This window comes from Aquabacterium sp. (assembly GCF_036279675.1).
GTDB lineage: Bacteria > Pseudomonadota > Gammaproteobacteria > Burkholderiales > Burkholderiaceae_C > Aquabacterium.
The window spans coordinates 1-57,671 of the sequence record NZ_DASUIS010000031.1 but is presented as its reverse complement, the minus strand read 5'-3'; the positions used below and the strand labels follow the sequence as shown (position 1 = coordinate 57,671).

Annotated in this window: 51 protein-coding genes, 1 tRNA gene and 1 pseudogene (1 of these 53 running past the window's edge); 15 read left to right on the top strand and 38 right to left on the bottom strand. The window is 61.7% G+C overall.

The window, feature by feature from the left end; all coding sequences use genetic code 11:
- On the top strand, nucleotides 1-684 hold the 3' portion of the coding sequence (locus VFW93_RS03185; protein WP_329692537.1) for a DUF1839 family protein. Its footprint begins 309 nt before the window's first position; only the last 684 of its 993 coding nucleotides appear in the window; the start codon falls outside the window, past its left edge; the stop codon is at nucleotides 682-684.
- Between the two features lies 1 nt (nucleotide 685).
- Here the strand turns inward: VFW93_RS03185 and VFW93_RS03180 are convergent, their stop codons facing one another.
- The 7 genes from VFW93_RS03180 to VFW93_RS03150 form a co-directional block, all read right to left on the bottom strand.
- On the bottom strand, nucleotides 686-1,807 hold the full coding sequence (locus VFW93_RS03180; RefSeq protein WP_329692536.1) for an enoyl-CoA hydratase/isomerase family protein: 1,122 nt from the start codon (nucleotides 1,805-1,807) through the stop codon (nucleotides 686-688).
- A 90-nt stretch (nucleotides 1,808-1,897) separates the two neighbouring features.
- A complete protein-coding gene (gene typA, locus VFW93_RS03175; protein WP_329692535.1) occupies nucleotides 1,898-3,724 on the bottom strand; it encodes a translational GTPase TypA in 1,827 nt (608 codons plus the stop codon).
- 21 nt (nucleotides 3,725-3,745) lie between these two features.
- Nucleotides 3,746-4,789, bottom strand: a complete 1,044-nt coding sequence (gene truB / locus VFW93_RS03170; protein ID WP_329692534.1) for a tRNA pseudouridine(55) synthase TruB — start codon at nucleotides 4,787-4,789, stop codon at nucleotides 3,746-3,748.
- Nucleotides 4,786-5,202: a 30S ribosome-binding factor RbfA gene (gene rbfA, locus VFW93_RS03165; RefSeq protein WP_329692533.1), complete on the bottom strand. Its 417-nt coding sequence runs from the start codon at nucleotides 5,200-5,202 to the stop codon at nucleotides 4,786-4,788. Before rbfA ends, truB begins: the two co-directional genes overlap by 4 nt.
- A gap of 170 nt (nucleotides 5,203-5,372) precedes the next feature.
- On the bottom strand, nucleotides 5,373-8,477 hold the full coding sequence (gene infB / locus VFW93_RS03160) for a translation initiation factor IF-2 (RefSeq protein ID WP_329692532.1): 3,105 nt from the start codon (nucleotides 8,475-8,477) through the stop codon (nucleotides 5,373-5,375).
- A gap of 59 nt (nucleotides 8,478-8,536) precedes the next feature.
- Complete coding sequence (nusA, locus tag VFW93_RS03155; RefSeq protein WP_329692531.1) at nucleotides 8,537-10,012, bottom strand: transcription termination factor NusA; 1,476 nt, start codon at nucleotides 10,010-10,012, stop codon at nucleotides 8,537-8,539.
- A complete protein-coding gene (locus VFW93_RS03150) occupies nucleotides 10,009-10,674 on the bottom strand; it encodes a ribosome maturation factor RimP (RefSeq protein WP_329692530.1) in 666 nt (221 codons plus the stop codon). The genes nusA and VFW93_RS03150 overlap by 4 nt, the downstream gene beginning before the upstream one ends.
- Before the next feature lie 322 nt (nucleotides 10,675-10,996).
- On the opposite strand from VFW93_RS03150, the gene fabI reads away from it, so the two are divergent.
- Entirely contained in the window at nucleotides 10,997-11,785 is a 789-nt protein-coding gene (gene fabI, locus VFW93_RS03145) for an enoyl-ACP reductase FabI (protein ID WP_329692529.1), read from the top strand.
- A gap of 37 nt (nucleotides 11,786-11,822) precedes the next feature.
- Here fabI and VFW93_RS03140 read toward each other — a convergent pair whose 3' ends face one another.
- Nucleotides 11,823-12,833 (bottom strand): GlxA family transcriptional regulator, encoded by a 1,011-nt coding sequence (locus VFW93_RS03140; RefSeq protein ID WP_329692528.1) that lies wholly within the window; start codon nucleotides 12,831-12,833, stop codon nucleotides 11,823-11,825.
- 66 nt (nucleotides 12,834-12,899) lie between these two features.
- On the opposite strand from VFW93_RS03140, the gene VFW93_RS03135 reads away from it, so the two are divergent.
- Nucleotides 12,900-13,706: a glutathione S-transferase gene (locus tag VFW93_RS03135; protein ID WP_329692527.1), complete on the top strand. Its 807-nt coding sequence runs from the start codon at nucleotides 12,900-12,902 to the stop codon at nucleotides 13,704-13,706.
- Nucleotides 13,707-13,795: 89 nt separating this feature from the next.
- Entirely contained in the window at nucleotides 13,796-14,071 is a 276-nt protein-coding gene (locus VFW93_RS03130) for a DUF4404 family protein (protein ID WP_329692526.1), read from the top strand.
- Between the two features lie 7 nt (nucleotides 14,072-14,078).
- Here the strand turns inward: VFW93_RS03130 and VFW93_RS03125 are convergent, their stop codons facing one another.
- From VFW93_RS03125 to VFW93_RS03100, 6 genes are all read right to left on the bottom strand, one after another.
- Complete coding sequence (locus VFW93_RS03125) at nucleotides 14,079-15,965, bottom strand: ABC transporter ATP-binding protein (RefSeq protein ID WP_329692525.1); 1,887 nt, start codon at nucleotides 15,963-15,965, stop codon at nucleotides 14,079-14,081.
- 11 nt (nucleotides 15,966-15,976) lie between these two features.
- Nucleotides 15,977-17,410, bottom strand: a complete 1,434-nt coding sequence (locus tag VFW93_RS03120; RefSeq protein WP_329692524.1) for an ABC transporter permease — start codon at nucleotides 17,408-17,410, stop codon at nucleotides 15,977-15,979.
- 17 nt (nucleotides 17,411-17,427) lie between these two features.
- Nucleotides 17,428-18,411 carry an ABC transporter permease gene (locus VFW93_RS03115; RefSeq protein WP_329692523.1) on the bottom strand — a complete coding sequence of 328 codons (984 nt, stop codon included), beginning with the start codon at nucleotides 18,409-18,411 and terminating at the stop codon, nucleotides 17,428-17,430.
- A complete protein-coding gene (locus VFW93_RS03110) occupies nucleotides 18,411-20,651 on the bottom strand; it encodes an ABC transporter substrate-binding protein (RefSeq protein ID WP_329692546.1) in 2,241 nt (746 codons plus the stop codon). The genes VFW93_RS03115 and VFW93_RS03110 overlap by 1 nt, the downstream gene beginning before the upstream one ends.
- A 109-nt stretch (nucleotides 20,652-20,760) precedes the next feature.
- On the bottom strand, nucleotides 20,761-21,705 hold the full coding sequence (locus VFW93_RS03105; RefSeq protein ID WP_329692522.1) for an LD-carboxypeptidase: 945 nt from the start codon (nucleotides 21,703-21,705) through the stop codon (nucleotides 20,761-20,763).
- Nucleotides 21,706-21,741: 36 nt separating this feature from the next.
- The gene (locus tag VFW93_RS03100; RefSeq protein ID WP_329692521.1) at nucleotides 21,742-22,161 is read right to left on the bottom strand and encodes a hypothetical protein; all 420 of its coding nucleotides are present in this window, start codon (nucleotides 22,159-22,161) and stop codon (nucleotides 21,742-21,744) included.
- Between the two features lie 351 nt (nucleotides 22,162-22,512).
- On the opposite strand from VFW93_RS03100, the gene VFW93_RS03095 reads away from it, so the two are divergent.
- A complete protein-coding gene (locus VFW93_RS03095) occupies nucleotides 22,513-23,457 on the top strand; it encodes a CysB family HTH-type transcriptional regulator (protein ID WP_329692520.1) in 945 nt (314 codons plus the stop codon).
- Here the strand turns inward: VFW93_RS03095 and VFW93_RS03090 are convergent, their stop codons facing one another.
- Entirely contained in the window at nucleotides 23,458-24,519 is a 1,062-nt protein-coding gene (locus tag VFW93_RS03090; RefSeq protein ID WP_329692519.1) for a sulfate ABC transporter substrate-binding protein, read from the bottom strand.
- Between the two features lie 106 nt (nucleotides 24,520-24,625).
- Nucleotides 24,626-24,775 (bottom strand): hypothetical protein, encoded by a 150-nt coding sequence (locus VFW93_RS03085; protein WP_329692518.1) that lies wholly within the window; start codon nucleotides 24,773-24,775, stop codon nucleotides 24,626-24,628.
- Between the two features lie 167 nt (nucleotides 24,776-24,942).
- On the opposite strand from VFW93_RS03085, the gene VFW93_RS03080 reads away from it, so the two are divergent.
- Together VFW93_RS03080 and VFW93_RS03075 are read left to right on the top strand one after the other, a co-directional pair.
- On the top strand, nucleotides 24,943-26,001 hold the full coding sequence (locus tag VFW93_RS03080) for a M14 family zinc carboxypeptidase (RefSeq protein WP_329692517.1): 1,059 nt from the start codon (nucleotides 24,943-24,945) through the stop codon (nucleotides 25,999-26,001).
- Nucleotides 25,910-26,656: pseudogene (locus tag VFW93_RS03075) on the top strand (alpha/beta fold hydrolase); the annotation flags it as partial. The gene VFW93_RS03080 and the pseudogene VFW93_RS03075, both read left to right, overlap by 92 nt.
- Before the next feature lie 22 nt (nucleotides 26,657-26,678).
- On the opposite strand, the gene VFW93_RS03070 reads toward VFW93_RS03075, so the two are convergent.
- A complete protein-coding gene (locus VFW93_RS03070; protein ID WP_329692516.1) occupies nucleotides 26,679-27,704 on the bottom strand; it encodes a recombination-associated protein RdgC in 1,026 nt (341 codons plus the stop codon).
- A gap of 235 nt (nucleotides 27,705-27,939) precedes the next feature.
- On the opposite strand from VFW93_RS03070, the gene VFW93_RS03065 reads away from it, so the two are divergent.
- On the top strand, nucleotides 27,940-28,821 hold the full coding sequence (locus VFW93_RS03065) for an HDOD domain-containing protein (protein WP_329692515.1): 882 nt from the start codon (nucleotides 27,940-27,942) through the stop codon (nucleotides 28,819-28,821).
- Between the two features lie 3 nt (nucleotides 28,822-28,824).
- Here VFW93_RS03065 and VFW93_RS03060 read toward each other — a convergent pair whose 3' ends face one another.
- The 7 genes from VFW93_RS03060 to cysS form a co-directional block, all read right to left on the bottom strand.
- Nucleotides 28,825-30,702 carry a PAS domain S-box protein gene (locus VFW93_RS03060; protein ID WP_329692514.1) on the bottom strand — a complete coding sequence of 626 codons (1,878 nt, stop codon included), beginning with the start codon at nucleotides 30,700-30,702 and terminating at the stop codon, nucleotides 28,825-28,827.
- A 123-nt stretch (nucleotides 30,703-30,825) separates the two neighbouring features.
- Nucleotides 30,826-30,918: transfer RNA gene (locus VFW93_RS03055), tRNA-Ser, on the bottom strand.
- A 79-nt stretch (nucleotides 30,919-30,997) separates the two neighbouring features.
- Nucleotides 30,998-32,254 (bottom strand): aspartate kinase, encoded by a 1,257-nt coding sequence (locus VFW93_RS03050; protein WP_329692513.1) that lies wholly within the window; start codon nucleotides 32,252-32,254, stop codon nucleotides 30,998-31,000.
- Between the two features lie 161 nt (nucleotides 32,255-32,415).
- Entirely contained in the window at nucleotides 32,416-33,804 is a 1,389-nt protein-coding gene (gene tilS / locus VFW93_RS03045; protein ID WP_329692512.1) for a tRNA lysidine(34) synthetase TilS, read from the bottom strand.
- Between the two features lie 35 nt (nucleotides 33,805-33,839).
- A complete protein-coding gene (locus VFW93_RS03040) occupies nucleotides 33,840-34,811 on the bottom strand; it encodes an acetyl-CoA carboxylase carboxyltransferase subunit alpha (RefSeq protein ID WP_329692511.1) in 972 nt (323 codons plus the stop codon).
- 31 nt (nucleotides 34,812-34,842) lie between these two features.
- On the bottom strand, nucleotides 34,843-35,538 hold the full coding sequence (locus tag VFW93_RS03035) for a DNA-3-methyladenine glycosylase (protein WP_329692510.1): 696 nt from the start codon (nucleotides 35,536-35,538) through the stop codon (nucleotides 34,843-34,845).
- The gene (gene cysS / locus VFW93_RS03030; RefSeq protein ID WP_329692509.1) at nucleotides 35,539-36,930 is read right to left on the bottom strand and encodes a cysteine--tRNA ligase; all 1,392 of its coding nucleotides are present in this window, start codon (nucleotides 36,928-36,930) and stop codon (nucleotides 35,539-35,541) included.
- A 278-nt stretch (nucleotides 36,931-37,208) separates the two neighbouring features.
- Here cysS and VFW93_RS03025 point away from each other — a divergent pair, with 278 nt between their 5' ends.
- The 5 genes from VFW93_RS03025 to VFW93_RS03005 are packed head-to-tail and all read left to right on the top strand — an operon-like array spanning nucleotide 37,209 to nucleotide 41,488.
- Entirely contained in the window at nucleotides 37,209-38,279 is a 1,071-nt protein-coding gene (locus VFW93_RS03025; protein WP_329692508.1) for a tetratricopeptide repeat protein, read from the top strand.
- Between the two features lie 53 nt (nucleotides 38,280-38,332).
- Nucleotides 38,333-39,595, top strand: coding sequence for a L,D-transpeptidase family protein (locus VFW93_RS03020; RefSeq protein ID WP_329692507.1), 1,263 nt, complete (start codon nucleotides 38,333-38,335; stop codon nucleotides 39,593-39,595).
- Nucleotides 39,595-40,182: a peptidylprolyl isomerase gene (locus VFW93_RS03015; RefSeq protein ID WP_414639567.1), complete on the top strand. Its 588-nt coding sequence runs from the start codon at nucleotides 39,595-39,597 to the stop codon at nucleotides 40,180-40,182. Before VFW93_RS03020 ends, VFW93_RS03015 begins: the two co-directional genes overlap by 1 nt.
- Nucleotides 40,183-40,185: 3 nt before the next feature.
- Nucleotides 40,186-40,686: a peptidylprolyl isomerase gene (locus VFW93_RS03010; RefSeq protein ID WP_329692506.1), complete on the top strand. Its 501-nt coding sequence runs from the start codon at nucleotides 40,186-40,188 to the stop codon at nucleotides 40,684-40,686.
- A 4-nt stretch (nucleotides 40,687-40,690) separates the two neighbouring features.
- On the top strand, nucleotides 40,691-41,488 hold the full coding sequence (locus VFW93_RS03005) for a UDP-2,3-diacylglucosamine diphosphatase (protein ID WP_329692505.1): 798 nt from the start codon (nucleotides 40,691-40,693) through the stop codon (nucleotides 41,486-41,488).
- Between the two features lie 86 nt (nucleotides 41,489-41,574).
- Here the strand turns inward: VFW93_RS03005 and clpA are convergent, their stop codons facing one another.
- Entirely contained in the window at nucleotides 41,575-43,893 is a 2,319-nt protein-coding gene (clpA, locus tag VFW93_RS03000) for an ATP-dependent Clp protease ATP-binding subunit ClpA (protein ID WP_329692504.1), read from the bottom strand.
- The gene (clpS, locus tag VFW93_RS02995) at nucleotides 43,890-44,243 is read right to left on the bottom strand and encodes an ATP-dependent Clp protease adapter ClpS (protein WP_290672665.1); all 354 of its coding nucleotides are present in this window, start codon (nucleotides 44,241-44,243) and stop codon (nucleotides 43,890-43,892) included. The genes clpA and clpS overlap by 4 nt, the downstream gene beginning before the upstream one ends.
- Before the next feature lie 292 nt (nucleotides 44,244-44,535).
- Here clpS and VFW93_RS02990 point away from each other — a divergent pair, with 292 nt between their 5' ends.
- Nucleotides 44,536-44,829: a cold-shock protein gene (locus VFW93_RS02990; protein ID WP_329692503.1), complete on the top strand. Its 294-nt coding sequence runs from the start codon at nucleotides 44,536-44,538 to the stop codon at nucleotides 44,827-44,829.
- Between the two features lie 90 nt (nucleotides 44,830-44,919).
- Here the strand turns inward: VFW93_RS02990 and icd are convergent, their stop codons facing one another.
- From icd to hemN, 3 genes are all read right to left on the bottom strand, one after another.
- Nucleotides 44,920-46,173 (bottom strand): NADP-dependent isocitrate dehydrogenase, encoded by a 1,254-nt coding sequence (gene icd / locus VFW93_RS02985; protein ID WP_329692502.1) that lies wholly within the window; start codon nucleotides 46,171-46,173, stop codon nucleotides 44,920-44,922.
- Between the two features lie 154 nt (nucleotides 46,174-46,327).
- Complete coding sequence (locus VFW93_RS02980) at nucleotides 46,328-47,170, bottom strand: sulfite exporter TauE/SafE family protein (protein ID WP_329692501.1); 843 nt, start codon at nucleotides 47,168-47,170, stop codon at nucleotides 46,328-46,330.
- Nucleotides 47,171-47,194: 24 nt separating this feature from the next.
- Entirely contained in the window at nucleotides 47,195-48,619 is a 1,425-nt protein-coding gene (gene hemN / locus VFW93_RS02975) for an oxygen-independent coproporphyrinogen III oxidase (RefSeq protein WP_329692500.1), read from the bottom strand.
- A 196-nt stretch (nucleotides 48,620-48,815) separates the two neighbouring features.
- On the opposite strand from hemN, the gene fnr reads away from it, so the two are divergent.
- Nucleotides 48,816-49,532 (top strand): fumarate/nitrate reduction transcriptional regulator Fnr, encoded by a 717-nt coding sequence (gene fnr, locus VFW93_RS02970; protein ID WP_329692499.1) that lies wholly within the window; start codon nucleotides 48,816-48,818, stop codon nucleotides 49,530-49,532.
- A 49-nt stretch (nucleotides 49,533-49,581) separates the two neighbouring features.
- Here the strand turns inward: fnr and VFW93_RS02965 are convergent, their stop codons facing one another.
- The 9 genes from VFW93_RS02965 to VFW93_RS02925 form a co-directional block, all read right to left on the bottom strand.
- On the bottom strand, nucleotides 49,582-49,869 hold the full coding sequence (locus VFW93_RS02965) for a hypothetical protein (RefSeq protein ID WP_329692498.1): 288 nt from the start codon (nucleotides 49,867-49,869) through the stop codon (nucleotides 49,582-49,584).
- A gap of 106 nt (nucleotides 49,870-49,975) precedes the next feature.
- Nucleotides 49,976-50,233, bottom strand: a complete 258-nt coding sequence (locus tag VFW93_RS02960; protein WP_329692497.1) for a nitrogen fixation protein FixH — start codon at nucleotides 50,231-50,233, stop codon at nucleotides 49,976-49,978.
- A gap of 17 nt (nucleotides 50,234-50,250) precedes the next feature.
- On the bottom strand, nucleotides 50,251-51,732 hold the full coding sequence (ccoG, locus tag VFW93_RS02955; protein ID WP_329692496.1) for a cytochrome c oxidase accessory protein CcoG: 1,482 nt from the start codon (nucleotides 51,730-51,732) through the stop codon (nucleotides 50,251-50,253).
- Nucleotides 51,733-51,867: 135 nt separating this feature from the next.
- Nucleotides 51,868-52,803 carry a cytochrome-c oxidase, cbb3-type subunit III gene (gene ccoP / locus VFW93_RS02950; protein ID WP_329692495.1) on the bottom strand — a complete coding sequence of 312 codons (936 nt, stop codon included), beginning with the start codon at nucleotides 52,801-52,803 and terminating at the stop codon, nucleotides 51,868-51,870.
- A gap of 14 nt (nucleotides 52,804-52,817) precedes the next feature.
- On the bottom strand, nucleotides 52,818-52,955 hold the full coding sequence (locus VFW93_RS02945; RefSeq protein WP_290644976.1) for a cbb3-type cytochrome oxidase subunit 3: 138 nt from the start codon (nucleotides 52,953-52,955) through the stop codon (nucleotides 52,818-52,820).
- 12 nt (nucleotides 52,956-52,967) lie between these two features.
- Nucleotides 52,968-53,597 carry a cytochrome-c oxidase, cbb3-type subunit II gene (gene ccoO, locus VFW93_RS02940; RefSeq protein WP_329692494.1) on the bottom strand — a complete coding sequence of 210 codons (630 nt, stop codon included), beginning with the start codon at nucleotides 53,595-53,597 and terminating at the stop codon, nucleotides 52,968-52,970.
- Between the two features lie 13 nt (nucleotides 53,598-53,610).
- A complete protein-coding gene (gene ccoN / locus VFW93_RS02935) occupies nucleotides 53,611-55,068 on the bottom strand; it encodes a cytochrome-c oxidase, cbb3-type subunit I (RefSeq protein ID WP_329692493.1) in 1,458 nt (485 codons plus the stop codon).
- A gap of 48 nt (nucleotides 55,069-55,116) precedes the next feature.
- Nucleotides 55,117-55,293, bottom strand: coding sequence for a cbb3-type cytochrome oxidase assembly protein CcoS (gene ccoS, locus VFW93_RS02930; RefSeq protein WP_290672631.1), 177 nt, complete (start codon nucleotides 55,291-55,293; stop codon nucleotides 55,117-55,119).
- A 19-nt stretch (nucleotides 55,294-55,312) separates the two neighbouring features.
- On the bottom strand, nucleotides 55,313-57,671 hold a 2,359-nt coding region (locus tag VFW93_RS02925; RefSeq protein WP_329692492.1), incomplete at its 5' end, for a cation-translocating P-type ATPase.

Here is a 57,671-nt window from a genome sequence, read left to right as displayed (position 1 = left end):
CACCTGATCGCGGTTGAAGCAGATGCGCACTGGATGCCGGACACCGCTGGCACCGACTACCGCCAGAACCACGTCAAGACCACCATCATGTTGTCTGACCTGGACATGGACAAGCAGCGCCTGGGCTACTTCCACAACGCCGGCTACTACGAGCTGGAAGGCGAAGACTTCCGCCAGATATTCCGCCTGGACGCCGCCGCCGACCCGAGCTACCTGCCCTTGTTCGCCGAACTGGTCCGCATCGACCGCGTGGTGCGTCGCCCCGAGCAGGAGCTCGCCGAGCTGTCACGCGCCCTGGTCAAGACCTATCTGGGCTACCGGCCTGCAGACAACCCGATCCGCCGCTTTGCAGCGCGCTTCGGGGAGGAATTGCCGCGCATGCATGAAAAGGGCTTGCCGCACTACCACGCCTGGGCCTTCAGCACGATCCGCCAGTTGGGCGCCGCGTTCGAACTGGCCGCAGCCAACATCCAGTGGCTGGGGCAAGTAGGGGGGGCAGCACGTGCCGATGCGCTGGCACCGGCCGTGAGCAGCTTCCAACAGATCTCTCAGGGCAACAAGGCCTTGATCCTGAAGGTCGCTCGTGCCGTGAATGCCAAGCGCAGCATGGACCCCAACGAGGTCTTCGGTGACATGGCCAAAGCCTGGGACGAAGGCATGGCCTGCCTGGACGCGAACATCTGATTCAGCTCAGATCCCGCAGCGGGTGACGTGAGGCCGGCCAGGGGCTGGCGAAGAAGGCCTCTACCTCCATCAAGTCCACTTCGGCGATGCTGGCCGGGCGCCAGCGCGGCTGGTTGTCCTTGTCGATCACCAGGGCGCGCACGCCCTCCGCCGTCTCGCTCTCCTTGCCTTTGCGAATGGCAAAGCAGTTGCGCACCATGTCGCGCTCCATGCGGAACACCTGCGCCAGGCTCATCGAACGCGCCCTGCGGATCTGCTCCAGCGTCACGCACATCATCAGAGGCGAATGGCCAGCCATCTGTTTGAGCGCCTGCTGCGCCCACTCGCTGCCATCCGCGCGCAACGAGGCCTCGATGTCGGCCATGGCATGCAAGCTGAAGTGCAGGTTGATCTGATCGAGGTGGCCGGTCACCGTGGCTTCCGGCAGATTGCTCAGTGGATGCGCATCGACGTGCGCGCGAACACGCGCCAGCAGCTCATCACCATCGCTCGCGTGGCGTTGTTTGAAACCCTCCAGCAACGCAGGCAAGCTTGCCGCTTGCGCGTGCACGTCCGCCAGGCCCAAGGTCAGGGCGTCGGTCACATGCAGATGCGGCCCCACGATGCCCAGGTACTCACCCAGCGAACCTGCGCAGCGCGACAGGAAGTAGCCACCGGCCACATCCGGGAAGAGGCCGATGCGTGTCTCGGGCATGGCCATGCGGATGTGCTCGGTCACCACCCGCAAATCGGCACCTTGGGCCAGGCCCATGCCGCCGCCCATCGTGATGCCCTCCAGCCAGGCGATCACCGGCTTGGGATAGGTATGGATGAGGTAGTCCAGTGCGTACTCTTCACTGAAGAAGTCGTCCACCGACAGGTCGCCCGTGGTCGCCGCATCGTAGATGAAGCGGATGTCACCGCCCGCACAGAAGTGCACGGCACCGGCGGGCTTGCCGTTCTCCGCCGGCCTGCCCGAGCCACGCATCAGCACGCCCAGCACGGCCTCGTCCGTAGCCCAGCCCGTGAGCACCGTGTACAGCTCGCGCACCATCTCCAGCGACAGGGCATTGAGGGCCTTGGGCCGGTTGAGCGTGATCACGCCCAGGCCACCGATCACCTCTGTCAGAACCAAGCTTTCCATCAACTTCACTCCAAAAGAAAAAGGGCCGCACCCTTGCAGGTGCAGCCCTCGTATCGTACTAGCCTGTAGAGGCCGATACGTGAATCAGCTTCAAGCTTCGCGCGAAGCACGCTTGCGATCGTGTTCCTTCAGGTGGCGCTTGCGCACACGGATCGACTTGGGCGTGATTTCAACCAGCTCGTCGTCATCGATGAAGTCCACACCGTATTCCAGCGTCAGGTCGATCGGAGGCGTGATCTTCACAGCGTCTTCCTTGCCGGACACGCGGAAGTTGGTCAATTGCTTGGTACGCGTGGCGTTGACGACCAGGTCGTTGTCACGGCTGTGGATACCGACGATCATGCCTTCGTACACGGGGTCGTTCGGCTTGACGAACATGCGGCCACGGTCGTCCAGCTTGCCCAGTGCGTAGGTGAAGATTTCACCGTCGTCCATGGAGATCAGCACGCCGTTCTTGCGGCCGCCGATGTCACCCTTGTGCGGCTCATAGCCGTCGAAGATCGACGAGATCAGGCCCGAACCACGCGTCAGGTTCATGAATTCGTTGCTGAAACCGATCAGACCACGGGCCGGAATGCGGTATTCCAGGCGAACACGACCATGGCCGTCCGGCTCCATGTTGATCATTTCGCCCTTGCGCAGACCCAGTGCCTGCATCACGCCACCCTGGTGGATTTCTTCCACGTCGGCGGTGACCAGCTCCATCGGCTCGCACTTCACGCCGTCGATGTCCTTGAACATCACGCGAGGCTTGGAAACGGCCAGCTCATAGCCTTCACGGCGCATGTTTTCCAGCAGGATGGTCAGGTGCAGTTCGCCGCGGCCGCACACTTCGAAGATACCGTCTTCGTCGGTTTCCTTCACGCGCAGAGCCACGTTGTGTTGCAGCTCTTTCTGCAGGCGGTCCCAGATCTGACGGCTGGTCACGTACTTGCCTTCACGACCCGCCAGAGGCGAGTTGTTCACGCAGAAGTTCATGGTCAGCGTGGGCTCGTCCACCTTCAGCATGGGCAGCGGAGCCGGGTTGATCGGGTCGGTCACGGTCACGCCGATGTTGACGTCTTCGATACCGTTGATCAGCACGATGTTGCCAGGACCGGCTTCGGTCACTTGCACGCGATCCAGACCCTGGAAAGTCAGCACCTGGTTGATGCGGCCCTTGATGGGCTTGCCCTCGGGGCCTTCCATCACAACCACGTCCTGGCCGGGCTTGGCCGTACCCTGGCTGATGCGGCCAACGCCGATGCGGCCCACGAAGGTCGAGAAGTCCAGCGCCGAGATCTGCAGTTGCAGAGGGGCAGTAGGGTCACCCTTCTGGGCAGGCACATGCTTGAGCACGGTGTTGAACAGGGCCGACATGTCGTTGCCCCACTTCTCGCCCGGTGCGCCTTCTTCCAGCGACGTCCAGCCGTTGATACCCGAGGCGTACACCACGGGGAAGTCCAGTTGCTCGTCGGTGGCACCCAGCTTGTCGAACAGGTCGAAGGCGGCGTTGACCACGGCGTCAGGCTTGGCACCGGGCTTGTCCACCTTGTTGACCACGACGATGGGCTTCAGACCCAGGGCCAGGGCCTTCTTGGTCACGAAGCGCGTCTGAGGCATCGGGCCTTCTTGCGCGTCGATCAGCAGCACCACGCCGTCCACCATGGACAGGGCGCGTTCCACTTCACCGCCGAAGTCCGCGTGGCCCGGGGTGTCGACGATGTTGATGTGCGTGCCTTCCCAGCTCACGGCGCAGTTCTTCGCCAGGATGGTGATACCGCGTTCGCGTTCGATGGCGTTGTTGTCCATCACGGTATCGACGACCTTTTCGTGGTCGGCGAAGGTACCGCTTTGACGCAGCAATTGGTCAACCATGGTCGTTTTGCCATGGTCAACGTGGGCAATGATCGCAATATTGCGGATTTGAGTACTCATAGGAAGCTCACTGGTCTGAAATCAAAGAACAGGGTCGGGCTGACGTAGCGCGGCGGCGTCAGCGGTTTCGGGTTGCGTCTGCACGGTTGTCGCCACGAGGGCAGCCTGCACTTCAAGCAAGCCTTGCACCTCGGCGGGACTCAGCAGTCGCGTCGGGATCAATTCACCGGCCTTGATGTGGGCGCTGCCCAGCAAGACACGGCCTTCGCCCTTGCCTTGTCCGGGCAACGGGCCGTAGACGCGAACCTGGGCCGCATCCGCCAGATGGGTACGACGGCGCAGGCCGGTCAGAAAGCGCGCGGCCTCCGACTCGGACAACAACACATCGGGCCAATCATTCAACAAAACATCGGCAGGCTGCAAGTGGGCATCGCGCTCGGGCTCGCTCATGGCTTGCAAGGCCTCCAGCGTCACCGCCCCTTGCAGGCTCACGCCACCGCTGCCTGTGCGGCGCAAGCCGCTCAGATGGGCGCCGCAGCCTAAATGCTCGCCAATATCCTGGGCGAGCGTACGGATATACGTGCCCTTGCTGCAGCGAACGTCCAGCACCAGCTCGTCACCTTGCCAGCGGACGATGTCAATGGCGTGAATGGTCACGTCACGTGCGGGGCGCTCGATCTCGATGCCTTCGCGGGCATATTCGTAAAGCGCGCGGCCCTGATGTTTCAGGGCCGAATGCATGGGAGGGATCTGCGAAATGGGGCCGGTGAAAGCCCGGCAAGCCTGGGCAATAGCGGCCTCGTTCACCTGCTCGGCGGTCACCGGCCTGGTCTGCAGGATTTCGCCTTCAGTGTCACCGGTGCTGGTGGTCTGCCCCAGCTTCAGGGTGGCGGTGTAGCGCTTGTCCGCGTCCAGGGACACCTGCGAAAACTTGGTCGCCGCGCCAAAGCACAGCGGCAACAAGCCGGTCGCCAGCGGATCCAGTGTGCCGGTGTGCCCGGCTTTTTCCGCGCGCATCAGGCGGCGCACCTTCTGCAATGCATCGTTGCTCGACAGGCCCAGAGGCTTGTCAAGCAGGATGACGCCATGCAGTTGGCGACGAGGCTGACGCACGGGCTTGTTCAAGGCTGATCGCCTCCGTCTTTGGTCTCAGACGCGGCGGCTTGCTCGTCCGCATCCTTGGCCTTGTCGGCCACGGCACGGTTGATCAAGGCGCTCAACTCCAGCGCACGCTCGGTGGTGCGATCGAAGTGGAAATGCAGCGTGGGCACGGTATGGATCTGCAGGCGCTTGAACAGGCCGTTGCGGATGTAGCCTGCAGCCTCATTGAGGCCCTTCTCGCACTCGACGGGGTCACCCACCAGGAGCGAAAAACCGATCTTGGCATGGGCGTAGTCCGGCGTCACTTCCACGTTGGTGATCGTGACCATGTTGCCGATGCGCGGGTCTTTCAGGTCGCGGATCAGCTCGGCCACATCACGCTGGATCTGGTCGTTGACGCGCAAACTGCGGTTGGGGGTAGAACGTTTATGGCGCATGGTGAATTTCTGCTGCGAAAACAGGTGCAGTCGGTTGCCGGGCCGCCCCAAAAACGACGATCCCCTTGGGGGACGGATGCCGTCAGGCAGCCTAGGGGCATCGGCCTTTTCAAGCACAAACCCCGCCTGGGTTCAGGCGGGGTTGTTCGGGGGGCAGCCTGTGCGATTGTTTACAGCGTACGGGCCACTTCCTTGATTTCGAAGAACTCGAGGACGTCGCCTTCCTTGATGTCGTTGTAGCCCTTGATGTTGAGGCCACACTCGAAACCTTCGCGCACTTCCTTGACGTCGTCCTTGAAGCGCTTGAGACCTTCCAGCTCGCCGGTGTAGATGACCACGTTCTCGCGCAGCAGACGCAGACGCGCGTTGCGGCGGACCACACCGTTGGTGACCATACAGCCTGCGATCGTACCAATCTTGGAGGCGATGAACACCTGACGAATTTCGGCAGAACCGATGACTTCTTCACGTTGTTCGGGTGCCAGCATGCCGCCCATCGCTGCCTTCACATCATCCACAGCGTCGTAAATGATGTTGTAGTAGCGGATGTCCACGCCGTTGTTCTCGGCCAGCTTGCGCGCACCGGCGTCGGCACGGGTGTTGAAACCGATGATGACGGCCTTCGAGGCAATGCTGAGGTTGACGTCCGACTCGCTGATGCCGCCAACGGCAGCGTGCACGATCTGAACCTTGACTTCGGGCGTCGACAGCTTGAGCAGCGAGGTAGCCAGGGCTTCCTGCGAACCTTGCACGTCGGCCTTGATGATCAGGCCCAGGGTCTGGACATCGCCCTGCCCCATGTTCTCGAACATGTTTTCCAGCTTGGCGGCCTGTTGCTTGGCCAGCTTGACGTCACGGTACTTGCCTTGACGGAAGGTGGCGATTTCACGGGCACGACGTTCGTCGCTCAGCACCATGAACTCGTCACCAGCGCCCGGCACCTCGGTGAGGCCCTGGATTTCCACAGGAATGGAAGGACCTGCTTCGGTGGCGTTCTTGCCGTTTTCGTCCAGCATGGCGCGAACACGGCCGTAGCTGGAGCCAGCCAGAACCACATCACCACGCTTGAGGGTGCCGGATTGAACCAGCACGGTCGCCACGGGGCCGCGGCCCTTGTCCAGACGGGCTTCGATCACCAGGCCCTTGGCCATGGAGGTGACAGGCGCCTTCAGTTCCAGCACTTCGGCCTGCAGCAGCACTTGCTCCAGCAGATCGTCGATACCGGTACCCACCTTGGCCGACACCGGCACGAAGGGGGAGTCGCCACCGTATTCTTCGGGCACGACTTCTTCGGCAACCAGTTCCTGCTTCACGCGGTCGAGGTTGGCACCCGGCTTGTCGATCTTGTTGATCGCCACAACGATGGGCACACCTGCAGCCTTGGCGTGGTGGATGGCTTCCTTGGTCTGGGGCATGACGCCGTCATCGGCCGCCACAACCAGGATCACCAGGTCGGTTGCCTTGGCACCGCGAGCACGCATGGCCGTGAAGGCTTCGTGACCCGGGGTGTCGAGGAAGGTGATCATGCCGCGAGGCGTGTCCACGTGATAGGCACCGATGTGCTGCGTGATGCCGCCGGCTTCACCAGAGGCGACGCGGGTCGTACGGATGTAGTCCAGCAGCGAGGTCTTGCCGTGGTCGACGTGCCCCATGACGGTCACGACTGGTGCACGTGGCAGCGACTCTGCCGTTTGATCTTCGTGTTCTTCTTCCAGGAAGGCATCGGGATCATCCAGCTTGGCGGCAAACGCCTTGTGGCCCATTTCTTCCACCAGAATCATGGCGGTTTCCTGGTCCAGCTGCTGGTTGATGGTGACCATCTGACCCAGCTTCATCATCTGTTTGATGAGCTCGGAAGCCTTCACCGACATCTTGTGAGCCAGATCGGCCACGGAGATGGTTTCGGGAATGTGGACTTCCAGAATTTGCGGCTCGGTCGGTGCCACGAAGTTGGACTGGCTGTCACCACGGTCGCCTCGGTCACCACGACGGCCACCACGGCCACCGCCTGGGGCCTTCCAGCCACCACGGTTGGCGCCGGCGCCCGCATCGGTGCGACCCTTGGCTGGCGTAGGACCGCCACGCTTCTTCTCGTCATTGGCCCAGCTCGACGACAGCTTCTCGGACTTGACCGACTTCTTGTCGCCCGGCTTGGCGCCAGCACCTGCGGCAGGCGCAGCACCGGGGGCAGCCTTGGGCTTGTGAATCGTGCCCTTGATGGCCGCTTCAGCAGGCTTGGGTTCTTCAGGCTTCTTGGCGGTCAGCACCTTCTTGGGTGCATTCATCATCGCGCGGATGGCGGCAGCCTCAGCTTCCGCGGCCTTGCGACGATTGGCCAGATCAGCAGCCTTCTGCTTTTCTTCAGCCTCGATGTCTGCGGCCTTGACCACGCGCACGGCGGTGGGCTTGGGCGCATCGGCCACAGGCAATGGCATGGTCGGTGCCACGGCAGGCGCAGGCGCAGGCGCTGGTGCAGCAGCTTGCGCAGCCGCCTCCTGAACCTTGGCTTCTTCAACCGCGTTGGCGGCCTTGGCTTCTTCTGCAGCAGCCTTTTCGGCGGCGGCCTTGGCCTGACCACTGCGCGAACCACGTTGCGCAGCAGCCGTCAAGGCAGCGGCTTCGGCACGACCGGCTTCCAGTGCAGCAGCACGACGCGCAGCGGCAGCTTCGCGTTCGGCGGCGTCCTGCTCGGCGGTCTTGGCAGCCACAGCGGCCTTGCCGCCCTTCTTGGCAGCCAGTTCACGCTCGGCCAGGTCACGCGCAGCCTGCTCGGCTGCAGCGCGGGCACGAGCCTCGGCTTCCTCGCGCTCGCGACGCTCCTGCTCTTCACGCAGGCGGCGGGCTTCGGCCAGTTGCTCTTCCTGAGCACGCAGCGCTTCAGCCTGAGCGCGCGCTTCTTCTTCCCGGCGAGCCAGTTCGGCTTCTTCCTGGGCAGCTTGTGCCGCGTTGGCAGCTTCATCGCCGCCAGTGGCGTCATCACGCTTGACGAAAACGCGTTTTTTCTTGACTTCCACCTGGATGGTGCGAGCCTTGCCAGAGGCATCAGCTTGCTTGATTTCGGTGGTCGACTTGCGGGTCAGGGTGATCTTCTTGCGATCTGCGCCTGCGGAGCCGTGGGCGCTGCGCAGGTGATCCAGCAGACGCTCCTTATCGGCTTCCGTGAGCACGTCTTCCGGCGCGCCTTTGGGCACGCCAGCAGACTGTAGCTGATCCAGCAGTGTCGCAGCCGGGCGATTCAGCTCCGCGGCGAATTGTGCGACGGTGGTCACGGCCATTGTGTTAATCCTTGATGAGCTTGCTTGCAAATGAGTCGAGTGTTTAAAGCTGGGAGCGATCAGGCAAACCAGTGTTCACGGGCCTTGAGAATCAGGGCGCGTGCTTGTTCATCAGACACGGCGGTGATTTCGGTGAGCTCGTCCACGGCCAGGTCGGCCAGGTCGTCACGGGTGTGGATTCCAGCTTCAGCCAGCTTCGCGATCAACTCAGGAGTCAAACCTTCCAGACCCTTGAGATTTTCCGACAAAGTCTCGACTTCTTCTTCCTTGGCGATTTCCATGGTCAGCAAAGCATCTTTGGCGCGGGTGCGCAGCTCATTGACCGTGTCTTCGTCAAACGATTCGATTTCCAGCATTTCCTGCAGCGGCACATAGGCCACTTCTTCCAGGCTGGTGAACCCTTCTGCGATCAGGATGTCGGCGACTTCCTCGTCCACGTCGAGCTTGTCAACGAAGATCTTGCGGATGGAGTCGGTCTCGACAGCCTGCTTCTGGGCCGATTCCTCGGCCGTCATGATGTTGATGCGCCAGCCGGTCAGGTCGGACGCCAGGCGCACGTTCTGACCACCGCGGCCGATGGCGATGGCGAGGTTTTCCTCGTCAACCACCACGTCCATGGCGTGCTGTTCTTCATCAACAAAAATGGATTGCACGTTGGCCGGTGCCAACGCGCCAATCACGAACTGTGCGGGGTCTTCGGACCACAGCACGATGTCCACACGCTCGCCGGCGAGTTCGTTGGTCACGGCGGTGACACGCGAACCACGCACACCCACGCAGGTGCCGATCGGATCCACGCGCTTGTCATGCGACAGCACGGCGATCTTGGCACGCGAACCGGCGTCACGGGCACAGCTCTTGATTTCCAGCAGGCCTTGCTCGATTTCGGGCACTTCCTGGCGGAACAGTTCGATCATGAAGTCAGGCGCAGAGCGCGACAGCATGATCTGCGGGCCACGGGCCAGCGAGTCCACACCCAGCATGTAGGCACGAACGCGGTCACCGGAGCGCAGATTTTCCTTCGGGATCATCTCGGAGCGCTTCAGGCGGCCTTCGACGCGACCCGACTCGACGATGATGTCACCCTTGTCCAGACGCTTGACGGTGCCGACGAAAATCTTCTCGCCGCGCGACAGGAAGTCATTGAGCAGTTGCTCGCGTTCGGCGTCACGGATCTTCTGCAGGATGACCTGCTTGGCAGCCTGTGCACCGATGCGGCCGATGGGCACGGACTCGATGCCCTCTTCGATGTAGTCGTCGACTTCGATGTCAGGAATCTGTTCCTGGGCTTCGAACAAGAGGATTTCAGCGTCAGGCAGCTGCAGGCCAGCCTCGTTGGGCACCACGTGCCAACGACGGAAGGTCTCGTACACGCCGCTTTCACGGTCAATCGACACGCGAATATCGACTTCACCTTGATACAGCTTCTTGGTTGCGGAAGCCAGAGCGGATTCCACCGCACCAAACACCACATCACGGTCCACGCTCTTCTCGCGAGAAATAGCGTCCACCAACATCAGCAATTCGCGATTCATTTCTTCTGACCTCCGAGTTCTTGCGCCTCATCTACGGCAACATCACCAGCAGCCGGGGTTGCCGCCCGACCACTACGCCCTTTGAAAGTCACTTCAGGCACAAGGCGTGCCTCGCGAATTTCATCGAGCGTGAAACCCAACACTTCATCCACTACCTGCGGCGCAGGGGCAATGCCCTTGGCCAGATCTTTCGCCAGCTTCTTGGCGGCAGTCTTGGACAGCGGCTTGTCCGCATCCGGCGACTTCAGCACCAGGCCCCAGGCCTGACCCGCTTCGATCGCAGCCGGATCGCCATCTTGTGACTCGCACAGGATGCCGCTGTATTTCTTGCGTCCCTGGAAAGGCACCTTCAGGCTGATCGCCACTTCTTCACCCACGAAACGAGCAAAGTGCGCCGGCGTGATCAGCGGGCGGTCCACGCCAGGCGAGGACACTTCCAGACGAGCGTAATCCGCATCGATTGTTTCCAGCGCATACTGCAGCTGACGCGTGACCTTCTCGCAATCATCCACGGTGACCACGTCACCGGGCAGGTCGTAGACCCCATCAGGCAGGCGATCGATGTACACACGCAGCAAACCCTGCGAACTGCGTTCACAGTCCACAATCTCGTAACCGAGGCCGGTCACGGTGGTTTCAACAACTTTGAGCCACGAGGTCATCAACCCTGTCATCCAGTCCTATCAGCGTTTCAATCAGCGCTTAAAAAACAATCGAGCAAAAAAAATGGGCCGGAAGACCCGCCCATTCGTGACAAACACGAGACGTGCTGCTTTCAGCCCTGCTCAATAAACCTGCTTGCAACCTCTCGAACACATTGAACGAGGATTGCGAGAGCTCAAAGCCAGTCTTTCCGCAAAAGCAGCGAATCCCGCATTTTAGCCTGAGGAACGGGCTCGATCAAGAGATTGGGCACAAATTCTCTTTTACCCCTATTGCCATGCCAAAATCCGCGGCTGGTTCAGTACCCCAAATGGAGACCTCATGGGATTTCTCGCTGGCAAACGCCTGCTGATCACCGGCCTGCTTTCCAACCGCTCGATCGCCTACGGTATCGCCAAAGCCTGCAAACGCGAAGGCGCCGAACTGGCATTCAGCTACGTTGGTGAACGCTTCAAGGACCGGATCACCGAGTTCGCCAAGGAATTCGACTCTGAATTGATCTTCGATTGCGACGTCGGCAGCGACGAGCAGATCGACGCCATGTTCGCCGATCTGGCCAGGACCTGGCCCAAGATCGACGGTTTCGTGCACTCGATCGGTTTTGCGCCTCGCGAAGCCATCGCCGGCGACTTCCTGGAAGGCCTGTCGCGCGAATCCTTCCGCATTGCGCACGACATCTCGGCCTACAGCTTCCCGGCCATGGCCAAGGCGGCCCTGCCTTACCTGAACGAGCGCGCCGCCCTGCTGACCCTTTCCTACCTGGGCTCGGAGCGCATTGTGCCGGCGTACAACACCATGGGCCTGGCCAAGGCCTCGCTGGAAGCCAGCGTGCGCTACACGGCCGCCAGCCTGGGCCCCAAGGGCATCCGCGTCAACGGCATCTCGGCCGGCCCGATCAAGACGCTGGCGGCCGCCGGCATCAAGGGCTTCAGCAAGATCCTGAGCGTGGTGGAAGAAAACGCGCCGCTGCGCCGCAACGTGACGATTGAAGACGTCGGGAACGTCGCTGCCTTCATGCTCTCCGACCTGGCTGCAGGCGTCACCGCCGAAATCACCTACGTGGATGGCGGCTTCAGCCACGTGATGGCGGGCAGCAGCGAAGCACTCTGATCACAACTGATCCATCAAAGCCCTGCGCAGAGGTACCTCACTGGTACTTCTGCCTGTAGGCCGCCGGGGTCATGCCCACCATTTTCTTGAACAGTCGACCAAAGGCCACACGGTCCTGGTAGCCGACGCGTGCCGCGATGTCCGGCACAGGCAGGCGCTCCGACTCCAGCAGATCCTTGCTGCGCTCGATGCGCACAGCCTGCAGATACTGAACGGGTGTCATGCCTGTGGCCGCCAGGAAGCGCCGCTGCAGGGTTCTCACGCTCATATGGACGAAGCCCGCCAGCTCATCCAGTGAAAAGGACTGATCACACTGCGCCTCCAGGCGATCCTGTATCAGCTTGATCTCACGATCCGCATGGCGACGCATGCCCAGCGAGGGCATGAACCTGGACTGCGGCCCCCTGCTCATATCCGTGACCAGCAGGCCCGCGAGGTCTTTGGCGGTGCGCCTGTCGGTCAGAAGCTGCACGGCATGCAGGCAGGCATCCACACCCGCCAGCGAGCCGCCCGAACAGATGAGGCCACCTTGCTGAACCAGGTTCTCGCCGGCCTGCACATGCACGTCCGGGTAACGCGCCTGCAAACCATCCGCCAGCATCCAGTGCGTCGTGACGCATTTGTCTGCCAGGCGCCCCGTCGCGGCCAGGAGATAGGCCCCTGAGCACATGGTTACCACCAGCACCGACTCAGGCAGATCGCGCAAGGCGGCCACCAGCACCGGATGACGCTCGACTGCGCGAGGCCCCATGGTCCACATGGACGGCACGACGACCAGGTCCATACCCTTGAGCAACGAGACATCGCCCTCGACCCTGAGCTCGCCATCGGCATGATGCACCGGCAGGCCGTTGTCGCTCACACGCGTCAACTCAAACCGATGCGGCCCCGGCAACTGGTTGCCCATTCGGAACACGTCCATGAGCAAGCCCAGGCTGGCCAGACTGGCCTCCTCGCAGACCAGCACGCCCACGCGGTGAACCCGCCGCCCCGACGATTTGGGCGGCGCAACGGCCAATTTGGCCACATCAGCATCAAAGATGTCCATAACGCCAATTCTAGGGATGACCTCCCTTCACCAGAATGACGACAAGTCACTTTGTGCGCCTTTCTCATGAAAACCAATGCCCCCAGCGGCCTCACGCTTTACACGTTTGCGATGTCCCACTACAGCGAAAAGATCCGCTGGACGCTGGACCACTGCCACATTCCGTATCGTGAAGTCTGCATGACACCGGTATTCCACATGTTGCCCGCCTTGCGCATGGGCAAACGCGGGCAGACCACGCTGCCCATCCTGCAGACACCCCGCACAGCCATCCAGAACAGCCCCCGTATCCTCGACTGGCTGCTCGACAACTACGGGCCACTGGACATCCTTCCTGCCAGCCACCAGCAAGCCGTGCGCGATGTCGAACAACGCTTTGATGCCATCGGCAAGGACGTGGCGCGCTTTCTGTACGCCAACAGTTTCGGCAAGGCCGATGACCACATCCTGCGCCTTTGGACCGACCATGCCAGCGGCAGCCAGGCCGCCTTCCTGCGTGCGGCCTACCCCTTCGTGCGCTGGGCGTTTCGCCGCAAGCTGAGCATCACACCCCAGCGCGCCGAGCTGGCGCTGCAGCGCATCACGCGAGAGATCAACTGGCTGGATACCCAGCTGACGGATGGCCGCTTCTACCTGGTGAACAACCGCTTCTCGGCGGCCGACATCACCGCAGCCGCCCTGCTCGCCCCTATCGCCTGCCCGCAGCAGCACCCCGTGTATGGCGACCCTCAGTTTGCTGCGAGCATGGCCGACGCCATCAAACCCTGGCGTGACCGCAAGGCCCTGCAATGGGTTCGCCACATGTATGACCTGCACCGCGGCGAGTTCACCGGCGGCGCGTTTTCACCACAGCGCACCCGCTTGCGTGCATGAATGATCTGGATCACGTTGATGATGGTGCCATGGCCTAGGCGCGAGAGCCTTCGCTTGGCACAATCAAAGCGTGAACCGGAGAACACCACATGGACAAACAAGAGCTGGCATCGCTGTTGAAGAAGTTGCAGACCGAACTGGAGTCTGGTCAGCCTGTTGACGAACAACTCAAGCAGCAGCTGCAGACGCTGGATCAGGACATCCAGAAAGTGCTCGCGCAAGGCAGCCCCTTGACGCGTGAAGCTGACGACGCCACGCTGGAAGACCGTGCCCAGCAGATCGAAGCACGCTTCGCCGCCGAGCACCCTTATCTGGCCAACACCTTGCGCGACGTGATGGACACGCTCGGCAAGATGGGCATCTGACAAGCCTTCACACCGGCCGCTTGGGCACGGCGGTCAGCAAGGTACGGGTGTAGCCGTCCTGAGGCGATTCGAACACGGCCTGCGCATCGCCCTGCTCCACCACGCGTCCGGCCTTCATCACGGCCACACGATCCGCCAGATAGGCGACCACGCCCATGTTGTGGGTAATGAACAGCATGCCCAGGCCTAGTTGCTGCTGCAACTCCCTCAACAGGTTGAGGATCTGCGCCTGCACGGACACATCCAGCGCAGAGGTCGGCTCATCGCACACCAGAACACGCGGCTCCACCGCCAGCGCACGCGCGATCGCCAGGCGCTGACGCTGGCCCCCCGAGAACTCATGCGGAAAGCGATGGAGCGCATCGGCGCGCAAGCCCACCCGCTCGACCAGTTCGCGCACGCGTGCCATGCGCTGATCCTGTGACCAGTCAGGGCGCAGAATCACCAGGCCTTCTTGCAGAATGTCCTGAACGCGCATGCGCGGGTTGAGCGAAGCGAACGGATCCTGGAACACCATCTGCACGGAGCGGCGCGCGTTCAACAAGGCCGCCGACTGCATGGCAAACAAATCGAGCCGACCGGCACCACTGGCTGCACCCGCATCCAGCCAGGCCTCGCCTGCCACCTGAATCTGAGGCTGCCCGCGCAGCAACTGCACGATGGCGCGCCCCGTCGTGGTCTTGCCGCAACCGGACTCCCCCACCAGTGCCAAGGTCTGCCCGGCATGCACCTGGAACGACACGTCGGACACCGCCTGCACGACATGAGGCTGGCGGAACAAGCCGCCACCAGAAGTAAAGCGCACGCTCAGCCCGCGCACGTCCAGCAAGGGCGTCGAGCTCGACGCGGCGATGGACGAAGACTGAACCGCCTGAGCACCAACAGCCTGACCCGTGCCAGGTGGCGATGCAGACGCATCCGGCGTCACGGGGAAAAAGCACCGCACCGATTGCTGCCCCAGACGCTCCAGCTTGGGCGCCTGCGCACGGCACTGCGCCTGCGCGCGCTCACAACGAGGCTCGAATCGGCATGCGGTAAAGGTTTGCCACAAGGGTGGCACCGTACCGGCAATAGCGGCCAGCTTCTGGCCACGCAGCACGCCATCCGGCAAAGCCTGCAACAGGCTGCGGGCATAAGGATGGCGGGGGCGCTTGAAGAACACCTCGGCTGGCGCCTCTTCGATGATCTGCCCGGCGTACATGAGGGCCACGCGGTGCGCCATGTCGGCCACCACGGCCAGATCGTGTGTGATCAACAGCAGACCCAGTTGCCGCTCGCCTTGCAGTTCCTTGAGCAGGTCCAGCACCTGCTTCTGAATGGTCACGTCCAGCGCCGTGGTGGGCTCGTCCGCAATCAGGAAATCGGGCTCGGCCGCCAGCGTCATCGCGATCATCACGCGCTGCTTCTGGCCACCACTCATCTCGAAGGGGTAGCTGTCGATGCGGCGCTCGGGCTCGGGGATGCCGACGCGCTTGAGCCAATTGATGGCCTTGTTGCGGGCATGTACCCCGCGCAGGTTCGTGTGCGCCTCGATGGCCTCGACGATCTGATCGCCCACGCGCATGACGGGGTTCAGGCTGGTCGCAGGCTCCTGAAAAATGATGCCGACACGGCCCCCACGGATGCGGCGCATGCTGGACTCGGGCAGCGCCAGCAACTCGTTGGGCTTGGCGTCGGGCACCTTGTTGCTCAAGGCCACACGACCACGCATCACACGGCCGTTATCTGGCAACAACCGCATGATGGCCAGCGCCGTCATGCTCTTGCCGCAGCCCGACTCCCCCACCAGGGCAAAGGTTTCGCCACGCTGCAGCGTCAGGCTGACACCATCGAGCGCCTTGACCAGGCCGGCATCGGCATCCAGCACCACTTGCAGATCTTGCAGTTGCAACATGGTCGGGCTCCTCAGCTTGCCGCCGCCAGGCGTTTGACAGGACGGGCAACACGGGCACGCGGATCAAAGGCATCCCGCACCGCATCGGCAAACAGGTTGGCAGACAACACGATGCCCACCATGAACACGAAAGCCGACGCAAAAGACCACCACACCACCGGATCGCGCGACATCTCGACACGCGCCTGGTTGATCATGCCGCCAAAGCTGTTCATCGACGGGTCGACGCCGATGCCCACATAGGACAACACGGCCTCGTACAGGATCAGGCTGGAAAACTCGATGACCGTGGTGATCAGCACCAGGTGCATCACATTGGGCAGGATGTGGCGGCGCATGATGCGCCAGGGGCTCGCGCCAAAGGCTGTGGCCGCCTGCACGTACTCCAGCTCGCGCAGCTTGAGCGTCTCGGCGCGCAGCATGCGGCACAAGCCGGCCCACCCCGTGAGCCCCAGGATCACGCACAGCAGAAAGATCTTCAGGTCGGCCCGCTCCAGACCGGTTTCGAACAGTTCCGGGTGCTTGTCGATGAACACCTGCATCATCAACACGCAGGCGGCGATCAGCAGAATGTTCGGCACCGACGACAACACCGTGTAGAGATACTGGATGACGTCATCGATCCAGCCCTTGAAGTAGCCCGCGGCAATCCCGAACGCCAGCGCCAGGGGAATCGTGGCAATGGTCGCCAGGCTGCCGATCACGAAAGCCGTGCGGATGCTCTTGATGGTGATGTAGAGCACATCGTTGCCCGTGCGGTCCGTGCCCAGCACGTGATAGCCATCGCCCCAGCTCAAGGCCACGCCCCAGGCCAGCAGGAAGCCCAGGCAACTGGCGGTCAGCCAGGCCGCGCGCCAGGCAAGCGGGTTGTCATCACCCATGCGGGAACGCAGTGCCACAAACAGGACCAGGGCGATGCCCGCGCCGCCAGCCGTTCCGGCCAGCACGCGTTGCGCCACATCAGCCGCCCAGCCCTTGTCCGTGTCGGTCAAACCAGCCCCACCATGCTTGAGACGGGGAAACTCACGCTTGGGCAGCGCCGGCAGGCCGTTTTCATCCAGCTCCGGCTTGGCGCCAGCCTTGGGCGGCACGGTTTCCTTGGTGAAGCCATGGGTCGCCAAGGGGCTGGAGTAGCTGTTCTCCCTGCTGGCAATCAACTTGGCCAGCCCCTGATCCAGCACGGATTCGGTGCGGGTGTCATAGGCCTGAGCGCCGCCATTGACGATGGGCAGCGCGCGGCGGAAGTGGAAGCTGTCAGCCAGGGTCACCAGCAGCATGGCCGTCAACACCACAGCAGAGGCCATGCCCGCAGGCGTGACGAACACGCGCTGCCAGGTGGCACGCAAGGCCTCGTCTCGCCTGACCACACGAACATACTGGACCAGGCCCAGCAGCATCAGCCACAGCACCACGTCGGTCCACAAGATGACGGTCTTGAATCCCATGATGTGTCGCGCCCGCCTTATTGCATCCGCACCCGAGGATCGGCCCAGGTATAGGCCACATCGATCAGGATGTTGGAGAGGATGTACAGCACCGAACCCAGGAACACCATCGAGCGAACGATGGCGAAATCCTGGCTGGCGATGGCGTCAATCGTGTAGGCGCCCAGGCCCGGGATGCCGAAGAAGCTCTCGGTCAGCAAGCCGCCCATGAACAGCCCCGGCAGAGAAGCACCCGCGCTCGTGATGATGGGCAGCATGGCGTTGCGCAGCACGTGGCGACTCAGGACCCGGCCCTCAGTCAGCCCCTTGGCCCGCGCCGTACGCACATAGTCCTTGCCGGACTCTTCCAGAAACAGGGTGCGGAAGAAGCGCGCCTGCCCCGCCAGGCTGGCCACCAGCATCAGGCAGATTGGCAACACCAGGAAGCGCACGGCATCCAGCCCGTTGGCATAGCCCGAGATCGGCGCCAGTTTGGCCATGCGCGAAAACATGAACTGCCCCGCGATGATGTAGATCAGGCTGGAGATCGACATCATGAACACGCACAGCACCACGCCCCAGAAATCAATGGGTGTGCCTCTGAACATCACCAGCCACAAGGCAAAGATGACGCTGGCCAGCAGCCCCATCAGGAAAAGCGGCACCGTGAGCTGCAGGCTCACGCCCATGCGCTGGCGGATCTGGTAGCCGATGTCGCCACCGCTGGCGTTGTCCGCCCGGCCAAACTCGAACTTGAACAGGGAAATGGATCTGTCCCAGAACACGGTGTCGGTGAGCTTGCTCGCACCTTCAGCCTGCGGATTGAACAGCATGGGCTTGTCGTAGCCGCGCTCGACCTTCCACTTCTCGATCTGATCTGGCGTGACGCGCTTGCCGCCAATGTTCAGCCGCGCCATGTCATCCGGCGTGTTGACGGTGAAGAACAGCACGAAGGTGATCAGGTTGACCCCGATCAGGATGAGGAAGCCGTAGCCCAGGCGGCGCAGGATGTATTGCAGCATCAGCGGCCCCTGCTCAAGGATGTGGAAGGATCAGCCGGCAAGGCCGTCCGCATGTCGCGCGCCCTCACCATGCGGGCCGCCCACCAGCCCATGCAGGCCAGGATCAACACCAGCAATACCAGCGGCAGGTAGAAAGGCTTGTTCCATTCACGCAGGCTGCGTGCGCGATCGGCCGTGTCCAGCCGGTAGTACTGCGCCTGATCGCGCACCATGATGCTGGGCTTGCCGTTGTGGACCCAGCGGTGATAGGCGCCCGAGGCATAAGGGAAGTAGCCCCAGGACCAGGGCGCATCTTCTTGCAGGATGCGCACCATCTGGTCGATCACGGCCTGCTTGGCGGGGCCGTCATCCATGAAGCGCAGCCTGGCGTAGAGCTTGTCGTATTCGGGGCTCTGGTAGTTGGCGGCATTTTCGCCATCGTGCACGGATTTCGCGCCCGGCCCGTAAAGCAGGAAGAGGAAGTTCTCGGCATCCGGGTAGTCGGCCAGCCAGCCCCAACTGAAGATCTGGTGTTTGCCCCGGCGGACCTTGTCCTGGAACTGGTTGTAGTCGGTGGCACGGATCTCCAGTTGAATGCCGAGCTTGGCAAACTGCTTGGTGGTCCAGTCCAGCGTGGCCTTGGCCTCGGGCGTGGCGGGCGCACCATAGTCGTAGTTGAGCACCAGCGGCTTGCCGGTTCGGGCATCGCGGCCGTCCGGATAGCCTGCTTCAGCCAGGAGCTTCTTCGCGTCCTCGATGGGCCTGCGCACAATCAAACCATTGACCACCTTGTGTGTCACCGGATTGACGCCCTGCAGCGTGCCATGGCGCGAGCCGAACACGCCGCCAGGCAAGGGCCCTTGCGCGACCTCACCCGCCGCCTTGGGGAAGATGCGGTTGTACTCGTCCCAGTCGATGGCAATCGACAGTGCCTGGCGCAGCTTGCGGTTCTTCAGCTTCTGCTCGGGTGTGTCGCCCTGGCCCACCACGGGATCCAGCCAGTTGAAGCCCATGTACTTGCTCGACAGATCCACATTGCGCGACAGCACGATGCCCTTGTCCTGGAACTCCTTGTTGAAGGAGGGCGAATCCTCCATCTGTATCTTGTAGGCGTTCCCGTAGCTCATCTGATCGAACTCGGGAACGTCCAGATAGCCCTGGCGGAACTTGGTGTCCTGCGGCACCGATTCTTTTTCGATGTTGAAAACGATGGTGTCAATGAAGGGCGTGGGCTTGCCGCAATCGGCCAGGCGGCCCTCGGCCTTGTCCTGCGCCGTGCCGTCGCATGGATAGGGCTCACCCCGGTAGTTCGGGTTGCGCTTGAGCACATGACGGCGGTCCTGCACGTACTCGGCCATCATGTACGGCCCGGTACCCACGGGCCAGGTGTTGAGCGACAAGCCGTGATCAGCCATGCCGGGCTGGGCATAGAAGGCATCTGCCTCCCAGGGAATGGCCGCCAGGAAGGTCATGGCCATCCAGTACTTCCACTGGGGGTACTTGCCCATGATGCGGATGCGCAGGGTGTGTTTGTCCACGGCCTCGGCGCCGGCCAGTGGCCACTTGCGGAAATCCAGGAAAGGCTTGTCTCGCACCGACGGCGCCAGGCCTGCACGCAGCTTCTTGTCTTCCGCGCGGATCAACTTGCCGTACTCGGCCAGGCCCACCACGTACTCCGAGAAGGTGCCAAAAACCGGTGCGGCCGTGCGCGTGGTGGCGTGGCGCTTGATGGCATAGACGTAGTCGTCAGCCACCAGCTCGCGGGTGCCCTGCTTCTCGAACTGCCAGGGGCTGCGCTTGTCGCCCACGTCCTGCCTGCTGAGGTGGTGATACAGGTACTGGCCCTGCGCATCCTTGGCGAAGGCAGGATGCGGGGCAAACAGGATGCCGGGCTTGATGTGGATCTCGTAGATGCTCTCGGCGATCTGATCGGCGGGCGCGTCATCCGGCAGCGCGCGGCCTTGCTTGTCCACGTAATGGGGCGCCACCACGGCCTGCGCCGCACGCGGAATCAGGGTATAGGGGCGCTTGAGGTAGTGGTAGGCGTAAAGCGGCTCGTAGATCTGATAGGTGTAGGGCGTCTCGTTGCTGCTGTAGGACGAAGTCGGGTCCAGATAACGGGGCGAACGTTCGTTGAACGCCGTGTACAGCGTGTTCTGCGCAGCGGAGCCGTCCGGATGCGGGCTGTTGTCACAGGCTGCCAGCACGGACAGCAGCAGGCTGGCCAACGCCAGGTGCATCAGGCGCAACACGTGTCTCACGCCGGCGCCCCGGCTGGTACCGGCTTGGAAGCGTTGAGCAAGACTGGTCAGCAAGATGTGCATGGGCACCTATTGTGTCCTGCCTTGGCGCCCACGCAGCCCGGTAGGATCACCACATCACAAAAGCGTCGCGCCCTTGCACCACCAGGTTGACCTGACGGCCCAGCGGCAGCGTCAGCTTGACCGGCACGTGCCCGAAAGGCAGCCCCGTCAGGATGGGCGTCTTGATCTGCGTGCGCAGGTACTGAATGACCGTCTTCAGGTTGTAGCCACGGTCCAGGGGCGATTTGCGGTATTCGGTGAACGCGCCCAGCACGATGGCTTTCTGTTGCTCAAGCACGCCGGTCTGGTGCAATTGCAGCAGCGCCCGCTCGATCCGGTATGGGTGCTCGTTCACATCTTCCAGAAAGAGCACGCCACCCTTGATTTTGGGAAAGTGCGGCGTGCCCAGCAGGGCTTGCACGATGGCCAGGTTGCCCCCCCACAAACGGCCGGACACCTCCAGCCCGTCGTGGCCCGCTTCGGCGCGAAAGCCCACGGCCTCCAGCTCGCCCGTCATCGCCTCGACAAAACAATCCTGGGTGACATCGTCGCCGCCTTCGGGGCTGTCTGCACGGCCAAAGTCGTCGCAGGCCATCGGGCCCGCCCAGAAACCGGCGGTCACGCCCTCCTCCACCTTGGCCGGGCCAGTAGCCTTGTGAGCCAGGGCACCCAATTGCATGGCCGTGACGTCGCTGTAGCCCACCCAAGCGGTGCCGCGCTCCACGCTTTTGGCAATCACGGCCCAGTCCATGCGGTCCAGCAGGCGGCTCAGGCCGTAACCACCGCGTGTGGCCAAGGCCACATCAGGTGCGGTTTGAGCCACACGGTGGATGGCCGCCAGCCTCACCTCGTCGTCTCCAGCAAAGCGCTGGTGCTTGAGCAGGGCCGATTCATCCACCTGGGCATCGAAGCCCAAGGCGGCGAGCCGTCTGGCTGCCTTGCGTACCGGGGCAGCCGTCGGCACGATGCCGGAGGGGCTGAAGATGATCAGGGAGGAGCGGGCATCAGTCATCCCGCTATTCTGACCTGAGTCTCAGCCCTGCCGACCTTACATGGTGCGCCGTTGCGCCTTGGCCAGTGTCTTGACCTGGAAGCTGCCGTCATTGTCGAACAGCCAGGCCTCGATCAGGCCGTTTCGGCGCAGTTCGGCCTTGGCTTCCTCGGTCAACTGAATCGCCGGGGCGCGACGCACTGTCTCCATCGCACGCGCCAGCATCTCCGGCTGCTCGTCATTGGTCCGCAGCACCTCTGCGCGCCAATGGTCTCCGTCATCGAGCTTCACGTTGAGCACGATCACCGCGCGCAACAGCGGCTGCGGGTTGCGGTTGTGAACCAGTTCAGGTGAGCCATGGTAAACAGCATGGGCGAAGTCCTTGCGCACGTCTTCCGGTACACCGGCGATGGCGGGCTTGGTCATGGCCAGCATCAGCCCGGCCACAAAACTGAAACAGAGTGTCTTTGCCTGCATGACGGACTCCAATTGAGTGGAACACCTGCTTCCAGCAACTCATGCCAGCGGCCGTGTGTCCAGAGGAGTCGTCCGATCACATGTGATGGATTTGACGCGGATGCCGGAAATTGCAGATCCGCGCGAGCCGGAACGGCACACCCGAGCCACCGACCGCGAGCACGACGCCGGCAGGCATCGACCATCGACCTGATCGCCTCGTTTCAATTGCTCACACTTGATGGCTCAAGTTTTCCCAACCCGCGCCCAGCCCTGCTTATCCGGTTTCTTCACATGCATATGCGCAAATCATTGTTTTACGCATATTTCGACAGCATCAAAATACGAAATCCGCATGTAGAGAGCAAGCTTATGAACTTTCAGCAACTGAGATCAGTCCGTGAAGCGGTTCGCAGAGGCTTCAACCTGACCGAGGTGGCCCATGCGCTGCACACCTCCCAGCCGGGTGTCAGCCGACAGATCCGGGAGCTGGAAGAGGAATTGGGCATCGACCTGTTCGTCCGCGCAGGCAAGCGCTTGACCGGCTTGACGGAGCCCGGTGCGCAGGTCCTGCCCATCGTCGAGCGCATGCTGGCCGATGCCGAAAACCTGCGCCAGGCTTCTCGCGACTTTTCCGAGCACGGCGTCGGGCCGTTGTCGATCGCCGCGACCCACTCGCAGGCACGCTACGCCCTGCCCTCTGCGGTCAAGGATTTCCGGGAGATGTTCCCGCAGGTCACCCTCAGCCTGCACCAGGGCTCGCCCCACCAGATTGCCAACATGCTCATCAGCGGAGAGGCCGACATCGGCATCGCCACCGAGTCACTGACCCAGTACCCGCAACTGGTCACCTTGCCTTGCTACACGTGGACGCACGCGGTGGTGGTGCCGCCCGGGCATCCTCTGCTGGATGGCGAGCCGCTGACACTGCAACGCCTGTCTCGCTTCCCCCTCATCACGTATGACGAAGGCTACACGGGCCGCTCGCACATCGATGAGGCCTTTGCCCGCGAAGGCATCACACCCTCCATCGTGCTCACCGCCATGGACGCCGACGTGATCAAGACCTATGTGGAACTGGGCATGGGCGTGGGCATCGTCGCGGCCATCGCCTTCGACGAAGAGCGCGACCTGAACCTGCGCGGTATCGGCGCGGGCCACCTGTTTGCCGTCAACATGACGCGCCTGGCGTTCCGCAAGGGCGCCTTCCTGCGCAACTATTTCTACGCTTTCATCGAGACCTTTGCGCCACCTCTGACGCGCAAGGTGGTCGACATGGCCGCCCGTGCCGAGACGGGCGAGCAGTTCGATATCTGATCAGCGCTTGATGTAGATCTGGTCGAAGACGCCACCGTCACTGAAGTGCGTCTTCTGTGCCTTGGTCCAGCCACCAAAGGCCTCATCGATCGTGAACAGGTTGATCCTGGGGAACAGTCTGGCGTACTTGGCGGCTGCAGCAGGGTCGATTGGCCGGTAGTAGTTCTGCCCGGCCAGATCCTGCCCTTCATTTGAGTACAGGTAGTCCAGATAAGCCTGTGCCACCGCGCGCGTGCCGCGCTTGTCCACCACCTTGTCGACCACGGTCACGGGGGGCTCGGCCAGGATGCTCACGGACGGGGCGACGATGTCGAACTTGTCCGGGCCCAGCTCCTTGATGGCCAGCAGCGCCTCGTTCTCCCAGGCCAGCAGGACGTCACCGATCCCGCGCTCCACAAAGGTGGTCGTCGCGCCACGCGCGCCAGAGTCCAGCACCGGCACGTTCTTGTACACCTTGCCCACGAACTCCTGCGCCTTGGCGTCAGAGCCGTATTTCTTCGCGGCATAGCCCCAGGCCGCCAGATAGTTCCAGCGCGCACCACCCGAGGTCTTGGGGTTGGGCGTGATCACCTGCACACCAGGGCGGGCCAGGTCATCCCAGTCCTTGATGCCCTTCGGATTGCCCTTGCGCACCAGGAACACGATGGTGGAGGTGTAGGGCGAGCTGTTGTGCTTGAGGCGCTTTTGCCAGTCGCCAGGCAACAATTTGGCGCGCTGGCTGATTTCGTCGATGTCGTAGGCCAGGGCCAGTGTCACCACATCGGCATCCAGGCCATCGATCACAGAGCGGGCCTGCTTGCCGGAACCACCGTGTGAGGTGCGAACCGTCACGTCGTCGCCGGTCTTGCCTTTCCAGTATTTGGCGAAGGCCTTGTTGTAATCTTGATAAAACTCTCGCGTGGGGTCGTACGACACGTTGAGCAGCGTGACCTCCTTGGCGTGGGCGACCACAGGCGCCAGGGAGGCCACGCCGATTGAAGTCAAAGCGAGGGCCGACAGCGTGAGATTCAGCAGGAACCAACGAGGCGAATGAATGGGGCGGTATGCAGCGGGTTTCTTCATGACTTTATTGCAGACATCAGCATGATTTGATGACTGAATCGTATGAACAAGCCCCCTCCAGCAGAACGAAGCAAATCAATGCTTCATATGCGATAAACGCATGAACTCAGAACTGGCGCAACGCCGTGAGTTGGGAACTCAGGCGAACACGCAACAGGGCCGCGTATTCAACCAGACCACCCAAAGCCGCCAAGGTGATCACCGCGACTTTGAATGCCTGCCTCCCTATAGGGCGGGACATATGGGAGCGATGCATGCGAGTACTCCTGCCAGAAAACGGTCCTGGCTGGCTCGTCAGCTTATGAGGCGCAAATGACACGGCGGTGACAGGCCCCCCGCCGCTTGTCGCACAGCTGACATGTGCCGCACCTACGCTCTCGGGTTTCGCTTCACCACCCACGTCGTCCGACCGACGCCCCCAGCGTGCCCGCATCCGCCCTGCCCGAACTGGAAGAACTACATCGCCTGATTGAATTGGGCGGCACGCATCTGGACGCCCAGACAATGTGCAAGGTCGCGATGGGCTCGCATCAGTTTGACGTGCTGGCCGTCACCATGGGCAGCCGCGATCCGGCTGCGCCCGCCATCGGCTTTTTTGGCGGCGTCCATGGCCTGGAGCGCATCGGCGCCGAAGTCGTGCTGGCCTACCTGGGCAGCCTGGTTCACCGCCTGAAGTGGGACAAGGCGCTGCACGATCTGCTGGGCGACGTCCGACTGGTCTTCATGCCCCTGGTCAACCCCGGCGGCCTCTGGCAAGGAACGCGCGCCAACCCACATGGCGTCGACCTGATGCGCAACGCCCCCATCGACGCCAAGGAAGACGTGCCGTTTCTGATTGGCGGGCAACGTCTGAGTGCGACCCTGCCCTGGTACCGGGGCCCGGAGCGCGCGCCCATGGAAGAAGAGAGCTACGCCCTGTGCCAGGTGGTCGAACAATCATTGTTGACGAGCCCTTTCAGTGCTGCCGTCGATTGCCACTCCGGATTTGGTGTGCAGGACCGCATCTGGTTTCCTTTTGCGCACACCACCGAGCCCCTTGCGCACCTGGCCGAGCTCCACGCCCTGCACCGCATCTTTGACCAGACCCACGCACACCATCGCTATGTGTTCGAGCCGCAAAGCGTGCACTACCTGACACATGGTGATCTGTGGGATCACCTCTACCTGCTGGGCCGAGAGCGGCACCCTCAGCACATCTTCCTGCCCCTCACCCTGGAGATGGGTTCGTGGATCTGGGTGAAGAAGAACCCGCGCCAGCTGTTCAGCCGCCATGGGATCTTCAACCCGCTGATCGCGCACCGACAGCAACGCGTCTTGCGCCGGCACATGGCCTTGCTGGACTTCATGACCCGCGCAGTGGCCAGCCACAGCCGCTGGCAGCCCGACGAGCATGAGCGCGATCTGCACCACCGCCAGGCGCTGGCCCGCTGGTACCCCGAACTGCCCAAGCCCAGGCGATCAGGCCTGGTCAGACCCAAATGAAAGGGCTGTCATGAGCACCTGGATACTGTTGCGAGGCCTGACACGCGAACAAGGGCACTGGGGCGCCTTCGTGCCCTTGCTCCAGCAAGCCTTGCCAGTTGGCGACCTGGTGCTGACGCCTGATCTGCCCGGCAACGGAGAGCTGCATCTGCAGGTGAGCCCGACGCGGGTGGAGACCATGGTCGAGTCCGTCCGGGCCAGTTTGCGGGCGCAGGGGCACCGGCCGCCCTACAGCGTGATCGCCATGTCCCTGGGGGCCATGGTCACCGTCGCGTGGGCGCAGGCCTATCCTGGCGAGTTGACCCGTTGTGCGCTGATCAACACCAGTCTGCGGCCCTTCAGTCCGTTCTGGCATCGCCTGCAAGCGCGCAACTACCCCCTCATCCTGAAGCTGCTGCTGGGGCAGGCAGACGCACAAAGCTGGGAGCGCGCCATCATGGCCATGACCACGCGGCACCCGAACGATCCCGATGACACGATGGCCAGATGGCTTGCGCTGCGCGCCGCCCACCCGGTGAGCACACAAAACGGCCTGCGCCAGTTGTGGGCCGCCACGCGCTACCGAGCGCCACAGCAAAGGCCACCCGTACCGCTGTTGATCCTCAACGGCCTGGGCGACAGGCTGGTCCATCCAGATTGCTCGGCCGAACTGGCGCGGCGCTGGCAGCTACCCTTGCTCAGACATCCCACGGCGGGGCATGATCTCCCGCTGGATGCAGCTCCCTGGGTGGTGGCGCAGATTCTGTCCTGGCTGGCGGCACCGGCGCATCCGACGCAAGTGGCGTCGAACCCAGGCCTATGACCTGCTCGCCGCCGAGCGCCTCCAGCAGATCCGGGATCAACTCGATCAGCTCACCGGTGGCAATCGCGGCATCGGCATCAAAGGCTTCGCCCTTGTCCATCTTGCCGGCAGCCGCCATGGGGCCTTCGAACACCACGTCCAGGAAGGCCACCTTCTTGAGCTGCATGGATTCGGTGAGGATGAAGGACACGCGATCGCGCCAGGTCATGGCCACGCGCGTGGGCACCTTGCCGCTGACAATGTGCTGCTTCACTTCATCGGTATCCAGATCGTGGCGCGCATAACGCACCACCGACTTCATCTCATCCGTGGATTTCAACTCGCATTCGCGATCGATCGTGAACTGATAAGGGGGCTCGCCCGAACCCAGCCAATGTGTCATGGCCACAGCGGGCGACATCTCGGTCTGGATCAAGGACAGCGCCAGCCCCTGGTTGGCATTGATCAGCATGGTGACCACCTCGTCCGCCTTGGACTGGCTGCCGCAGTCGAGCATCAACAGGCGCTGCTTCGGTGCAATCCACACCCGAGTCACCGCCTGCTTGGTGAAAGCCATGGGCAGGAGTTCCAGCAGAGCCTGCTCCTTGAGCTCCTTCATGATCTTCTTGCCTGGCTTGCGGCCGGTGTTCTTCTCCATCTGCTCGGCGATTTCTTCCGTGCGACGCTTGACCACCGAACCCGGCACCACACGCTGCTCGGTCATGAGCTTGAGCAGCATGTGCCCGTCCACCACCTCCACCAGCGGCGCATGGGCCTCGCCACGAGGTTCAACCCAGCCTGACGACTTCTGCTGCGTGGCGCCACAGGCGACAAAACGCTCCTTGTCCAGCACCGCCTCGATTTCGGCTGCGCTGGCAGCCCAATCCGGCCCGATTCGATACACCGTCAGATTCTTGAACACGTTCAACCTTCTACTAACCCACCAAAGCAAACGCCCCTGACCGAGCAGAGGCGTTCTCTTGACGGAAAACGTTACGGCACCCTGGCGCGCGCGCCGTTCCCGAGGCTTCAGTGTAGCGGACTGTCTCGCCTGACTGATTTGTGGCGCGTACAGCAAAAATACCGATATCCATCCGGGTTTTCGGATTCAGATCCCCCACCAGACGGCGATAAAACCCTATCCACAGGGAGTCTTCATGCAAACCAGTATCGAATCTCAGCTTGGGAGCGACAAGCGCAAGACAGCGCCATCCCCCACTCTGCGCGATATGCTCAAGGACATCACCATTCCACCTCGACCCAGCTCCCTGGTCGACCTCAAGCTGGAACTGGAACGTGCCGAGCCGCGCATTGATCGCCTGGTGGCGATCGTCAACTCGGACGTGGCCATGTCGGCCGCACTGCTCAAGCTCGCCAACTCACCCTGGCTGGGCATGAGCCGTCGCATCGGCAACGTCACCGAGGCCTTCAACATCATCGGCTTCAAGCGATGTGAGCACATTCTCACGGAAATCGCCTTGCGCAAGGTGTTGCCGACCGACGGCCCCGCCCTCTTCCGCTTCTGGGACGTGTCCTCCAAGCGCAGCCAGGCCATGGGCATGCTCGCCCGCCGCGTCGGCGTCGATCCTGAAACGGCTCAGACCATGGGCCTGTTCGCCGATGTCGGCATTCCCCTGCTGGCACAACGCTTCACCCAGCCCTCCTACGTCGAAACGCTGGTCGAGGCCAATCGCAGCGAACTGGCTTTCACCCAGGTCGAGCAGGAACGTCACGCCACGGACCACACGGTCATCGGCTCGCTGCTGGCGCGCTCATGGGGCCTCACGCAAGACATCGCCAACGCAGTCAAGCTGCACCACGACTACGACTACCTCAAGGAGGGCGCCACCAGCGTCGTCCATGAACTGATCGCCCTGTGCCTGGTCGTCGAGCACATCATTCAGCGTTTCCAGGGCCTCAATGCCCACGCGGAATGGGCCAAGGGCGGCGAGTTGGCGATGCAGACGCTGGCCATCTCGAAGTCCGACATCGACAGCTGGGCCGACGAACTGCACGAGCGCTTCTCTGGCGACGCCTGACCTTCAGTAGTCACCGCCCTGTGCGATCAACAGCCGCATGGTGGTGCCAGTCGCGTCGCTGCGCAGGATCTGAACTGACCCGCCGTGCAGCTCCATCACCCGGCGCACGATGTACAAACCCAGACCCTTGCGTCGGCCCCCGCCGACCGGCCTGGTCCTGTCGTCTCGCTCGAACAAGCTGGGCCACAGATCAGGGGCAATGCCACCGCCAGCATCGACCACGTCCACCAGCAAGGCCAGGGGTTGATCGCAATCCGACAGGCGGATCACCACCGGTGAACTCTCCGGGCTGAACTTCAAGGCGTTCGACAGCAGGTTGCGCAGGGCCAGGCGCATCAGCCCCACGTCGAGAGAGGCCGTACGGGTCTCGGTACGGCGCTCCATCAGCACACGCCCGACCTGCCTGGGCGCCATATCACCAATCGCCAGATTGACCACCATGTCGATGTCCACGTCCTCGCGTTGAATGGGCCCCTTGGCCATCAGCAGCGACGCCACGGACAGCGTGTTGTCGATACAGGCCTGCACGTCGTGAATGACCTGGCGGGCCCTGGCTGCAGGCGAGGCCATCTGTTCGCTGCGTGCGGGCTCCATTGAACCTGTTGCGGACTGCAAGGCCGCCGACGCATTGTTCAAGGGTTGCCGGACCTCATGGGCCAGTACGTCGAGCAGTTCTTCCCGCTCGCGCAGCAGCTCCTTCACGCGCTGGTTCTCCAGTTCGAGTTGAACGGCCCTGAAACGCGCCTCCTCGCCCTCCTTCAGCTCGGTGATATCCGTCATGAAACCCAGGGACTCACCCGACTGCTCCGACAGCAAGGCGGCGTTGACATCGATCCACAGCACGCGCCCATCCTTGCGGCGCATCCTGCTTTGCGCCCTCGCATACTCGCCCTTCGACCTGTCCGCCAGGATCGCTCGCCCGAAGCTCTGGTGGTCCTCGTCATTGAGGAAAAGCAACCTCGTAGGCTGGTTCACCAGCTCGTGCGGGGCATAGCCAAATATCCGTGTCATGCCCGGGTTGACCCACACGAAACGCCGATCAATAACCTTGACCATGCCGATGAGGTCATTGTTGAGCATCGTGGACTGATCCAGCGTGACTTGCTCCAGCACCTGCCTTGCCTGCTGCAAGGAGGTGATGTCATGCAGCACGGAGCGCGTATGCAGAAACCTGCCGTCGGCATCGCGCACCACCGAAGCATGAACACTGACCCTGCGGCGTTCACCCGTGCGCCCGACCAGATCCACTTCCAGACCTTCGATGGCGCGCCCTGCCAGCACATCCGGGAAATGCCGCTGAAACACCTGACGCCCCTCGTCGGTGAAGAAATCAGTGGGTCCCAGTCGCCCCAGCACCTCTTCCCTGCTCAGCCCCAGCCAGCGCAACTCGGTCTCGTTGATGCGCAAGAAGCGACCACGCGAATCCAGCGTGTGATAGCCGCACGGTGCGTTGTTATAGAGGTCACCCAGTTCGTCGATGGATTGGGCCAATCGCGCTTGCAGGTCCACCTGCTCGGTGACGTCCACAAAGGACGCCACCACACGAGAAGGCTGTGCACAACCATCGTCGAAGATGGGCGATGCGTTGATCTTGATCCAGCGCCGACCGCGATCTGGTGCGTCAACACCCATGATCTGATTGCGCTGAGGCCGCGCGCTGCGCAAGGCGACCATGCTGGGGTGTTCGGCCCCGGGCCAGTCGGCGCCGTCCTCACGAACAGAGCGCCACCGCGCCTCCATGGAGGTTCGCCCCAGCAACTGCTCATATGTCAGGCCGAGAATGGACTGTGCCGCATCGTTGACCTCAATGACCCGACCATCGCGATCCTGAATCACGATGCCCTCTGACATGGCTGACAGAACCACCTGAAGGTCGTTCATCGAATCCCCCAACGCACTGGCCTGCATTCAACACGTGGCCGGGTGCCACTTTACGCTCAAGCTCGCGGTATCGAGACAAAAGAAAAACCCCCAAGCGATTGCTCACTTGGGGGCTTCTTGTTCTGGCGGAGACGAAGGGATTCGAACCCTTGATGCAGGTTTTGCCCACATACTCCCTTAGCAGGGGAGCACCTTCGGCCTCTCGGTCACGTCTCCAGCAACAGCGAGCATTCTAGCCCAGAAATCCGAGCGATCTGCTTGTTGCGTTCAAAACAACGCCGATCAACAACGTCGATCAGGCCTTGGCTTCTTCCAGGCCAAACGCCTTGTGCAGGGCGCGCACGGCCAGTTCCATGTACTTCTCGTCGATGACGACGGAGGTCTTGATTTCACTGGTCGTGATCATCTGGATGTTGATGCTCTCGTCAGACAAGGTCTTGAACATCGTGGCCGCGATGCCAGCATGGCTGCGCATGCCGATGCCCACGATCGACACCTTGCAGATCTTGGGATCGCCCACCACCTTGGCAGCGCCCAGCGAAGGCAGCACCTTGGTTTCGAGCAGTTCCACGGTCTTGGCGAAATCGTTGCGGTGGACGGTGAACGAGAAGTCCGTCTTGCCGTCGTGCGAGACGTTCTGGATGATCACGTCGATGTCGATATTGGCCTCGGCAACCTTGCCCAGGATCTGGTAGGCGATACCAGGGGTGTCGGGCACGCCGACCACGGTGATCTTGGCTTCGTCGCGGTTGAACGCGATGCCCGAAACAACGGCTTGTTCCATTTTTTCGTCTTCCTCAAAACTGATGAGCGTGCCCGACTTGGCTTCTTCAGCCAGATCGATATCCCAGGGCGTGAAGCTGGACAGCACGCGCAGGGGCACACGGTATTTGCCGGCGAATTCCACCGAGCGGATCTGCAGCACCTTGGAGCCCAGCGAGGCCATTTCCAGCATTTCTTCAAAGCTGATGGCGGTCAGGCGACGCGCTTCGGGTACCACGCGAGGGTCGGTCGTGTAGACACCGTCGACGTCGGTGTAGATCAGGCACTCGTCGGCCTTCATGGCAGCAGCGACGGCCACCGCCGAGGTGTCGGAACCACCACGACCCAGCGTGGTGATGTTGCCTTCAGGGTCCACGCCCTGGAAGCCCGTGATCACCACCACCTTGCCGGCAGCCAGATCGGCACGCACGCGGGCGTCGTCGATGCTCTCGATGCGGGCCTTGGTGAAAGCGGAGTCGGTCTTGATCGGCACTTGCCAGCCAGCGTAGCTGACCGACTCCAGGCCTTCGGCCTGCAGCGCAATGGCCAGCAGACCCGAAGACACCTGCTCGCCTGTAGCAGCGATCATGTCGAGTTCGCGAGCGCTGGGGTTCGCGGAGAGTTCTTTGGCCAGGCCCAGCAGACGGTTGGTTTCACCGCTCATGGCCGAAGGAACGACCACGAGTTGATGACCCGCCCGCACCCACTTGGCCACGCGCTTGGCCACGTTACGGATGCGCTCGGTAGAGCCCATCGACGTGCCGCCGTATTTGTGAACGATCAGTGCCATGTCAGATGTTGTTGGAAAGGACCGCACGCCTTAACACAAAGGTACACAAAGGTACGCAGGGGTACACAAAGGGAAGATTCACCAGGAAAGAAGAAATGCGTGCGCGGTCAAACTCTCGATTTTAGCCTCATGGCTGCATCCACGGTCAACCAGGCCGGTATTTAACGAGCGTCAGGCACCCATTCGAGGCCCCACTGGGTGCTCCCGGCAGGCGCCAGACACCTGGCGTCCACGCCCAATCCGGGTACAAACACGAGTCGGTCACCTGACCAGATCAAAGGCCCACTGCGCTGCCATGGCGGGACCCCTGCCGCCTGAAACTGCTTTTTCAGCGACCTGGGCGGCCTGCCAGGCCCGGCCTGGAACTGCTCGCCACCCGTGCGCCCCGTAGCCCGCACCGCCTCGAGCAGCGCAGGCGCCACCCCCCCACGGGAAACGGGCGTCACCCGCAATGTGCCCCTCCAGGCCAACAGGGGCTGCTCCCCCGGCACGTCGATGCGCCATTCGCAGGCCTCGGGCGCAACCGGGCCCGTTACGGGCTGCGCTGCGCCTTGCTCGCGCGAGTTTTCAGGCTGCGCATGGTGCTGATCCAGTGGCAGCAGAACACCTCGGTACAGCGCCAGACCGATGCTGGGCCAGCGCGCAGGCTGCCCGCGGCAAACCAGCCCTGGCACCTCCTGCGCCAGCCGCAGCAACCAGGAGGCAGGCAGAGACTGCCCTTGCCAACCACGGTACCAATGCGCCAACGACACACGCCGTTGGGCGCCGGTCAACTCTGCCCAGCGCGCAGCGTCCAGGCCCGGACTCGCAGCCGCGCCCTTTTCGCCAGGGACGTGTAGCCAGTCCACCAGCCCCTGCGCCCAATCCTCGACACCCTCCAACACGTCCTGCACCCTGTCAGCCGAAGCTGCCAGTGCAGCTTCCGCCTGAGGAAAAGCGGCCTCCAGCGCCTGCCAGACATCCAGCCTCAATCGGTTGCGCGCAAAGCGGTTGTCGCCATTGCTGTCGTCATCGACGAAGGCCAGGCCATGCAAGTCGACATAAGACTCGACCGCCACACGAGGGTGGCGCAACCAGGGGCGAACCCATCGCAGCCCATCGCGCTCGATGTCTGCGGGCATCGCCGCCAGGCCTTTGACGCCAGCCCCCCGCAGCGCCTGCAGCAGCACCGTCTCAGCCTGATCCCGGCGATGATGGGCCAGCAAAATCAGATCTGCGCCAGCAGACCGGGCCATGTCGGCCAAGGCGGCATAGCGCGCCCGCCTTGCTGCTGACTCGACCCCGTCACCTGCATCGAGCGCCACGCTCACCCGCTGCGACAACAAGCGCACAGGCAGGCCTTGCTGCGCCCATTCGGCACAGGTTTGTTCGGCATGCGCCAGCCAGGCATCCGCTTGCGCGCTCAACCCATGGTGCACATGCAGCGCCAGCACCTCCACGCCACCAGACTCACGTGCGGCGCAGGCTGTCGCATGCAACAGGGCGGTGGAATCCCGCCCTGCGCTGTAGGCCACGGCGACGCGATGCGGTTGCAGCTCACTGGCCGACATCACCGTCCTTCACGTGCCGCCGCCACCGCCGGAGCTCAATGCTCCTTGGTGTCGTTGTACCGGCCGTAGCTCTGCAGGCGGTCGTAGCGCGTCTGCAGCAGGTCCTTGACCTTCATGTCGCTGACCTGGCGCAGCGCATCGTTGAGCGCACGCTTGAGGTTCGCACAGGCCTGCTTGTGATCACGATGTGCGCCACCCACCGGCTCGCTGACGATCTTGTCGATCAGGCCCAGCGCCTTCAGGCGATGCGCCGTGATGCCCAGCGCTTCGGCCGCATCAGAGGCCTTGTCTGCCGTCTTCCACAGGATCGACGCGCAACCTTCAGGTGAGATCACCGAGTACACCGAGTACTGCATCATCAGCACCTGGTCGGCCACGCTGATGGCCAGCGCACCGCCAGAACCACCCTCACCGATGATGGTCGTGATGATGGGCACTTCCAGACGCGCCATCTCGAAGATGTTGCGACCGATGGCTTCGGACTGGTTGCGCTCTTCCGCACCGATGCCGGGATAAGCGCCGGGTGTGTCCACGAAGGTGAACACAGGCAGACCGAACTTCTCGGCCGTCTGCATCAGGCGCAGCGCCTTGCGATAGCCCTCGGGGCGGGACATGCCGAAGTTGCGCATGGCGCGCTCCTTGGTGTCACGGCCCTTTTGATGGCCCAGCACCATGCAGGGCTGACCGTTGAAACGCGCCAGCCCACCCACGATGGACAGGTCATCCGAGAAATGGCGATCGCCATGCATTTCCTGAAAGTCCGTGAACAGCTCGTTGACGTAATCCAGCGTGTAAGGGCGCTGAGGATGGCGCGCAATCTGCGTGACCTGCCAGGGGCTCAAGGTCGAATAGATGTCCTTGGTGAGCTGCAGGCTCTTCTTGCTCAGGCGATCGATCTCTTCGGAGATGTCAACAGCCGATTCGCTCTGCACATAACGCAGCTCTTCGATTTTGGATTCCAGCTCGGCAATCGGTTGCTCGAATTCCAGAAAGTGTCTTTTGCTCATGGCGTCGTCCTTTCCTAGACTCCAGGCCTTGTCAGTATTCCACGGGCAGCGGGTCGAGGCTGCGCCACAGGTACCAGGTGCCGACCGTGCGGTACGGCGCCCAGGCTTCAGCGATGTCACGAGCTTCTGCGCGAGACACAGGCTCGCCACTGAAATAGCTCAAGCTGATGCCCTTGATCAGGCCCAGGTCATCCAGCGGCAACACATTGGGCCGCATCAAGTGAAAAATCAGAAACATCTCGGCAGTCCAGCGGCCAATGCCACGGATGTCGATCAGCTCTTCGATGATGGCTTCATCGTCCATCTGCTGCCATTGGCCCACATGCACCTGACCTTCGTCGAAGTGCCTGGCCAGATCGCGCATGTACTCCACCTTGCGGGCAGACAAGCCCACCTGCCGCAGGCTCTCGGGCGATTGCGCCAGCAAGCCCTGCACGGACAGTGGGGCACGCTTGTCGGGCGGCTCCTGCCCGAACAGCATCAGCAGCTTTTCCCAGACGGATTGGGCAGCCTTGACCGAAATCTGCTGCCCGACGATCGAGCGCGCCAGCGTGGTGAACGCATCGCCCCGGCTGTACAGGCGAGCCGAGCCATGATCCGAGATCAATTTGCGCATCACCCGGTCGCGCTTGGCCAGGTGCTTGCAGGCCTCGTCCCAATACGGCGGCGTCACCAGCACGCTGGCGGCGTCACTCGTCGTGGACGGCTTGGCGGAAGACGTACCCATTTAAGCTTTCACCCAGGTCGTGCCTTGCGCGCTGTCCTTCAACTCGATGCCCATCGCGGTCAACTCGTTGCGAATGCGATCAGCCTCCGCGAAGTTGCGCGCCTTCTTGGCCTCGGCACGGGCCACGATCAAAGCCTCGATCGCCTGCGCGTCGACGCCGGATGCATCAGTGCCGCCTTGCAGATAGGCCTTGGGCGACTGTTGCAGCAAGCCCAGCACACCAGCCAGCGCCTTCAACAAGCGAGCCGCCTCGACGGAGCGAGAGCGGTTGACCTCGGCAGCCAGATCGAACAACACCGACACGGCGATCGGCGTATTGAAATCCTCGTCCATCGCGGCCTTGAAACGGGCCGCCGACGGCTCCGCCCAGTCAATCGCGACATCATCGGCCGCGTCCAGCGGCACACCGTCGAGCGCCGTGTAGAGGCGACGCAAGCCATTGCGCGCGTCATCCAGCCCGGCATCGCTGTAATTGAAGGGGCTGCGGTAATGGGTACGAAGCACGAAGAAGCGGATGGTTTCGCCGTCGTAGCTCTTGAGCACATCGCGGATGGTGAAGAAGTTGCCCAGCGACTTGGACATCTTCTCGTTGTCGACGTTCAGGAAGCCGTTGTGCAGCCAGAAGTTGGCCAGGGGCTTTCCGTTGGCGCCTTCGCTTTGCGCTATCTCGTTTTCATGGTGAGGGAACTGCAGATCCAGCCCACCGCCGTGGATGTCGAACTGCTCGCCCAGCAGCGAGCACGACATCGCCGAGCACTCGATGTGCCAGCCAGGGCGGCCCACGCCATAAGGCGACGGGTACTTCGCATCGGCGGGCTCTTCTGCCTTGGCGGACTTCCACAGCACGAAGTCCAGCGGATCCTGCTTGCCATCGTCAACGGCCACGCGCTCGCCAGCACGCAACTGATCCAGCGACTTGCCCGACAACTTGCCGTAACCCTCGAACTTGCGCACCGCATAGTTCACGTCGCCATTGCTGGCACGATAGGCAAGACCCTTGGCTTCCAGCTTGCCGATGAGATCCAGCATCTGACCGACGTATTCGGTCGCGCGTGGCTCATGGGTCGGCGGCTCGATACCCAAGGCTGCGATGTCCTGGTGCATGGCCACGGTCATCTCGTCCGTCAACTGACGAATCGTGATGCCACGCTCCACCGAGCGGCGAATGATCTTGTCGTCGATGTCGGTGATGTTGCGCACATAGGTCACGTCGAAGCCGGAGGCTTTCAACCAGCGCTGCACCACGTCGAAAGACATCATCATGCGGGCGTGGCCCACATGGCAGTAGTCGTAAATGGTCATGCCGCACACATACATGCGGACCTGGCCGGGCGTCATGGGAACAAAAGGCTCGACCTGACGCGACAGGCTATTGAATAGACGCAAACTCATGGGAGACAAAGGGGGGATCTGCGGCGAATGTATTCGAACATGGTTGGCTGGCACCAACACCTGATACAAGACGTTAAGCGACGACGCCGCTCAGATACAATTCGTTGAGTATAGCGGCCTGCTCGCCAGCGAGGGTGACCGACAAGTCACCTCCTGCAGGCAGACTGCTATTCTCTGGAGGTTTGCGTCGAGCTGTTGCGCCCCCGTGAATGCGCAATGGTTTCACGGCATTCAGCGCCCACCCAGCGCTCATTACAAACAAACTGGACCATCACTCCATGCAAGCTGTTGCGCCTCAAGTTGGACTTCGCCTCACGGCTCTCGCCGCCAAGTGCCTGGCCATCGCCGCCCTGTCTGTCACGGCCCTGAGCGTTCGCGCTGACGACATCTCCGATGTCCAGAAGCTGCTCGCCGCCGGCAAGAATGCCGAAGCCCTGCAGAAGGCCGATCAGTTCCTGTCCAGCAAACCGCGTGACCCCATGATGCGTTTCCTGCGTGGCATCAGCCTGTCGCAAGCTGGCCGCACGCCTGAAGCCATCACCACGTTCACCAAGCTCACGGAAGACTTCCCGGAGCTGCCCGAGCCGTTCAACAACCTGGCTGTGCTCTACGCCCAGCAAGGTCAATATGACAAGGCCCGCACGGCCCTGGAAATGGCCATCCGCACCAACCCCAGCTACGCCACCGCGTACGAGAACCTGGGTGATGTGTACGCCAAGCTTGCCAGCCAGGCTTATTCCAAGGCTCTTCAGATCGACACGCGCTCTCAGGTGGCCCCCAAGCTGGCCATGATCAGAGACCTCTTCCCCAAGGAGCGCAATTCGATCACCACGGCATCGGCCACACCAACCCCTGCACCGACACCGGCGCCCGTGGCTCCACCAGCACCTCCGGTCGCCACGCCCAAGCCAGCACCTGCCCCGGCACCCGTGGCCACACCAGCACCAGCACCTGTGGTCAAGCCTGCGCCTGCGCCAGCTCCTGCGCCTGTGGCTGAACCCAAAAATGATGCCGCGCAGGAGCGCGAAGTGGAGTCCGCGGTCAAGGCCTGGGCTGCGGCCTGGAGCAAGCAGGACATGGACGGCTACTTCGCGGCCTACGCCAAGGACTTCAACGGCGGCAAGACCCGCAAGGCCTGGGAACAGGAGCGCCGCGATCGCATCACCAGCAAGCGCAATATTTCTGTGAAAATCTCGGGCGTCAAAGTTGACATCAATGGCAACAAGGCCACCGTGCGCTTCCACCAGGACTACAAGGCTGACAGCCTCAGCATCAGCAGTGGCAAGCGCCTGGACATGGTGCGCTCTGGCAACAACTGGGTGATCGCGAAGGAAAGCGCTGGGTCGTGATGAGTCTTGGTGAGTTTCGCTGCCTGCCTGAAGCAACAGGCCAGCAGCACATGATGCGCAAGACGCATCAATGCCTTGGCATGCTGCTTGTGGTGGCGGCCTGCCTGTCCGCCACTGCAGGACACGCCCGCCTCATCCGCACCAAAGCCCCCGCAAGCTCCACACCGCCCGCCCCCCAAAATGCGCCCCTGCCTGAACTGAAGGCGCAATCCGCGCCGGCGGAGGCTCGCCTGCTGGATGTGTACAAACTGATTGGCAGCGGGCAGACCAGGCAAGCCTTGCTCAAGGCTGAGGCCCTGGTCAAGGACGTCCCCAACTTCCAACTGGCTCAACTGGTTTATGCCGACCTGCTGACCGCGCAGGCGCGCCCCTTACCCAGCATGGGCCACGCGCCCGACGATCTGGCTGCCAAAGCGCCCCAGCGGCTCGATCAGCTGCGCATGGAGGCAGACCGTCGACTGCAGGCGCTGCGCGACCGTCCCCCCCAAGGCGCACTGCCAACGCAGTTCATTGAAGTGCCGCCAACGACGAAGCACGCCATCGCGGTCGACGCCAGCAGGTCTCGCCTTTACCTGTTCGAGAATGGCCCCAACGGCCTTCAACTGGTCGCCGACCATTACGCCTCCATCGGGCGACTGGGCGCTGACAAGAGCTTCGAGGGCGACCAGCGCACTCCCCTGGGCGTGTACTACATCACCAGCCGCCTGGACGCCAAGAAGCTGACCGACTTCTACGGCATCGGTGCCCTGCCCCTGAACTATCCCAACGAATATGACCGTCGCCTGGGCAAGACGGGTGGTGGCATCTGGCTGCATGGTGTGCCAAGCGACAGCTATGCTCGCAGCCCCAACAGCACCGATGGCTGCGTGGTATTGGCCAACCCGGAGTTGCAAACCATTCTGGACCGGGTACAACCACGCACGACACCTGTCGTGATTGCCAAGTCGCTGCAATGGGTCACGCCGACCAAGGCAGAGCTCCAGAGACGCAGTCTGCACAACCTGATCGAAGGATGGCGCGTAGCAAGGGCCAGCGGAGACCTGAATCGGTTGATGTCCTTTTACTCGCCTCAGTTCGCCAGCGGTACACGTGATCTGAACCAGTGGCGCCAGACCCTGGAAAAGGAAGTGACCCAGCAACGCGGCCGCGCACTTCAACTCAAGGACGTCGCCATCCTCGGCTGGAAAGACAAGAGCGACATCCTGGTCGTGACCTTTGGCGAAGTCGCCGACGGTCAACGCACAGGTGCAGTCAAGCGTCAATACTGGGGCAAGGAAGGCGGCTTGTGGAAAATCTTCTTCGAAGGAGTGATTTGATGACCCTGCATAACGCGCGCAAGCCAGCTGGCACCAGCCTGAAATGGATGGCCGCTGGTCTCGCCCTGTTCGGCGCACAACTGGCCTGGGCCCAGAACGTCAAGATCGCCACCAACCTCGGTGATATCGTCGTCCAGCTGGACGCTGCCAAGGCACCCAAGACGGTGGACAACTTCGTGCAATACGTCAAGGCAGGCCACTACAACGGCACCGTGTTCCACCGCGTGATCGACGGCTTCATGATTCAAGGTGGCGGCATGACCCCCGACTTGAAGGAAAAGCCCACGCGCGCGCCGATCCCGCTCGAGAGCCGCAACGGCCTGAGCAATGCACGTGGCACGATCGCCATGGCCCGCACCAATGTGCCGGACTCCGCCACTGCCCAGTTCTTCATCAACGTGAAGGACAATAACTTCCTCGACTCATCCCGTGCGCCTGATGGCAATGGCTACGCCGTTTTCGGCAAAGTCGTGTCCGGCATGGATGTGGTCGACAAAATCCGCAAGGTTGAAACCGGACAGAAAGGCCCGTATGGCGATGTCCCGGTGCAACCCGTGATCATCAAATCTGCGACCATTGAAAAGTAAGCCATGACCAAGACCGTTGAACTGCACACCACTGCCGGCGTGATCCGCCTGGAACTCGACGAAGAAAAGGCGCCTGTCTCCGTGGCCAACTTCGTGGACTACGTGAACGCTGGCCACTACGACGGCACGGTGTTCCACCGCGTGATCAAGGGCTTCATGATCCAGGGCGGCGGCTTTGAGCCAGGCCTCAAGCAAAAGCCCACCAAGGAACCCATCACCAACGAAGCCAACAACGGCCTGAAGAACGACAAGTACACCATCGCCATGGCTCGTACCAGCGCACCTCATTCGGCCAGCGCCCAGTTCTTCATCAACGGCACCAACAACGACTTCCTGAACTTCAAGTCGGAATCGCCTCAAGGCTGGGGCTATGCCGTGTTCGGCAAGGTCGTGGCCGGCACCGACGTGGTGGACCAGATCGAGAAGGTCAAGACCGGTCGCAAGGGCTTCCACGACGACGTCCCCCTGGAAGACGTCGTGATCACCAAGGCCGTCGTGATCTGACACCATGCCTGATGACAGGGGGCACCAGCCCCCCTTTCCGTCGCCGGACATCTTCAATGCACCGCCCTCGTGGCGGTGTATTGATTTCATCTCCGACCTGCACCTGCACGACGAACTGCCGCGCACCACGCAGGCGCTGGCCAGTTACCTTGCCAGCACACCGGCCGATGCCGTCCTGATGCTCGGCGACATCTTCGAGGCCTGGGTAGGCGACGACATGCGAAGCCAGGCTTACGAGGCCAGTTGCGTTCGCTTTCTGGCCAATGCAGGCCAGCGCCTGCACCTGGGCATGATGGTCGGCAACCGCGACTTCCTGCTGGGCCAGGACATGCTGAATGCCTGCCACGCACACAGACTCACTGACCCCACCGTGTTGCACGCTTTCGGGCATGACGTGCTGCTGATTCACGGGGACGAGCTGTGCCTGGCTGATGCCGACTACCTTCGCTTCCGGCAACAGGTTCGCAACCCAACGTGGCAGACCGCCTTCCTGTCACATCCACTTGATGCCAGATTGAGCCAGGCTCGCCAGATGCGCGCAGCCAGTCAGACCAGGCAGCAAGCACAAACGCCTGAAACCTGGGCCGATGTGGACGAGGCCGCCGCAGCGCAATGGATGCGTGAAGCCGCCACCCCCACCTTGATCCACGGCCACACGCACCGCCCTGCCGACGAGTCATTCGGCATCGAAGGTGGCATGCGACACGTCCTCAGCGACTGGGATCTCGACCACGGTCACCCGCGAGCGGAAGTCCTGCGCCTGTCTGCAAAGGGTTTCGAGCGCATACCGCTGATCCCATAGCGCCATAGCGCACCAGCAACAGACATGAAAAAAGGCCGACACGCAGTCGGCCTTTTCATTGAACCACCTGACGGGTGGCCGGCAGCTTATTCAGCCGTCGCAGCCTCAGGCTTGGTCTTGTCGCTCTTCTTGTTGGGCTGGATGTCGAGCTTGACTTCGGGCTCACCCTTGTCGTTGTCGACCACATCCACCGTCAGGCGACCACCATCCACCAGGCTGCCGAACAGCAACTCATCAGCCAGCGCACGACGGATCGTGTCCTGGATGAGGCGCTGCATCGGACGGGCACCCATGAGCGGATCAAAGCCGCGCTTGGCCAGGTAACGGCGCAATGCATCGGTGAACGTGACCTCGACCTTCTTCTCGCCCAACTGGCCTTCCAGTTGCAGCAGGAACTTGTCGACCACACGCAAGATGACATCCTCATCCAGCGCCTTGAAGCCCACGATGGCATCCAGACGGTTGCGGAACTCGGGCGTGAACTGACGCTTGATGTCGGCCATCTCGTCGCCCAGCTCGCGCGGGTTGGTGAAGCCAATCGACGCCTTCTGCAAGGTCTCGGCACCCGCATTGGTGGTCATGATGATCATCACGTTGCGGAAGTCAGCCTTGCGGCCGTTGTTGTCCGTCAAGGTGCCGTGATCCATGACCTGCAGCAGGATGTTGAACACATCCGGGTGCGCCTTCTCGATTTCGTCAAGCAGCAACACCGCGTGCGGCTTCTTGGAGATGGCCTCGGTCAGCAAACCGCCCTGGTCAAAGCCCACATAGCCCGGAGGCGCGCCGATCAGACGACTCACCGCATGGCGCTCCATGTACTCCGACATGTCGAAGCGAATCAGCTCGATGCCCAGGATGTAAGCCAGCTGCTTGGCCACTTCCGTCTTGCCCACGCCCGTGGGGCCTGAGAACAGGAAGGAACCAATTGGCTTGTCGGGCTTGCCCAGGCCGGAGCGCGCCATCTTGATCGCCGAAGCCAGCGCGTCGATGGCGGCATCCTGACCGAACACCACGCTCTTGAGGTCACGATCCAGGTTCTTGAGCTTGGAACGATCATCACTGGAAACAGATGTCGAAGGCACGCGGGCAATCTTGGCCACGATGTCTTCCACCTCTGCGCGGGTGATGGTCTTCTTCTGCTTGCTCTTGGGCAGGATGCGTTGCGCCGCGCCCGCCTCGTCGATCACGTCAATCGCCTTGTCTGGCAAATGACGGTCGTTGATGAACTTGGCAGACAACTCGGCTGCGGCCTGCAGGGCACCGATGGCGTACTTGACACTGTGGTGCTCTTCGAAACGCGACTTCAAGCCCTTGAGGATTTCAATGGTCTGCTCGACGGAAGGCTCGGCCACCTCCACCTTCTGGAAGCGCCGCGACAACGCTGCATCCTTCTCGAAGATACCGCGGTATTCGGTGAACGTGGTCGCACCGATGCACTTCAGCTGACCAGAGCTCAAGGCGGGTTTGAGCAGGTTGCTGGCATCCAGCGTGCCACCAGAGGCTGCACCGGCACCGATCAGGGTATGGATCTCGTCAATGAACAACACGGAACCCGGCTGCTCCTTGAGTTGCTTGATCACGGCCTTGAGGCGCTGCTCGAAATCACCACGGTACTTGGTACCCGCCAGCAGTGCACCCATGTCCAGGGCGTAGACCTCGGCATCGGCCAGCACGTCCGGCACATCATTTTGTGTGATGCGCCATGCCAGGCCTTCTGCAATGGCGGTCTTGCCCACGCCAGCTTCACCCACCAGCAAGGGATTGTTCTTGCGGCGGCGGCACAACACCTGAATGACACGCTCGACTTCGGAGTCACGACCGATCAGCGGATCGATCTTGCCTTCACGCGCCATCTGGTTGAGATTTTGCGTGTATTGCTCCAGCGGCGAGGCCTTGCCTTCGGCTTCTTCCTTCTCCGCCTCGGGCTGGCCCGGCTCGGACGAAGACTTGGCAGCCTCCGGAGGATCCGCCTTGCGGATGCCGTGCGCGATGAAGTTGACAACGTCCAAGCGGGTCACGCCCTGCTGGTGCAGGTAGTACACCGCATGCGAATCCTTCTCGCCGAAAATCGCCACCAGCACATTGGCGCCGGTGACTTCCTTCTTGCCGCTGCCAGAAGACTGGACATGCATGATGGCGCGCTGGATCACACGCTGGAAGCCCAGGGTAGGCTGCGTATCGACCTCATCCGTGCCACCAACCGTCGGGGTGTTATCCCTGACGAATTGATCCAGGTTCTTGCGCAGCTCATCCAGATTGGCGGCGCAAGCCTTCAACACCTCGGAAGCAGAGGGGTTGTCTGTCAATGCCAGCAGCAAATGCTCCACGGTAATGAACTCATGGCGTTGCTGTCTGGCCTCGACGAAGGCCATGTGCAGACTCACTTCCAACTCTTGCGCAATCATGCGGTCTCCAGAATGCACTGCAGGGGGTGCCCGGCTTGGCGGGCGGCGGCAAGAACAAGTTCGACCTTCGTGGCCGCGACGTCTTTGGTATAGACCCCGCACACACCACGACCTTCGTGGTGGATTTTTAGCATGATCTGCGTGGCTGTCTCAATATCGTGCCGGAAATGCTCCTGCAATACTAGGACAACGAACTCCATGGGTGTGAAATCGTCATTGAGCATGACGACCTGATAGAGCTTGGGAGGCTCCAGCGCGAGCGCTTCTTTCTCTGCAACGGCAGCACCCTGCCCATCCTCGGCTGGGCCAGGAGGTGTCGCGGACGACCGGGTGGGAAACGGATTTGTCATGAAAAAGATTCTAAGAGACGGTCCGCGATCATGTCTTGTCATCTTGGGGTAACCGACCCCAGTTCAAGGGTAGGAAATTCACGGCAGACACAAGACTTTTTTCTGGACCAGAAAACAGCTAGCAAAGATCATGCGCCGATCAGCTCATGTCAAACCCCGTGGCGCCTGGGTCTCTCGTTTTCACAACATGAAAACAATGCGCACATCTGGCAATCATTTTGGTGCACCGCAGCACTTGACAGGTCCATCCAGCGCTCGGAAAATGACAACAAATTAACGTAGGAGGGGCAGTATGGCCACAGGCACTGTCAAATGGTTCAACGATGCCAAGGGTTTTGGCTTCATCGAACCGGATCAAGGCGGAGGCGATGTCTTCGCTCATTTCTCGGCCATTCAAATGGACGGGTTCCGAACGCTCAAGCAGGGCTCGAAGGTTCAGTATGAACTGGTAGCCGGACCAAAGGGCATGCTTGCACAAAATATCCAGCAGGTAGATGGGCAAACCAGTCCAGATGCCACGCCGGATGCACTGAGTGACATGCACTTCCGTGAACACGGCAATGCGGGGCGCAGCCTGCCGCACTGAACACCCAACCAGCATTTGTTTTCTCGGCAAATGCCCATGAAAAAGCCCGCTCACTGAGCGGGCTTTTTGTTGGTCAAGCAGTTTGACCCATCACATGTTGTCGATCAGCACCTGACCGAAACCGGAACACGACACCTGCGTCGCGCCTTCCATCAGGCGAGCAAAGTCGTAAGTGACCTTCTTGCTCTGAATGGCCTTGTTCATGGCGCTGATGATCATGTCGGCAGCCTCGAACCAACCCATGTGACGCAGCATCATTTCCGCAGAGAGGATCTCGGAACCGGGATTCACATAGTCCTTGCCAGCGTACTTGGGGGCTGTGCCGTGGGTTGCCTCGAACATCGCCACGGAGTCAGAGAGGTTGGCACCGGGCGCAATGCCGATACCGCCCACCTGAGCGGCCAGCGCGTCGGAGATGTAGTCGCCGTTGAGGTTCAGCGTGGCAATCACGCTGTACTCGGCCGGACGCAGGAGAATCTGCTGCAGGAACGCGTCAGCGATCGCATCCTTGACGACGATGTCCTTGCCCGTCTTGGGGTTCTTGAACTTGCACCATGGGCCGCCGTCCATCAGTTCGGCACCAAACTCGTTCTGAGCCAGCGCATAGCCCCAGTCACGGAAGCCACCTTCGGTGTACTTCATGATGTTGCCCTTGTGCACGATGGTCACGCTGGGCTTGTCATTGTCGATGGCGTACTGCAAGGCCTTGCGCACCAGGCGCTCGGTGCCTTCCTTGGATACCGGCTTGATGCCGATACCCGAGGTTTCAGGGAAGCGGATCTTCTTGACACCGAACTCGGTCTGCAGGAACGCAATCAGCTTCTTGGCCTTGTCGCTCTGCGCTTCGAACTCGATACCGGCGTAGATGTCTTCGGAGTTCTCGCGGAAGATCACCATGTCGATCTTTTCTGGCTCTTTCACCGGAGAAGGCACACCCTTGAAATACACGACGGGGCGCAGGCAGACGTACAGATCCAGTTCCTGGCGCAGCGCGACGTTCAAGGAGCGGATGCCGCCGCCGACGGGCGTGGTCAACGGGCCCTTGATGGACACGACGTAGTCCTTCAGCACACCCAGCGTTTCTTCGGGCAGCCACACATCAGGACCATAAACGCGGGTGGACTTTTCACCTGCGTAGATTTCCATCCAGTGGATCTGGCGCTGACCACCATAGGACTTGGCGACGGCCGCATCGACCACCTTGATCATCACCGGGGTGATGTCAAAGCCGGTGCCGTCACCTTCGATATAGGGAATGATGGGGTTGTTCGGGACGTTGAGCGAAAAATCCGGGTTCACCGTAATCTTCTGCCCGCCCTCGGGCACTTTGATGTGCTGATACATGTTTTGGTCTCCGCGTTTGGCGTTTCCGTAAAAAACGTTGCCATGGATATCGGCAGCGTGAAAACAATTCTACGCGAGCACGTACATTCAGCACGCAATAAGTCCAGGGGATTACCGGTATAGGTTGCCAATTAGCCTCGCCAAAGTGGCCATATCAGGCACACCAGGCCTTCCACTGATCCATGACCTGGTGGTAGAGCGCCCAGGCAGACATGCCCACCAGCATGAGGCCAGACAGACGCACGGCCCAGCGGGGATCGACCAGGCCGGATGACGCCGCCCACTGCGACTGCCCGGACCCGCCTGCGCACACCGCTGCATCGTCAGAAGCGCGCTCCGACTTGAGCCACAGCACGGGCGCCAACTCGCTTTGAGACGTGGCGACGGGCGCGGCAGCACCCGCAGCAACCGCGGCAGGAGAACGCCATGCGGACAGCCATCTCAACACGGCGGGCGCACCCCACACACCCAAAGCACCCGGCAGCGCGAAAGCCAGCATCACCATCGCACCGCCCATCGGATCCGGCGCCAGTGCTGCCACCATGACGGCCGCGTACAGCAAGCCACAAGGCAAAAGCGCCCACGCCATGCCGGCCACCAGCGGCCAGATTGCGCGCAGCTTGCCGCCCTCGCGAAACACTTCGCTGGCATTCAGACGGGCGCGCACGTCGCGGTAAACCTGTTGCCCCAGGCTGTCGAACTGTCGGGGCATGCCGCCCGAAACCAGCAACAGGATCCCCAGCACCAGGACCAGGGCCTGTGCCAGCATCCATAGCGGCTGCAGGAAGGAGAACTGGCGCCCCCATTGGGCCGCAGCGCCAAAGCTGGCAGCCGCCACAGCACCGAGCACGGCATACCCCAGACACCTGCCGACCAGGCTGGTCAAGGGAACGCCGCGAGGCAGAAAAGCGGCACAGGCAGCACCGCACATGGCGGCACAGTGCGGTATGCCACCAAGACCCATCAGGAAAGCGGTCAGCATCAAGCTGGACAGCATGCCCAGCTCCTTTCATGCGGGAGGTCAGATGATGCGCGAGAAGCGCTCGACCTTCTTGTCAGCCTGGAGGTGCCTGTCAAACACCATGGCAATGGCACGCACGAAATACCAACCGAGGGCGGTAACCCGAACACCGTCAGACTCCAGTTGCACCAACCCCGACTCCACGAGCGGCTCCAACTGGCGCAGTTCAGTGGCGAAGTATTGCCTGAAATCGATCAGGTAGGCGAGTTCGATCGATTCGATATCGACCCGCCCCTGGCACATGACGGCCATGATGACGGCGCGACGCACCAGATCGTCACGAGACAGCATGAGCCCGCGCACGATCGGGAATTCGCGTCGGCGCAGGGAGTCGTAATAGTCGTCCAGCGTCTTGGCGTTCTGGCTGTAATGGGCCCCCACGCGCCCGATGGCCGACACACCCAGACCGATCAGATCGCTGTCGGGGTGGGTGCTGTAGCCCTGGAAATTGCGATGCAGGCGCCCTTGCCTGCGCGCCACGGCCAGGCTGTCGTGATGCAGCGCAAAGTGATCCATGCCGATGTAGTCATAGCCCGAGGCACCGAAGTGGTTGATGGCCATCGACAGCATGCCGATCTTGTCCTCGGCCTTGGGCAGCGCTGACGCATCAATGCGGCGCTGCGGCTTGAAGCGCTGCGGCAGGTGCGCATAGGCATAGAGGGCAATGCGATCCGGCTTGAGGCTCGACACCTGGGTCAGCGTGCGCTGAAAGCTTTCCAGCGATTGCTTGGGCAGACCATAGATCAGATCCATGTTGATGGATTCGAACCCCTCGGCACGGGCCGCCTGCATCAATTCGGCAACCTGCTCGAACGGTTGCACGCGGTGTACGGCCTGCTGAACATGCGGATCGAAATCCTGCACGCCAAAGCTCAGCCGGTTGAAGCCCATGGCTGCCAGGCGCTTGAGCCGCCCCGCGTCGATGGTCCGGGGATCAATCTCGATCGAATACTCGCCGCCCGGCACGAATCGGAAAGCAGACTGCAAGGTGGTGAGCAGACCTTCCAGCTCATCGTCGCTCAGGAAAGTGGGGCTACCGCCGCCAAAGTGCAATTGCGACACAGCCTGCCCGCGGCCAAGCTGCGCCACCGTCATCTCGATTTCCGTGCGCAAGGCCTCCAGATACTCTGTGGCACGCTCGTGATGTTTGGTAATGACCTTGTTGCAAGCGCAGTAATAGCAAACCGACTCGCAAAAAGGAATGTGGACATAAATCGACAGCGGCGTGGCGGCACCACCGACGGCTCCTCCCCCTTCGACGCGCTGCTGCAAGGCCTGCACATACTGGGAAGGCCCATAGGCTTCCACGAAACGATCGGCCGTCGGATAGGAGGTATAGCGCGGCCCGCTAACGTCCAGACGTGTCAGGATCTCCCCGGAAATAATGGGAGCAGCATGATTTGATAGCAGGACCGATTCACTCATGCGAGGGACTGTGCCAAACTGTCGCCTTATTGGGTTGATCTGGCTCAAGGTCTACAACGGCGAAGCGGCAACAATCGGGCAACCTTTGAGGTTCCTCATGCTGAACAGTACTTTTCCGATTACAGACGTGTCTGCCGCTGATTCGACCGCTCATTCTCACTCTCACAGCGACCACTGCGGTACGTCTGGCTGTTCCATGAAATACGACACATTCAAAGTCGCCTGTTCCAGCTGCAATCTGCGTGAACTGTGCCTGCCCGTGGGGCTGACGGCACCTCAGCTGTCTCACCTGGATTCTCTGGTTGCGACGCGCAAGACGGTCAAGCGCGGCGACGCGCTGTTCCATACGGGCGACCCCTTCCGCTCGGTTTACGCCGTTCGCACAGGTTTCTTCAAGACCCGCGTATCGTCTGAAGACGGCCGCGATCAGGTTACCGGCTTCCAGATGGCTGGTGAGTTGCTCGGTCTGGACGGTATCAGCACCGATCGCCACGCTTGCGACGCGATCGCCCTCGAAGACTCGCAGGTTTGCGTGATTCCCTACTCGCAACTGGAAGACCTGTCTCGCGAGTTTTCGGACCTTCAGCACCAGTTCCACAAGATCATGAGCCGCGAAATCGTGCGCGATCACGGTGTGATGCTGCTCCTGGGAAGCATGCGGGCCGAAGAGCGCCTGGCCGCCTTCCTGCTGAACCTGACGCAACGTCTGCACGCGCGCGGCTTCTCGGCATCTGCGCTGGTGTTGCGCATGACCCGCGAGGAAATCGGCAGCTACCTGGGCTTGAAGCTGGAAACGGTGAGCCGGACCTTCTCCAAGTTCCAGGAAGAAGGTCTGCTGGAGGTCAAGCAGCGCGACATCCGCATCACGGATGAAGCCGGCCTGAAAGCGCTGGTCAACAGCGTGCGCTGCTGATCAGCCCCCACCGAAAGAACAAAGGCCCGTTGATACGGGCCTTTTTCATTCAAGCATGGTTATGTACGTGCTGACGACGTGCATGGCGACGCGCTCTGCGCTGCTCCACGCTGGACCCAGATGCCTTCATCATCCAGTGACTCAGGAGCGACGACAAAGTCACCAAGCCCCAGAACACAAAGAAGGCCAGACTGTAGGTCGTCTGGGGATCTGGCTGCCACTGCCCGATCCTCAAGAGACTGGGATCGACCCAGGAGAACACCACCATCTCAAGGACGCCGGCGATCAAAAAGGCGGGCCACAGGATCTGGGCGGCGTGTAGGACGCGCTGTGTCATTCGGTTCTCCTTCGTTGAACTGGGACACAGATCACATATTCCTACTCCGGCTGCACAAAGGATCGAGGACTAACCCCTAAATGCGGGGGTAGCCCACCTAGGGGAATCACCGATCGGCGGGCTCACGGGCCGGCTCGGCCGAGTGATTGCGAGCCTGAACGGCTGGCGCCTCCGATGGCGCCTTCACCTGGCCGGCCGACGTGTCCAGCACGGGATCAACGTGCTTGATGGCCAGGGATGCCGTGTAGAAAGAGGCCACCACAACCGCGACCGGTCCGGCCACAACCATCCAGACAATAGGGTATCGCCACCAAGGCTTGGATTGCTCCGCCTGACCGGACGGCTTGTTTTCAGATAAGGACATGACTGCTCCAGCGCCCCTCAACGAGGGACCATGAATGTAGATTTTTCGCGAACGTCCACTTGAGGCTGATCGCCCTGACGAAGCTGCTCGACGACCACGGTCATCGGGAAGGCACCCGAACCCATTCGGGCCGCCACCTCTGGCGGCACCTTGACGGAGATGGGCACCCAACGCGCTTCAGCCGGCCCCAGAACCAGGTCTTCGCCGCCCCTGACGAGGGACTGACTCAACTGCTCGATGCCAACGCGGTACTTCTGGACAGATTCGCTGGCGTTCATCAACTGGATGCGATAGACGTTTTCAACGTATCCGTCATCGACGATACGAGCCAGTGATCCGCGATCACGGACGATGTCAACCCGGAAGGGCGGACGAGAATACAAGCTCGAGAAGAACACGCCCAACACGACCATCAGGATGGCTGTGTAGATCAGCACACGTGGACGCTTCACGCGCGCCCACATTTCCTTGCGTCCCCAACCGTTGTCCATCGAGTTGAGCGTGGCATATCGGATCAGTCCACGGGGCGCGCCCATCTTGTCCATCACCGAGTCACAGACATCGATACAGGCGGCACATCCGATGCACTCGTATTGCAGGCCCTTGCGGATATCGATACCAGTTGGGCAAACCTGAACGCACAGTGTGCAGTCCACGCAATCGCCCTGTCCCTTGGACTGCGCATCCGTCTTGCGGGAACGAGAGCCACGTGGCTCACCACGCTTGGCGTCATAGCTAATGATCAGGGTGTCGCGGTCGAACATGGCGCTCTGGAAGCGCGCATACGGGCACATGTATTTGCACACCTGCTCACGCATGAAACCGGCATTGCCATAAGTCGCAAAGCCGTAGAAGAACACCCAGAAGACTTCCCAGGGGCCCATGCCGAAGGAAACCACCTCTGCGGCCAGGACGCGAATGGGCGTGAAATACCCCACGAAGGTATAGCCCGTCCACAAAGCCAGTGTGATCCAGGCACCGTGCTTGGCCACCTTGCGCCCGAGCTTGTCAGCGGTCCAGGGCGACTTGTCCATCTTCATGCGCTTGGCGCGGTTGCCCTCGATCTTGTTCTCGATCCACATGAACATCTCTGTGTAGACCGTCTGAGGGCAGGCGTAGCCACACCACAAGCGCCCTGCCACCGTCGTGAACAGGAAGAGTCCGTAGGCCGAAATCACGAGCAGCGCCGTGAGATAGATGAAGTCCTGCGGGTACAGGACCAGGTTGAACATGTAGAAGCGGCGAACGCTCAAGTCAAACAGAACGGCCTGGCGGTCGTTCCACATCAACCAAGGGGTGCCGTAGAAAACAAGCTGGGTAACCCAGATGAGCACATAGCGCCAGTTGGCGAACCAGCCTTCCACCTCTCGCGCATAGATCTTCTCGCTTTTCTTGTACAGCGAGACAACCTCTTCCCTGCGAGCCTGCGCGGCCGCCGGGTCTGGTTGAATGGGGATGACGCGCTTGGGGTCGGGGGTGGTGGTGCTGGAGTCAGTCATGGCGCAAATGGAAAAAGCGGTGGACCTGATGAATACCCTATAGGGTATCAAAATCAGAGATCCACCGCTTGACTTTAGAGCCCCGCTTGACAGATATCAAGCTTTTGAGGGGCTCTTTGCACGGTCTTCCAGCTCTTATTGAGCGGCAGCCGTTTGTGTCGTGTGAGAAAGGCTCCACACATATGAAGCGACCAGCTTGATCTGATCTTCCGACAGGCGAGTTTCCTGCGCAGGCATGATGTTGAGCTTGCCCTTGTTCACCATGCTCATGATGGCCTCTTCGCCGAAGCCGTGCAGCCAGATCTTGTCGGTCAGGTTGGGCGCACCGATGGCCTGGTTGCCCTTGCCATCCGCGCCGTGACAGGCGGCACAAACCTGCTTGAACTTGGCCTTGCCCAGCTCTGCAGAGATCGAGTTGTGGCCGGCACCGGACAGGCTCAGAACATAGTTCGCGACCTGACGCACTTCCTCCGGCGTACCGACGGCTGCTGACATCACAGGCATCTGACCACGGCGACCGTGCGTCACGGTCTCAATGATCTTCTCGGGCGAACCGCCATGCAGCCAATCGCCGTCGGTCAGGTTCGGGAAGCCCTTGTTACCCTTGGCATCCGAGCCGTGACATGCAGCGCAGTTGTTCAGGAACAGGCGCTCACCAATGGCATGAGCCTTGGGATCGCGAGCCAGATCTTCAACCGATGCGTTCTTGAAAGCGGCGAAGATCTTGTCCTGCTCAACCTTGGCCTTGGCCATCTCGGCATCCAGTTGGCCCTTGGAGGTCCAGCCCAGGGTACCCTTGTTGTCACCCAGACCGGGATACAACGCGAAGTAACCACCGGCAAATGCCAGGGTGATGATGAACAGGAACAACCACCAGCGAGGCAGCGGGTTGTTCAATTCCCGCAAGTCGCCGTCCCAGATGTGGCCAGTCGTCTTGTCGACGTTGCCCTGGGCGTCATAGATCACCTTGTGCTTGGCTGCACCGATGAGGACGATGGCGCAGTACACCAGCCCCCACACCACGATCGCGATGACGTACCACGACCATCCACTGTTAATGAAGTCGCTCATTTATGAGCCTCCAGTCAATCTTCTGCGAGGGGCAGTCGACCTGCCTCCTCGAACTGGGCCTTGTTGCCGCGCTTGAAAGCCCAAGCAACAATGCCCACGAAAACGCACAGACACACAACGGTGAAAATGCTTCTCACGACAATGATGTCCATGTGCGTCGCTCCTTATTTGACAGCCGTACCCAGCACCTGCAAGTAGGCAATCACGGCTTCAAGCTCGGTCTTGTCCTTGACTTCGTCGGCAGCGCCAGCGATGTCTGCATCGGTGTAAGGCACACCCACCGTGCGCAAGGCCTTCATGCGAGGCGCCATGCCGGCAGGGTCAACCTTGTTCTGCTCCAGCCAGGGGTAGGCAGGCATGTTCGACTCGGGCACCACATCACGTGGGTTGCGCAAGTGCGCAACATGCCATTCGTCGGAGTACTTGCCGCCCACACGATGGAGGTCAGGACCGGTACGCTTGGAGCCCCACTGGAAGGGATGGTCGTACACGAACTCGCCAGCCATGGAGTAGTGGCCATAGCGCAGGGTCTCGGCACGGAAGGGACGAATCATCTGCGAGTGGCAGTTGTAGCAGCCTTCGCGGAGGTAGACGTCACGACCTGCCAGTTGCAGCGAGGTGTAGGGCTTCAGACCAGGCACGGGCTCGGTCGTGCTGTGCTGGAAGAACAGCGGGACGATTTCGACCAGTGCGCCGAAGATCACCACGAACAGCGTCAGCACGATCATCAGCGTGTTGCTGGTCTCAATCTTCTCGTGCGAGAAGAACTTCACATTGTGGTTGTTGTCAGCCATGTTGTTCTCCTTATCAGGCGTGAGCAGGCTGAGGGATGGCCACTTCGACGATGCGACCAGAGATCGCAGTCATCACGGTGTTCCACAGCATCAGGATCATGCCGCCCACGTAGAGCAGACCACCGGCCACGCGGATCACGTAGAACGGATAAGTCGCCTTCACGCTTTCGACAAAGCTGTAGACCAAGGTGCCATCAGGGTTCACGGCGCGCCACATCAGACCTTGCATCACACCGGCAATCCACATCGCAGCGATGTAGAGCACGATGCCGATGGTCGCAGCCCAGAAGTGCAGCGAGATGGCCGGCACGGAGTACATCGTGGTACGACCGAACATGCGTGGGATCAGGTAGTACAGCGAACCCATCGAGATCAGACCCACCCAGCCCAAAGCGCCGGAGTGCACGTGACCGACAGTCCAGTCGGTGTAGTGCGACAGCGAGTTCACGGTCTTGATGGACATCATCGGACCTTCGAAGGTCGACATGCCGTAGAACGACAGGGCCACGATCAGGAACTTCAGGATGGCGTCGTCACGCAGCTTGTACCAGGCACCCGACAGCGTCATGATGCCGTTGATCATGCCGCCCCAGGACGGTGCCAGCAGGATCAGCGAGAACACCATGCCCACCGATTGCGTCCAGTCAGGCAGCGCGGTGTAGTGCAGATGGTGAGGACCCGCCCACATGTAGGTGAAGATCAGCGCCCAGAAGTGCACGATCGACAGGCGATACGAATACACGGGCATGCCGGCTTGCTTGGGGATGTAGTAATACATCATGCCCAGGAAGGCGGCAGTCAGGAAGAAGCCCACGGCATTGTGACCGTACCACCACTGAACCATGGCGTCCTGCACGCCGGAATAGGCGGAGTAGGACTTGGCGTGGAGGATGCTGGCCATCAGACCGTCACCGGACATCACAGGCATGGCCGCGCTGTTCACGATGTGCAGCAGGGCCACGGCAATGATGAAGGAGCCGAAGAACCAGTTCGCCACGTAGATGTGACGGATCTTGCGGGTACCAACGGTCCCGAAGAACACGACGGCGTAGGCAACCCAGACCAGTGTGATCAGGATGTCAATGGGCCATTCCAGTTCGGCATATTCCTTGCCGGAGGTCATACCCAAAGGCAGGGTGATGACAGCCAGCAGGATCACCAGGTTCCACCCGATCAAGGTGAACGTGGCGAGCGGCCCTGCGAACAGGCGCGTCTGGCAGGTGCGTTGTACGACGTGGTAAGACGTCGCAAACAGGGTACAGCCCCCAAACGCAAAAATCACCGCATTGGTATGCAGTGGACGCAGCCGACCGTAGGTCAGCCATGGAATGCCGAAATTCAGCTCCGGCCATGCCAGTTGGGACGCGATGAGTACGCCGACGGCCATGCCAACTACGCCGTAAACCACGGCGCAAATGGCAAAAGCCCGGACAACTCCATCGTTGTACGTGGCAGAGTGGGTGGTTGCCATCTCTTTTTCTCCTTTGTTACAGACTGAATTGTGAGGGCAAACCTCTAGCTATTCTTGATGAGGCTCAACGTTGCCCCCATCTGTTTGCCCTTCGGGCTGCAATATGCGCAGCCCTTCTTGTTCGATGTCCTCAAACTGTCCACTGTTGACGGCCCAGCCCAGCACGGCCAGCACGGCCAGCACGAGCAAAACGGACACAGGGATGAGGACGTAGAGGATTTCCATGTTGTGTTGTGTAGCCGCCTCAAGCGCGGAAGGCGCCGAGTCTAAGCGCATTCAGGACCACGCCCAGTGAACTGAGTGCCATGCCCAGCCCCGCCAGCCAGGGAGGCAGAAGCCCCATGAGTGCCAATGGGATGCAACTGAGGTTGTAAAACGCTGCCCATGCCAGGTTCTGCTTGACGATGCGCATCGCACGCCGGGCCGTCTCGACCGCCATCGGCACACCGAGAAGGCGCCCGCCCAGAACGATCAGATCCGCTTGAGATTGCGCCAGCGCCGCGCCCTGGTCAAGCGCGATCGAGACATCGGCCTTGGCCAGCACAGGGGCATCGTTGATCCCGTCGCCCACCACAGCCACGCGGTGCCCCTGGGACTGCACCTGTGCAATCACCTGGAGCTTGTCTTCCGGCGTGGCATGGGCCTTGGCAATCACGATTTCACCATGCGTACCCAGATGTTGCGCTGCAGCAACTACCCGACTTTCCTGGTCGCCGGACAACAGGGCTGACTGACACCCCAAAGCGGTCAGGCGCCGAATGGCAGGGCCGGCTTCGGCGCGGAAAGTCTCATCAAACACAAACCCCGTGACCTTGCTGGCATCCAAGTCACCCAGATCAGTCCGGGCAGCAAGCCACACACGGGCCTCGTCGGCACCCGAAGCCCACAGCACAAGCTCGGTCTCCGCGCCTTCCAGCACCCAGTGTCGAGAACCCAGGCGCCACACCAGGCCATCCTGGTCGCGTGCCTCCACCCCTTTGCCAGCATGCTCACGAACGTCAAGCCAGGACTGCCCTTGCCATCCACCGGCCTCCTGCGCCGCCTTCACCAGCGACTTGGACAAAGGATGCTGAGAATGCGAGGCCAATGCCGCGGCCATTTGCCAACGCTTCGCCCACTCATTCGGCAAGCCTGATGACAGTTCGTGCGCGCCTTGCTCGGTGACCAGCCCCACCACCCGCAACTCGCCCTCGGTAAGCGTGCCCGTCTTGTCGAAATAGATGCGGTCGACATGCGCAAGCGCTTCCAACGCGTCCAGACGCCGCACCAGCAGGCCCTGTTTGGCCATGGCACCGGCCGCGGTCAGCAAGGCGGAAGGCGCCGCCAGGGACAAAGCGCAGGGACAGGTCACCACGAGCACAGACACAGCCACCCACACAGAACGAGCGGGATCGATGAACTGCCAGGCCACGGCGGCACCAACAGCCAGCAGGAGCACACCCCACAGGAAAGGCCCTGCGATGCGGTCGGCCTGGCGCATCCAGCCGGGTTTTTCCGTCATGGCCTGCTGAACCAGCGACACGATCTGCTGGTAGCGGGTATCGGGCCCCAGGCGCTCGACGGTCATCCAGACCGGTGAGCCCAGGTTCATGCTGCCGGCCACCACCATCTGCCCCACCTGCCTGGGCATGGCCCGGGACTCCCCCGTCAACATGGCTTCATCGACCTCGGTCTTGCCCACCAGGATCTGGCCGTCTGCCGGGAAAACCTGCCCGACTGCCACGCGCACGCGATCGCCGTGCTGCAGGGATGAGATGGGGACGGACTCGGTCTGGGCTGCGGTGATGTCGGCCAGCGCCGCATCAGAGGCCAGCACCCGGTCGACCGCCTCTGGCAGGCGAACCAGAAGCGACTCCAGCGATTGGGTGACTTTCTCTCTGGCACGGCTTTCCAGCCAGCGACCGCCCAGCAGGAAGGTCACGAACATGGTCAACGAGTCGAAATACACCTCATGACCGAAGATCGCGTGCCCGCCGAAACTGGCGGCCGTGCTGGTGATGAAGGTCGCAGCGATACCCAGGGCGACGGGCGTGTCCATCGAGATATGGCCCTGCCGGGCCGCGCGCCACGCGCCTGAAAAGAAAGGCCCGCAAGAAAAGAACATGACTGGCAGGCTCAGCACCCAACCAGCCCAGTTCATCAGGTTCCACAGATCCTTGGGAATGGCATCGGGCCCGGCCACGTACTGCATGGTCGTGACCATCATGATCTGCATCATGCAAAAAGCAGCCACGGACAGACGCCAGAGCAGCTTGCGGCGCTCCAGCAGCCGCTCGTTGCCCGCCCTCGCCGCAGCGTCCGGCCAGGCCCGGTAGCCAGCCCGCTGAACGGCGCTGACAATATCGGACAACTTCGTGCGCGCAGGGTCCAGCAGGATGCGTGCGCGCTGCGAGGCAGCCTGAACCTGAACCTCCTTCACGCCTGGCACGCGCAAGATGGCGTCTTCGATCGTGATGGAGCAGGCTGCGCAGTACATGCCCGACAGGCCCAAGCCGATGCGGCGCATGCTGCTGCCTGCCGGCATGTCGACGATGCACTGAGACAACAGGGCGGGATCGTCCAGGCCCGCCACCTGCGCAGACGTCAATGGCTCCAGAGGCGTC

Bases quoted from the DNA above. Each gene is read 5' to 3' on its own strand.
- VFW93_RS03180 (WP_329692536.1), bottom strand. From the start codon at position 1,807: ATGGAAAGCTTGGTTCTGACAGAGGTGATCGGTGGCCTGGGCGTGATC.
- typA (WP_329692535.1), bottom strand. From the start codon at position 3,724: ATGAGTACTCAAATCCGCAATATTGCGATCATTGCCCACGTTGACCAT.
- rbfA (WP_329692533.1), bottom strand. From the start codon at position 5,202: ATGCGCCATAAACGTTCTACCCCCAACCGCAGTTTGCGCGTCAACGAC.
- infB (WP_329692532.1), bottom strand. From the start codon at position 8,477: ATGGCCGTGACCACCGTCGCACAATTCGCCGCGGAGCTGAATCGCCCG.
- nusA (WP_329692531.1), bottom strand. From the start codon at position 10,012: ATGAATCGCGAATTGCTGATGTTGGTGGACGCTATTTCTCGCGAGAAG.
- VFW93_RS03150 (WP_329692530.1), bottom strand. From the start codon at position 10,674: ATGACCTCGTGGCTCAAAGTTGTTGAAACCACCGTGACCGGCCTCGGT.
- fabI (WP_329692529.1), top strand. From the start codon at position 10,997: ATGGGATTTCTCGCTGGCAAACGCCTGCTGATCACCGGCCTGCTTTCC.
- VFW93_RS03140 (WP_329692528.1), bottom strand. From the start codon at position 12,833: ATGGACATCTTTGATGCTGATGTGGCCAAATTGGCCGTTGCGCCGCCC.
- VFW93_RS03135 (WP_329692527.1), top strand. From the start codon at position 12,900: ATGAAAACCAATGCCCCCAGCGGCCTCACGCTTTACACGTTTGCGATG.
- VFW93_RS03130 (WP_329692526.1), top strand. From the start codon at position 13,796: ATGGACAAACAAGAGCTGGCATCGCTGTTGAAGAAGTTGCAGACCGAA.
- VFW93_RS03125 (WP_329692525.1), bottom strand. From the start codon at position 15,965: ATGTTGCAACTGCAAGATCTGCAAGTGGTGCTGGATGCCGATGCCGGC.
- VFW93_RS03120 (WP_329692524.1), bottom strand. From the start codon at position 17,410: ATGGGATTCAAGACCGTCATCTTGTGGACCGACGTGGTGCTGTGGCTG.
- VFW93_RS03115 (WP_329692523.1), bottom strand. From the start codon at position 18,411: ATGCTGCAATACATCCTGCGCCGCCTGGGCTACGGCTTCCTCATCCTG.
- VFW93_RS03105 (WP_329692522.1), bottom strand. From the start codon at position 21,705: ATGACTGATGCCCGCTCCTCCCTGATCATCTTCAGCCCCTCCGGCATC.
- VFW93_RS03100 (WP_329692521.1), bottom strand. From the start codon at position 22,161: ATGCAGGCAAAGACACTCTGTTTCAGTTTTGTGGCCGGGCTGATGCTG.
- VFW93_RS03095 (WP_329692520.1), top strand. From the start codon at position 22,513: ATGAACTTTCAGCAACTGAGATCAGTCCGTGAAGCGGTTCGCAGAGGC.
- VFW93_RS03090 (WP_329692519.1), bottom strand. From the start codon at position 24,519: ATGAAGAAACCCGCTGCATACCGCCCCATTCATTCGCCTCGTTGGTTC.
- VFW93_RS03085 (WP_329692518.1), bottom strand. From the start codon at position 24,775: ATGCATCGCTCCCATATGTCCCGCCCTATAGGGAGGCAGGCATTCAAA.
- VFW93_RS03065 (WP_329692515.1), top strand. From the start codon at position 27,940: ATGCAAACCAGTATCGAATCTCAGCTTGGGAGCGACAAGCGCAAGACA.
- VFW93_RS03060 (WP_329692514.1), bottom strand. From the start codon at position 30,702: ATGAACGACCTTCAGGTGGTTCTGTCAGCCATGTCAGAGGGCATCGTG.
- VFW93_RS03050 (WP_329692513.1), bottom strand. From the start codon at position 32,254: ATGGCACTGATCGTTCACAAATACGGCGGCACGTCGATGGGCTCTACC.
- tilS (WP_329692512.1), bottom strand. From the start codon at position 33,804: ATGTCGGCCAGTGAGCTGCAACCGCATCGCGTCGCCGTGGCCTACAGC.
- VFW93_RS03040 (WP_329692511.1), bottom strand. From the start codon at position 34,811: ATGAGCAAAAGACACTTTCTGGAATTCGAGCAACCGATTGCCGAGCTG.
- VFW93_RS03035 (WP_329692510.1), bottom strand. From the start codon at position 35,538: ATGGGTACGTCTTCCGCCAAGCCGTCCACGACGAGTGACGCCGCCAGC.
- cysS (WP_329692509.1), bottom strand. From the start codon at position 36,930: ATGAGTTTGCGTCTATTCAATAGCCTGTCGCGTCAGGTCGAGCCTTTT.
- VFW93_RS03025 (WP_329692508.1), top strand. From the start codon at position 37,209: ATGCAAGCTGTTGCGCCTCAAGTTGGACTTCGCCTCACGGCTCTCGCC.
- VFW93_RS03020 (WP_329692507.1), top strand. From the start codon at position 38,333: ATGCGCAAGACGCATCAATGCCTTGGCATGCTGCTTGTGGTGGCGGCC.
- VFW93_RS03015 (WP_414639567.1), top strand. From the start codon at position 39,595: ATGACCCTGCATAACGCGCGCAAGCCAGCTGGCACCAGCCTGAAATGG.
- VFW93_RS03010 (WP_329692506.1), top strand. From the start codon at position 40,186: ATGACCAAGACCGTTGAACTGCACACCACTGCCGGCGTGATCCGCCTG.
- VFW93_RS03005 (WP_329692505.1), top strand. From the start codon at position 40,691: ATGCCTGATGACAGGGGGCACCAGCCCCCCTTTCCGTCGCCGGACATC.
- clpA (WP_329692504.1), bottom strand. From the start codon at position 43,893: ATGATTGCGCAAGAGTTGGAAGTGAGTCTGCACATGGCCTTCGTCGAG.
- clpS (WP_290672665.1), bottom strand. From the start codon at position 44,243: ATGACAAATCCGTTTCCCACCCGGTCGTCCGCGACACCTCCTGGCCCA.
- VFW93_RS02990 (WP_329692503.1), top strand. From the start codon at position 44,536: ATGGCCACAGGCACTGTCAAATGGTTCAACGATGCCAAGGGTTTTGGC.
- icd (WP_329692502.1), bottom strand. From the start codon at position 46,173: ATGTATCAGCACATCAAAGTGCCCGAGGGCGGGCAGAAGATTACGGTG.
- VFW93_RS02980 (WP_329692501.1), bottom strand. From the start codon at position 47,170: ATGCTGTCCAGCTTGATGCTGACCGCTTTCCTGATGGGTCTTGGTGGC.
- hemN (WP_329692500.1), bottom strand. From the start codon at position 48,619: ATGAGTGAATCGGTCCTGCTATCAAATCATGCTGCTCCCATTATTTCC.
- fnr (WP_329692499.1), top strand. From the start codon at position 48,816: ATGAAATACGACACATTCAAAGTCGCCTGTTCCAGCTGCAATCTGCGT.
- VFW93_RS02965 (WP_329692498.1), bottom strand. From the start codon at position 49,869: ATGACACAGCGCGTCCTACACGCCGCCCAGATCCTGTGGCCCGCCTTT.
- VFW93_RS02960 (WP_329692497.1), bottom strand. From the start codon at position 50,233: ATGTCCTTATCTGAAAACAAGCCGTCCGGTCAGGCGGAGCAATCCAAG.
- ccoG (WP_329692496.1), bottom strand. From the start codon at position 51,732: ATGACTGACTCCAGCACCACCACCCCCGACCCCAAGCGCGTCATCCCC.
- ccoP (WP_329692495.1), bottom strand. From the start codon at position 52,803: ATGAGCGACTTCATTAACAGTGGATGGTCGTGGTACGTCATCGCGATC.
- VFW93_RS02945 (WP_290644976.1), bottom strand. From the start codon at position 52,955: ATGGACATCATTGTCGTGAGAAGCATTTTCACCGTTGTGTGTCTGTGC.
- ccoO (WP_329692494.1), bottom strand. From the start codon at position 53,597: ATGGCTGACAACAACCACAATGTGAAGTTCTTCTCGCACGAGAAGATT.
- ccoN (WP_329692493.1), bottom strand. From the start codon at position 55,068: ATGGCAACCACCCACTCTGCCACGTACAACGATGGAGTTGTCCGGGCT.
- ccoS (WP_290672631.1), bottom strand. From the start codon at position 55,293: ATGGAAATCCTCTACGTCCTCATCCCTGTGTCCGTTTTGCTCGTGCTG.